This window comes from Paraburkholderia sp. MPAMCS5 (genome assembly GCF_036016995.1).
Classification (GTDB): Bacteria; Pseudomonadota; Gammaproteobacteria; order Burkholderiales; family Burkholderiaceae; genus Paraburkholderia.
The window spans coordinates 1-55,360 of record NZ_JAYXBK010000015.1 but is presented as its reverse complement, the minus strand read 5'-3'; the positions used below and the strand labels follow the sequence as shown (position 1 = coordinate 55,360).

The 55,360-nt window shown below is 63.5% G+C and carries 54 protein-coding genes and 1 tRNA gene; 20 read left to right on the top strand and 35 right to left on the bottom strand.

Annotated elements, in window-relative coordinates:
* Window positions 1-64 precede the first annotated feature (64 nt).
* From VOM14_RS25730 to VOM14_RS25715, 4 genes are all read left to right on the top strand, one after another.
* Window positions 65-676, top strand: coding sequence for a glutathione S-transferase N-terminal domain-containing protein (locus VOM14_RS25730; RefSeq protein WP_006052302.1), 612 nt, complete (start codon window positions 65-67; stop codon window positions 674-676).
* Window positions 677-752: 76 nt separating this feature from the next.
* Window positions 753-1,265: a ClpXP protease specificity-enhancing factor gene (locus VOM14_RS25725; protein ID WP_327631581.1), complete on the top strand. Its 513-nt coding sequence runs from the start codon at window positions 753-755 to the stop codon at window positions 1,263-1,265.
* Between the two features lie 19 nt (window positions 1,266-1,284).
* Window positions 1,285-1,360 (top strand) — tRNA-Thr (locus tag VOM14_RS25720).
* A 233-nt stretch (window positions 1,361-1,593) separates the two neighbouring features.
* Entirely contained in the window at window positions 1,594-2,721 is a 1,128-nt protein-coding gene (locus VOM14_RS25715; protein WP_327631580.1) for a class I SAM-dependent methyltransferase, read from the top strand.
* Window positions 2,722-2,755: 34 nt separating this feature from the next.
* Here the strand turns inward: VOM14_RS25715 and VOM14_RS25710 are convergent, their stop codons facing one another.
* A complete protein-coding gene (locus VOM14_RS25710; protein WP_327631579.1) occupies window positions 2,756-4,030 on the bottom strand; it encodes a TIGR03862 family flavoprotein in 1,275 nt (424 codons plus the stop codon).
* Window positions 4,031-4,458: 428 nt separating this feature from the next.
* Between VOM14_RS25710 and VOM14_RS25705 the strand changes: the two genes are divergently transcribed.
* A complete protein-coding gene (locus VOM14_RS25705; protein WP_327631578.1) occupies window positions 4,459-4,668 on the top strand; it encodes a DUF1059 domain-containing protein in 210 nt (69 codons plus the stop codon).
* A gap of 127 nt (window positions 4,669-4,795) precedes the next feature.
* Here the strand turns inward: VOM14_RS25705 and VOM14_RS25700 are convergent, their stop codons facing one another.
* A complete protein-coding gene (locus tag VOM14_RS25700) occupies window positions 4,796-5,116 on the bottom strand; it encodes a DNA-binding protein (protein WP_327631577.1) in 321 nt (106 codons plus the stop codon).
* A gap of 385 nt (window positions 5,117-5,501) precedes the next feature.
* On the opposite strand from VOM14_RS25700, the gene VOM14_RS25695 reads away from it, so the two are divergent.
* Window positions 5,502-6,338 (top strand): class I SAM-dependent methyltransferase, encoded by an 837-nt coding sequence (locus VOM14_RS25695; RefSeq protein ID WP_327631576.1) that lies wholly within the window; start codon window positions 5,502-5,504, stop codon window positions 6,336-6,338.
* Between the two features lie 7 nt (window positions 6,339-6,345).
* Here the strand turns inward: VOM14_RS25695 and VOM14_RS25690 are convergent, their stop codons facing one another.
* Window positions 6,346-6,900, bottom strand: coding sequence for a DUF1415 domain-containing protein (locus tag VOM14_RS25690; protein WP_327631575.1), 555 nt, complete (start codon window positions 6,898-6,900; stop codon window positions 6,346-6,348).
* A 108-nt stretch (window positions 6,901-7,008) separates the two neighbouring features.
* A complete protein-coding gene (locus VOM14_RS25685) occupies window positions 7,009-7,662 on the bottom strand; it encodes a TetR/AcrR family transcriptional regulator (RefSeq protein ID WP_327631574.1) in 654 nt (217 codons plus the stop codon).
* A 154-nt stretch (window positions 7,663-7,816) separates the two neighbouring features.
* On the opposite strand from VOM14_RS25685, the gene VOM14_RS25680 reads away from it, so the two are divergent.
* Together VOM14_RS25680 and VOM14_RS25675 are read left to right on the top strand one after the other, a co-directional pair.
* On the top strand, window positions 7,817-9,100 hold the full coding sequence (locus VOM14_RS25680) for an MFS transporter (protein ID WP_327631573.1): 1,284 nt from the start codon (window positions 7,817-7,819) through the stop codon (window positions 9,098-9,100).
* A gap of 161 nt (window positions 9,101-9,261) precedes the next feature.
* Window positions 9,262-9,855, top strand: coding sequence for a nitroreductase family protein (locus tag VOM14_RS25675; protein ID WP_327631572.1), 594 nt, complete (start codon window positions 9,262-9,264; stop codon window positions 9,853-9,855).
* A gap of 55 nt (window positions 9,856-9,910) precedes the next feature.
* Here VOM14_RS25675 and VOM14_RS25670 read toward each other — a convergent pair whose 3' ends face one another.
* Window positions 9,911-11,386, bottom strand: coding sequence for an MFS transporter (locus VOM14_RS25670; RefSeq protein ID WP_327631571.1), 1,476 nt, complete (start codon window positions 11,384-11,386; stop codon window positions 9,911-9,913).
* A 189-nt stretch (window positions 11,387-11,575) separates the two neighbouring features.
* On the opposite strand from VOM14_RS25670, the gene VOM14_RS25665 reads away from it, so the two are divergent.
* Entirely contained in the window at window positions 11,576-12,826 is a 1,251-nt protein-coding gene (locus VOM14_RS25665; RefSeq protein ID WP_327631570.1) for an Hsp70 family protein, read from the top strand.
* Window positions 12,827-12,949: 123 nt separating this feature from the next.
* On the opposite strand, the gene VOM14_RS25660 is transcribed toward VOM14_RS25665, so the two are convergent.
* Window positions 12,950-13,153, bottom strand: a complete 204-nt coding sequence (locus VOM14_RS25660) for a cold-shock protein (RefSeq protein WP_007180251.1) — start codon at window positions 13,151-13,153, stop codon at window positions 12,950-12,952.
* A 427-nt stretch (window positions 13,154-13,580) separates the two neighbouring features.
* Here VOM14_RS25660 and VOM14_RS25655 point away from each other — a divergent pair, with 427 nt between their 5' ends.
* Window positions 13,581-15,176: an APC family permease gene (locus VOM14_RS25655; RefSeq protein WP_327631569.1), complete on the top strand. Its 1,596-nt coding sequence runs from the start codon at window positions 13,581-13,583 to the stop codon at window positions 15,174-15,176.
* Between the two features lie 129 nt (window positions 15,177-15,305).
* On the opposite strand, the gene VOM14_RS25650 is transcribed toward VOM14_RS25655, so the two are convergent.
* From VOM14_RS25650 to VOM14_RS25620, 7 genes are all read right to left on the bottom strand, one after another.
* A complete protein-coding gene (locus tag VOM14_RS25650; RefSeq protein WP_327631568.1) occupies window positions 15,306-16,091 on the bottom strand; it encodes a DODA-type extradiol aromatic ring-opening family dioxygenase in 786 nt (261 codons plus the stop codon).
* A 170-nt stretch (window positions 16,092-16,261) separates the two neighbouring features.
* Window positions 16,262-16,858, bottom strand: coding sequence for a UbiX family flavin prenyltransferase (locus VOM14_RS25645; RefSeq protein ID WP_327631567.1), 597 nt, complete (start codon window positions 16,856-16,858; stop codon window positions 16,262-16,264).
* Window positions 16,859-16,897: 39 nt separating this feature from the next.
* Window positions 16,898-17,209 carry a Grx4 family monothiol glutaredoxin gene (grxD, locus tag VOM14_RS25640; RefSeq protein WP_327631566.1) on the bottom strand — a complete coding sequence of 104 codons (312 nt, stop codon included), beginning with the start codon at window positions 17,207-17,209 and terminating at the stop codon, window positions 16,898-16,900.
* Window positions 17,210-17,337: 128 nt separating this feature from the next.
* On the bottom strand, window positions 17,338-18,207 hold the full coding sequence (prmC, locus tag VOM14_RS25635; protein WP_327631565.1) for a peptide chain release factor N(5)-glutamine methyltransferase: 870 nt from the start codon (window positions 18,205-18,207) through the stop codon (window positions 17,338-17,340).
* A 5-nt stretch (window positions 18,208-18,212) separates the two neighbouring features.
* A complete protein-coding gene (gene prfA, locus VOM14_RS25630; protein ID WP_327631564.1) occupies window positions 18,213-19,295 on the bottom strand; it encodes a peptide chain release factor 1 in 1,083 nt (360 codons plus the stop codon).
* 119 nt (window positions 19,296-19,414) lie between these two features.
* Window positions 19,415-20,701 (bottom strand): glutamyl-tRNA reductase, encoded by a 1,287-nt coding sequence (gene hemA, locus VOM14_RS25625; RefSeq protein ID WP_327631563.1) that lies wholly within the window; start codon window positions 20,699-20,701, stop codon window positions 19,415-19,417.
* 64 nt (window positions 20,702-20,765) lie between these two features.
* Window positions 20,766-21,488, bottom strand: a complete 723-nt coding sequence (locus VOM14_RS25620) for a response regulator transcription factor (RefSeq protein WP_327631562.1) — start codon at window positions 21,486-21,488, stop codon at window positions 20,766-20,768.
* Window positions 21,489-21,690: 202 nt separating this feature from the next.
* Here VOM14_RS25620 and VOM14_RS25615 point away from each other — a divergent pair, with 202 nt between their 5' ends.
* From VOM14_RS25615 to VOM14_RS25605, 3 genes are read left to right on the top strand one after another with little or no spacing between them, the layout of a single operon-like run.
* Window positions 21,691-21,954, top strand: coding sequence for a hypothetical protein (locus tag VOM14_RS25615; protein ID WP_327631561.1), 264 nt, complete (start codon window positions 21,691-21,693; stop codon window positions 21,952-21,954).
* A 19-nt stretch (window positions 21,955-21,973) separates the two neighbouring features.
* Window positions 21,974-23,788, top strand: a complete 1,815-nt coding sequence (locus tag VOM14_RS25610; RefSeq protein WP_327631560.1) for an aminopeptidase P family protein — start codon at window positions 21,974-21,976, stop codon at window positions 23,786-23,788.
* A gap of 43 nt (window positions 23,789-23,831) precedes the next feature.
* A complete protein-coding gene (locus VOM14_RS25605) occupies window positions 23,832-24,455 on the top strand; it encodes an HAD family hydrolase (RefSeq protein WP_327631559.1) in 624 nt (207 codons plus the stop codon).
* 75 nt (window positions 24,456-24,530) lie between these two features.
* Here VOM14_RS25605 and VOM14_RS25600 read toward each other — a convergent pair whose 3' ends face one another.
* From VOM14_RS25600 to ychF, 8 genes are all read right to left on the bottom strand, one after another.
* A complete protein-coding gene (locus VOM14_RS25600) occupies window positions 24,531-25,655 on the bottom strand; it encodes a DUF748 domain-containing protein (protein ID WP_327631558.1) in 1,125 nt (374 codons plus the stop codon).
* Window positions 25,656-25,908: 253 nt separating this feature from the next.
* Complete coding sequence (gene ettA / locus VOM14_RS25595) at window positions 25,909-27,576, bottom strand: energy-dependent translational throttle protein EttA (protein WP_327631557.1); 1,668 nt, start codon at window positions 27,574-27,576, stop codon at window positions 25,909-25,911.
* Between the two features lie 240 nt (window positions 27,577-27,816).
* Entirely contained in the window at window positions 27,817-28,128 is a 312-nt protein-coding gene (locus tag VOM14_RS25590; RefSeq protein WP_327631556.1) for a DUF3761 domain-containing protein, read from the bottom strand.
* Window positions 28,129-28,191: 63 nt separating this feature from the next.
* Complete coding sequence (locus VOM14_RS25585; protein ID WP_327631555.1) at window positions 28,192-29,280, bottom strand: sn-glycerol-3-phosphate import ATP-binding protein UgpC; 1,089 nt, start codon at window positions 29,278-29,280, stop codon at window positions 28,192-28,194.
* Window positions 29,281-29,355: 75 nt separating this feature from the next.
* Complete coding sequence (ugpE, locus tag VOM14_RS25580; RefSeq protein ID WP_327631554.1) at window positions 29,356-30,201, bottom strand: sn-glycerol-3-phosphate ABC transporter permease UgpE; 846 nt, start codon at window positions 30,199-30,201, stop codon at window positions 29,356-29,358.
* Window positions 30,198-31,082, bottom strand: a complete 885-nt coding sequence (gene ugpA, locus VOM14_RS25575; RefSeq protein ID WP_327631553.1) for a sn-glycerol-3-phosphate ABC transporter permease UgpA — start codon at window positions 31,080-31,082, stop codon at window positions 30,198-30,200. Before ugpA ends, ugpE begins: the two co-directional genes overlap by 4 nt.
* A gap of 79 nt (window positions 31,083-31,161) precedes the next feature.
* Window positions 31,162-32,487 carry a sn-glycerol-3-phosphate ABC transporter substrate-binding protein UgpB gene (gene ugpB / locus VOM14_RS25570; RefSeq protein ID WP_327631552.1) on the bottom strand — a complete coding sequence of 442 codons (1,326 nt, stop codon included), beginning with the start codon at window positions 32,485-32,487 and terminating at the stop codon, window positions 31,162-31,164.
* Between the two features lie 241 nt (window positions 32,488-32,728).
* Window positions 32,729-33,823 (bottom strand): redox-regulated ATPase YchF, encoded by a 1,095-nt coding sequence (gene ychF, locus VOM14_RS25565; protein WP_327631551.1) that lies wholly within the window; start codon window positions 33,821-33,823, stop codon window positions 32,729-32,731.
* A gap of 259 nt (window positions 33,824-34,082) precedes the next feature.
* Here ychF and VOM14_RS25560 point away from each other — a divergent pair, with 259 nt between their 5' ends.
* The 4 genes from VOM14_RS25560 to VOM14_RS25545 all read left to right on the top strand — a co-directional run bounded on the left by VOM14_RS25560 (window position 34,083) and on the right by VOM14_RS25545 (window position 38,771).
* Entirely contained in the window at window positions 34,083-35,255 is a 1,173-nt protein-coding gene (locus tag VOM14_RS25560; RefSeq protein WP_327631550.1) for a UbiH/UbiF family hydroxylase, read from the top strand.
* A 150-nt stretch (window positions 35,256-35,405) separates the two neighbouring features.
* On the top strand, window positions 35,406-36,131 hold the full coding sequence (locus VOM14_RS25555; protein ID WP_327631549.1) for a DsbC family protein: 726 nt from the start codon (window positions 35,406-35,408) through the stop codon (window positions 36,129-36,131).
* A 98-nt stretch (window positions 36,132-36,229) separates the two neighbouring features.
* Window positions 36,230-38,020 carry a M61 family metallopeptidase gene (locus tag VOM14_RS25550; protein ID WP_327631548.1) on the top strand — a complete coding sequence of 597 codons (1,791 nt, stop codon included), beginning with the start codon at window positions 36,230-36,232 and terminating at the stop codon, window positions 38,018-38,020.
* A gap of 154 nt (window positions 38,021-38,174) precedes the next feature.
* Window positions 38,175-38,771, top strand: a complete 597-nt coding sequence (locus VOM14_RS25545) for an FMN-dependent NADH-azoreductase (RefSeq protein ID WP_327631547.1) — start codon at window positions 38,175-38,177, stop codon at window positions 38,769-38,771.
* Between the two features lie 169 nt (window positions 38,772-38,940).
* Here the strand turns inward: VOM14_RS25545 and VOM14_RS25540 are convergent, their stop codons facing one another.
* From VOM14_RS25540 to rpe, 8 genes are all read right to left on the bottom strand, one after another.
* On the bottom strand, window positions 38,941-39,774 hold the full coding sequence (locus VOM14_RS25540; RefSeq protein WP_327631546.1) for a uracil-DNA glycosylase: 834 nt from the start codon (window positions 39,772-39,774) through the stop codon (window positions 38,941-38,943).
* Window positions 39,775-39,852: 78 nt separating this feature from the next.
* Window positions 39,853-40,479, bottom strand: coding sequence for a CYTH domain-containing protein (locus VOM14_RS25535; RefSeq protein WP_327631545.1), 627 nt, complete (start codon window positions 40,477-40,479; stop codon window positions 39,853-39,855).
* A 31-nt stretch (window positions 40,480-40,510) separates the two neighbouring features.
* Window positions 40,511-41,308, bottom strand: coding sequence for an indole-3-glycerol phosphate synthase TrpC (gene trpC, locus VOM14_RS25530; protein WP_327631544.1), 798 nt, complete (start codon window positions 41,306-41,308; stop codon window positions 40,511-40,513).
* Between the two features lie 18 nt (window positions 41,309-41,326).
* Window positions 41,327-42,358, bottom strand: coding sequence for an anthranilate phosphoribosyltransferase (trpD, locus tag VOM14_RS25525; protein WP_327631543.1), 1,032 nt, complete (start codon window positions 42,356-42,358; stop codon window positions 41,327-41,329).
* 17 nt (window positions 42,359-42,375) lie between these two features.
* On the bottom strand, window positions 42,376-42,978 hold the full coding sequence (locus VOM14_RS25520) for an aminodeoxychorismate/anthranilate synthase component II (RefSeq protein WP_327631542.1): 603 nt from the start codon (window positions 42,976-42,978) through the stop codon (window positions 42,376-42,378).
* A gap of 13 nt (window positions 42,979-42,991) precedes the next feature.
* Window positions 42,992-44,485, bottom strand: coding sequence for an anthranilate synthase component I (gene trpE, locus VOM14_RS25515; RefSeq protein ID WP_327631541.1), 1,494 nt, complete (start codon window positions 44,483-44,485; stop codon window positions 42,992-42,994).
* A 367-nt stretch (window positions 44,486-44,852) separates the two neighbouring features.
* Window positions 44,853-45,569, bottom strand: coding sequence for a phosphoglycolate phosphatase (locus VOM14_RS25510; protein WP_327631540.1), 717 nt, complete (start codon window positions 45,567-45,569; stop codon window positions 44,853-44,855).
* A gap of 25 nt (window positions 45,570-45,594) precedes the next feature.
* Window positions 45,595-46,278: a ribulose-phosphate 3-epimerase gene (rpe, locus tag VOM14_RS25505; protein ID WP_327631539.1), complete on the bottom strand. Its 684-nt coding sequence runs from the start codon at window positions 46,276-46,278 to the stop codon at window positions 45,595-45,597.
* Between the two features lie 286 nt (window positions 46,279-46,564).
* Between rpe and apaG the strand changes: the two genes are divergently transcribed.
* Window positions 46,565-46,939: a Co2+/Mg2+ efflux protein ApaG gene (gene apaG, locus VOM14_RS25500; RefSeq protein ID WP_327631659.1), complete on the top strand. Its 375-nt coding sequence runs from the start codon at window positions 46,565-46,567 to the stop codon at window positions 46,937-46,939.
* A gap of 67 nt (window positions 46,940-47,006) precedes the next feature.
* On the opposite strand, the gene VOM14_RS25495 is transcribed toward apaG, so the two are convergent.
* Entirely contained in the window at window positions 47,007-47,168 is a 162-nt protein-coding gene (locus VOM14_RS25495) for a hypothetical protein (protein ID WP_327631538.1), read from the bottom strand.
* 28 nt (window positions 47,169-47,196) lie between these two features.
* Between VOM14_RS25495 and mltA the strand changes: the two genes are divergently transcribed.
* Window positions 47,197-48,318: a murein transglycosylase A gene (gene mltA / locus VOM14_RS25490; RefSeq protein WP_327631537.1), complete on the top strand. Its 1,122-nt coding sequence runs from the start codon at window positions 47,197-47,199 to the stop codon at window positions 48,316-48,318.
* A 120-nt stretch (window positions 48,319-48,438) separates the two neighbouring features.
* Here mltA and paaK read toward each other — a convergent pair whose 3' ends face one another.
* The 5 genes from paaK to paaN all read right to left on the bottom strand — a co-directional run bounded on the left by paaK (window position 48,439) and on the right by paaN (window position 54,283).
* Complete coding sequence (gene paaK, locus VOM14_RS25485) at window positions 48,439-49,743, bottom strand: phenylacetate--CoA ligase PaaK (RefSeq protein ID WP_327631536.1); 1,305 nt, start codon at window positions 49,741-49,743, stop codon at window positions 48,439-48,441.
* A 171-nt stretch (window positions 49,744-49,914) separates the two neighbouring features.
* Window positions 49,915-50,403, bottom strand: a complete 489-nt coding sequence (gene paaI, locus VOM14_RS25480; RefSeq protein ID WP_327631535.1) for a hydroxyphenylacetyl-CoA thioesterase PaaI — start codon at window positions 50,401-50,403, stop codon at window positions 49,915-49,917.
* A gap of 1 nt (window position 50,404) precedes the next feature.
* Complete coding sequence (gene paaG / locus VOM14_RS25475; protein ID WP_327631534.1) at window positions 50,405-51,196, bottom strand: 2-(1,2-epoxy-1,2-dihydrophenyl)acetyl-CoA isomerase PaaG; 792 nt, start codon at window positions 51,194-51,196, stop codon at window positions 50,405-50,407.
* Between the two features lie 57 nt (window positions 51,197-51,253).
* Window positions 51,254-52,456 carry a 3-oxoadipyl-CoA thiolase gene (pcaF, locus tag VOM14_RS25470; RefSeq protein WP_327631533.1) on the bottom strand — a complete coding sequence of 401 codons (1,203 nt, stop codon included), beginning with the start codon at window positions 52,454-52,456 and terminating at the stop codon, window positions 51,254-51,256.
* 126 nt (window positions 52,457-52,582) lie between these two features.
* Window positions 52,583-54,283: a phenylacetic acid degradation protein PaaN gene (gene paaN, locus VOM14_RS25465; protein ID WP_327631532.1), complete on the bottom strand. Its 1,701-nt coding sequence runs from the start codon at window positions 54,281-54,283 to the stop codon at window positions 52,583-52,585.
* Window positions 54,284-54,424: 141 nt separating this feature from the next.
* Between paaN and VOM14_RS25460 the strand changes: the two genes are divergently transcribed.
* Complete coding sequence (locus VOM14_RS25460; RefSeq protein WP_327631531.1) at window positions 54,425-55,201, top strand: enoyl-CoA hydratase; 777 nt, start codon at window positions 54,425-54,427, stop codon at window positions 55,199-55,201.
* The last annotated feature ends 159 nt before the right edge of the window (window positions 55,202-55,360 follow it).

Below are 55,360 nucleotides of genomic sequence, written 5' to 3'. Positions count from 1 at the left end.
AGGAAAAACCTGCTGAACGGTTTTTCCGCGCGCTGGCCCTTCAGCTTTTTGAGGAAACGTAAACATGATGGTTCTGTATTCCGGCACAACTTGCCCGTTCTCCCAGCGTTGCCGGCTGGTGTTGTTCGAAAAGGGCATGGACTTCGAGATCCGCGACGTCGACCTGTTTAACAAGCCGGAAGACATCGCCGTGATGAATCCGTATGGTCAAGTGCCGATTCTCGTGGAACGGGACCTGATTCTGTACGAATCGAACATCATTAACGAATATATCGACGAGCGCTTCCCGCATCCGCAACTGATGCCGGCCGATCCGGTTCAGCGCGCGCGCGCCCGTCTGTTCCTGCTCAATTTCGAGAAGGAACTGTTCGTCCACGTCGGCACGCTCGAGAACGAAAAGGGCAAAGCCGCCGAGAAGAACCACGAGAAGGCGCGCCTCGCGATCCGCGATCGCCTGACGCAACTCGCGCCCATCTTCCTGAAAAACAAGTACATGCTCGGCGAAGAATTCTCGATGCTCGACGTCGCGATCGCGCCGCTCCTGTGGCGCCTGGATCATTACGGCATCGAGCTGTCGAAGAACGCGGCGCCGCTCATGAAGTACGCCGAGCGCATTTTCAGCCGTCCGGCTTACATCGAGGCGCTGACCCCTTCGGAAAAGGTGATGCGTCGCTGAGTTTGGCTGAGGTTTTGGGCGTCAGGCGCCGCGCGGCTGGCTGCGCGCGGGGCCGCGCCCGGTAAGAGGACTGCTGATGCAAGAGATTTCCACCAAGCCTTACCTGCTGCGCGCGCTGTACGAATGGTGCACGGATAACGGCTATACACCGCATATCGCGGTGCGCGTCGACAACCAGACGCGCGTGCCGCGTCAGTTCGTGCGCGACAACGAGATCGTGTTGAACATCAGCTTCGAGGCCACGAGCCAGTTGCAGATGGGCAACGAGTGGGTCGAGTTCAGCGCCCGTTTTTCCGGCAAGTCGCACAAGATCGAAGTGCCGGTTGCCAATATTCTCGCGATCTATGCGCGCGAAAACGGGCAGGGCATGGCGTTTCCGGTCGAATCGACGGGCGGCGAGGCGCAGGATTCGGGCGCGGACGCCGAAGCAATCGAACCGGCCGCCGCGCCCGCCTCACCGCGCGCGGTCGAAAGCCCGTCCGCAACCGAGGCGGCTCCCGCCACGACGGACCGCGCGCCCGAGGGCGACCAACCGGACGACGACGGTTCGAAAGGCGGCGGAAGGGCTCGCCTCAAGATCGTAAAATGAAGTAGAATCACGGCCTCATGCCGGCTTAGCTCATCAGGTAGAGCGCTTGACTTGTAATCATGAGGTGGCGGGTTCGAGTCCTGCAGCCGGCACCAGTTGTACGAAACGGGGTTTCTGTTCAGTCAGGAACCCCGTTTTTTATTGGCCCGGCGGATTGAACGAGCACCGCTTCACCGGCAACGGGCGAGCCTTTGGTGAGCGATTCAAAGGCTCGAAATCGCCATATCTCTTTCACCTTGTCGATTGTGGACAAAATTGTCTACTTTAGGGCAAGCCTCACGATCGACTGCGCGCCGCGAGGCGCTGTCGCAACGCGACCCACCTCACCATGACCAGCTCTGCAAGCATCACCTGGCCCGAAGCCGACGGCCCGCGCACCGCGCGTTGGCGCTCCGAAGCGGCGGTGCCGCCGCCCAAACGGGTAGTCGTCGCCGATGACCGGACGACCGCCGACTCGGCCTACCGGCTCGCCTGCGAAGGCACCGCGCTCCTGTGGAACGGCGACTTCCAGAACGCGCGCCAACTGTTGCAGGCGGTCACGCGGCGGCTGGAGCGCAAGCCGCGCAAGCAGGGCGCAACGCCGCTCGAGGCGTTTAATCTGCATCGGCAGACTCAATCGCAGCGCGCACGCACGCTCGGCATGATCCTGATTCCGCTCGACGGCGCGTACACGATTCCGCTGCGCCGTGCTCCGGACGTGCGCGAGGCGTGCATCGAAACGTATGGGCCGCCGGCCGATGAAGCATCGGTCGTGTCGCTGCGCGAATTGCTCGGGTTGATCGGCGCGCATGAGTGGCGCAAGAAGGGCGTCGAGATTCCCGCGCTCGGCGATCGCATTCATCCGCATTACGGCGTGTTTTCGCCGGTGCGCGGTGAATATATCGATCTCGTCGCGCGCGCGGCGCTGCCTTCGTTGAATAAGGCATTCGACATCGGCACCGGTACCGGCGTGTTGTCCGCGTTGCTCGCCAAGCGCGGCGTGAAAAAAATCGTCGCCACGGACCAAGACTCGCGGGCGCTTGCCTGCGCACGCGAAAATATCGCGCGTCTCGGGTGCGAACAGCAAGTCGACGTCGTGCAGGCGGACCTCTTTCCTGAAGGACGCGCGCCGCTCGTCGTGTGCAATCCGCCGTGGCTGCCGGCGCGGCCCGCTTCGCCGATCGAATATGCGATCTACGATCCGGAAAGCCGCATGCTGCTCGGGTTCCTCAATGGCTTGGCGCAGCATCTATCGCCCGGCGGCGAAGGCTGGCTGATTCTGTCGGATTTCGCGGAGCATCTCGGGTTGCGGACGCGCGAGTGGCTGCTTGAGGCGATCGAGAAGGCCGGACTGACGGTCCTGGGACGCGAGGATATTCGGCCACGCCATCCGAAATCGACTGATGAAAGCGATCCGCTCCACGCGGCGCGGATGGCTGAAATCACGTCATTGTGGCGTCTGAAGGCGCGTGCCTGAAGCGAGCATGTGAAACGCGGCAGCGCGCCAAATTTCACCCCGCGCGTGTTTCGACAACTCCGACAAAGGCCGCCGCGCCTCGCCCCGCCACCAGACCGCTGGCAAAACAGGCGGTCAGCAAATAACCGCCCGTCGGCGCTTCCCAATCGAGCATTTCGCCCGCGCAAAACACGCCGGGCAGACGCTCGATCATCAGTTGCTGGTCCAGTGCCTCGAACGGAATACCGCCGGCGCTGCTGATCGCTTCCGCAATCGGCCGGGCGCGCGCGAGGCGCACCGGCAACGCCTTGATCGCGTGTGCGAGGCGGGCGGCATCGGCGAAGACTTCCTTCGGCAAAATTTCGTGCAGCAGTGCGAGTTTTGCGCCGCTAATTCCGATTCTTCCGTGAAGGTGACTCGACATCGACCGCGAGCCGCGCGGCCGCGTCACTTCCCCGACGACTCGCTCTAAAGTCAAGCCTGGCGCCAGATCCAGCGTGATGGTGAGTTCGCCGTCGGCCGCGATTCGATCGCGAATCGACGCGGACAACGCGTAAATCAGACTGCCTTCGAGGCCCGTTTCGGTCAGAAGTATTTCACCTTGTCGATTGTGGACTTGTTTGTCTACATCGGTCAGTGAAATGGCTACGGATTTCACCGGCTGACCCGCGAAACGCTCGCGTAGATAAGGGCTCCAGTCGGCGTCGAAGCCGCAATTCGCGGGTTGCAACTCGCGCACGGGCACGTCGCGGGAGGTGATCAGCGGAACCCAGGCGGCGTCCGAGCCCAGGCGCGGCCAGCTTGCGCCGCCGAGCGCCAATACGACGGCGGCGCACGTGACCCACTGCTCGCCCTCGGGCGTGGCGAAGCGCAGCGTCTGCGTGGTGCCGGTTTCGGCGCCCGTCTGCCAGCCGGTCCACTTGTGCCGCATGTGAAAGCGCACGCCCGCTTCCTTCAATCGATGCAGCCACGCGCGCAGCATCGGCGCGGCTTTCATGTCGGTCGGAAAAACGCGGCCGGAGCTGCCGACAAAGGTCTCGACTCCGAGCCCTCGCAACCAGGCGCGCAACGCGTCCGGGCCGAACGTGTGCAACAGCGGCGCGATCCATTCACGGCGCTTGCCGTATCGGTCGAGAAACGGCTCTGGCGCTTCCGAATGGGTGATGTTCATGCCGCCTTTGCCCGCCATCAGAAATTTGCGGCCGACGGAGGGCATCGCGTCATAGACGTCGACCTGAACGCCTTGCAGGGACAGTGCCTCGGCGGCCATCAAGCCGGCGGGGCCGCCGCCGATGACGGCGACGCGGGCGGAATCGAACGAAGATGACATGCGGATCAACAAAAGACGTGACTCGCCGCTGGAACGCACGGCGGGAAGGTGCGAAGGCGCCGACAAGGACATGAGGCGCGCCGAAGGCGCCTTTAGCCACCTTCAGGCGCCGCGAAGGGCGCTATTTTCACACCATAGACAACGTGGAGCAAACGCGCCTGCCGTCCGATGTTTGCCGCAAGCCGGATTCCCGCGCTCGCGCTGACCGCCCACGCACGCTACAGCCCACGCACGCCACCGCTTTGCTATTCAGCATCGCGAACTATACTTTTGGGACACCTTCCATTGGGCGCATTCGCGTCTTTCCCGCGTCAATTCAACCGACCCACCATTCGCCGTGCCGCATGCCGCGGCGTGACGAGTGCGCGTCGGCGTTCGCGCCTCGTGCCTGCGTGGATGTCCAAACCTGCTGGATCAAGGAGACTGCCATGACTCGCCACTACATCGACTGCCGCGAATACCCCAGCGAAATGAATTGCACCGTCGCGCTCTCGGCCGATAACGAAGACGAACTGCTCGACGCAGCCGTGCAGCATGCCGTCAGCGTGCACAAACATACTGATTCGCCGGAATTGCGCTCGCAATTGAGGACGCTCTTCCACGAGGGCACGCCGCCGGCGGAAGCGCCGCGCGCCTGAGTGGCTGCATCCCGGGGGCACAGAGCCGCGGTGCCGACTCGCGGAGGAGGCGAGCGGCGCCAAGGCCGCTCGCGCGAGTCGTCGCGCTGGTTCGAGGTTGTCTCGACGCCTCGTCCCAGCTTTCGGCTCAGCTCGGATAGGCCTCGTCCACCTTGAGGCCGGCGAGCTTGAAAATGACCCGCAGTGTTTGCGGTTTGATGTCGCGCCGCGAGGCGAGTGTCGTCATCACGAAGTCCAGCACTTTGGCGTACTTGAGCAGCGTGAGGCAAGTTTCCATGTCGACGCTGCCGTCGCGCATCAGCTCCGCGAGACGGAGCATTTCGGTGGAGATGTCGCGGGCCATCTCCAGTTCCAGTTGCTGCTTTTCGGACCAGGCGGGCATCGCGGTCAGCTTTGCCATCATTTCCTGGAATTTCTGTTCGACGTTTCCGTTGGGTACCGTATCCATTGCTGCCTCTTCTATTAGCCGAGCGCGCGTTCAGTCGAGAATCGCGGCGCGCCGCGGTTAGGTAACGTTCGGCACCGTGTTACCGGGCCGCCCTCCCCACATACATCCGGTCCGGTTCGTCGCCACGACCGACAGTTCTATTGTTATGGGCACCACGGCATACGTACTTGGGACTGCGGCGGCGCGCGGCGGTTCTGCGCCGCACAAAAACGGTCCCACGCCGTGCCGTCAAGAGCACGAAGCGTTCCCGAAATGGGCCGCTTCCAGGCTCCTTCGCGCCGCTCTTCGGTGAGAGGCCCGTGGTTTGGGTAAACTGGCAGCAACTTTTCCCTTTTTCCGTCATCTGTCGCACGTTCGCGTTGCAATTGCCGACGGTTTCCCCACGATGTCCAGCAAAACCCACGAAATCCGCCCAAACCAGTCCGTCGAATTGCTGAAGGAGCTTCACATCCTCACGCGCGACGGCAAGATGAATCAGGACAGCCGTCGCAAGCTGAAACAGGTGTACCACCTGTTTCAGTTCATCGAGCCGCTGCTCAAAGACCTGCGCGATCAGCAGGGCGCGCTGACGCTCGTCGATCACGGCGCGGGCAAGTCATATCTAGGTTTTATCCTGTATGACCTGTTCTTCAAGGAATTTCAGGACGCCGGGGGTGGGGCGTCGCACATTTACGGCATTGAAACGCGCGAGGAACTCGTCACGCGGTCGGAAGAGTTGGCCGCGCGGCTGGGTTTTACGGGGATGTCGTTTTTGAATCTGTCGGTGGCCGAGTCAATCACGTCGGAGCGCCTGCCGGCGCAGATCGACATCGTCACCGCATTGCATGCCTGCAATACCGCAACCGACGACGCCATCCGCTTCGCGCTCGAAAAGAAAGCGAAGTACATCGTGGTCGTGCCGTGCTGTCAGGCCGAAGTGGCAGGGGTTTTGCGCCAGAACAAGAGCAAATCGCTCGGCAACGCGTTGACGGAAATCTGGCGGCATCCGCTGCATACGCGCGAATTTGGCAGCCAGATCACGAACGTGCTGCGCTGCTTACAGCTGGAAGCGCACGGTTATCAGGTCAGCGTGACCGAACTCGTGGGATGGGAGCATTCCATGAAAAACGAGCTGATCATCGCGCAGTTCAAGGATCTGCCGAGGCGGCGGCCCGCCGACCGGCTCAACGAGGTGATGCAGACGCTCGGCATCGAAGAACTGAAAGAGCGGTTCTTCGTTTGAGCCCGAATCAGCGTTTCATCAGCGTGTTCCAGCCGGCGAGCCCGATTCGCCGGAGTGTTTCCCGATTCCGCTCGTAAATGTCTTCGGCGTCGGGAAACGCCTGAACCGCGCGCTCGATGCTGTCTTCTCTCAGCAGATGCAGGATCGGGTAGGGCGCGCGATTCGTGTAGTTCTCGATGTCGTCGGCTTCGGTGCCTTCGAACTGATATGCCGGATGGAAGCTCGCAATCTGCAGAATGCCTTCGAGGCGCAACTGCTTCAGCATTCGGTCGGCGAAGAAAAGCGCGTCGTTGTATTCGAGAAAGTCGCCTAACGCCTCGGGCAGGATCAGCAGCGTGGTGTCCAGCGTGGCCGGATCGGCGGCGACGAGCGCGTTGAGTTCGATTTCGAGATCGGCCAGCACGCCTTCGAGGTCCGTCGCCTCGCTGACGGCGTAGCGGATTTGCCCCTTGACGTGCACGGCTTTCGCAAACGGACACAGATTGAGTCCGATCACGGCTTCGGTCAGCCAGTGGCGGGTGGCGGCAACGACAGCGTCGTGCGATTCAGCGGACAGCGGCATGGCAAGCGGAAAAGGAAAAACGAAAGGGAAGGCGCCATTTTAACGGCGCATGGGGGCGTCGGCTAAGCCAGGCCAAGACTGCCCATCAATCGCCGATCAACCCGCCGATCAACCCGCCGACTGCGCCCCGCACGCCGCCGCAATCAGCAACGCAGCGGCTTTCGGCGCGGCGAGAACCGGCCCGGAACCCGCGCGGTAAGTCTGGCTCGCTGCGTACACGCCTTCGATCAGCAAAGCCAGCGCGTTGGCGAGCGTCTCGGGATCGCCCGCGCCGGCGGCGGTCGCCAGTTCCGTCAGGCGCGCGAGCAGGCGTTCCTTGTTGCGGAACACGAACTGCCGCGCGGCATGCGCGGTATCCGAAAATTCGACCGCGACATTCACGAAAGGGCAGCCGCGATAGCCTTCGAGCGACGCCCGCGCCGCGAGGTCGTCAAAATATTGCTGAAGCTGCCGGGCCGGTTCGCCCGGATGTTTCGCAAAACTCTTCTCGACATAGCCGAAGAACTGCGCGTCCTTGCGCTCCAGATAAGCCATGACCAACTCGTCCTTCGACGAAAACTGGCGGTACAGGCTCATCTTGTTGACGCCGGCTCGCTCCACAACCGCATCCACGCCGACCGCGCGCACGCCTTCACGGTAGAACAGCTCGTCGGCGGCGCGCAGCAAATGCTGCTGCGCTTGCGGCCCCGTCGTCTGAGCACCGCGCGCGCGCCGCGAGGCGGAGCGGGAAGCCGCGGGTTTGGATGTTTCGCTTTCAGACATGACGTTGCCCCTGAATTCAATTGACGCCTTGACATGTTACCGATCAGTAACTAACATCGCAACACCATTGTGACTGATCTGTCACAAGCCCTTTACCGAAGCCGTAATAATATGAGCGGCGCGCCGGGCCGACCCCGCGCCGATAGGAGAGCCGATGAACTGGGCAACAAGACTGATAGGCGGGCGTTTTCACTACGGCTGGCTGACCGTCGCCGTGGTGTTTCTCGTCTTGCTGGCGGCGGCCGGCACGCGCGCCACGCCGAGCGTGATGATGGTGCCGCTGGAACACCAGTTCGGCTGGAGCCGCGCGACCATCTCGCTGGCTATTTCGGTGAACATTGCGCTGTACGGGCTGATGGGCCCGTTCGCGGCGGCGGCCATGCAGCGGTTCGGCGTGCGTCCCACGCTGCTGATCGCGCTCGGCACCATGGCCGCGGGCGTGGCCCTCTCTTCGTTGATGACACAGCCTTGGCAAATGGTCCTCGTTTGGGGCGTGATGGTGGGCGGCGCGACAGGCGTCGCGGCGCTATCGCTGTCGGCGACCGTCGTGACGCGCTGGTTCACCACGCATCGCGGGCTCGTCATGGGTATTCTCACGGCCAGTTCCGCGACCGGCCAACTCGTGTTCCTGCCGATGCTGGCGGCCATCGCCGAGCATTACGGCTGGCGTCAGGTCGTGTGGGTCGTCGCAGCGGCCGCGGCGATCGTGTTGCCGCTGGTCGCGTTCCTGTTGCCGGAGCGTCCGTCCGACGTCGAGCAGCGTCCGTATGGCGAAGCGCACGACGCGCCCGTCACGGCCTCGGCGACCAGACAGAATCCGCTCGCAATCGCATTCGGCACGCTCGCCATGGCGAGCAGGACACGCGACTTCTGGCTGCTGTTCTTCAGCTTCTTTATTTGCGGCGCGAGCACGAACGGCTATGTCGGCACGCACCTGATCGCGATGTGCGGCGACTACGGCATGTCGGAAGTGCAGGGCGCGTCGCTGCTCGCCGCGATGGGCATTTTCGACCTGTTCGGCACGACGTTGTCGGGCTGGCTGTCGGACCGCTTCAATAGCCGCGTGCTGCTGTTCTGGTATTACGGGCTGCGCGGCCTGTCGCTGATGTATCTGCCGCACGCTTTCGGCATCGACTTCTTCGGCTTGCCGCTTTTCGCCGTGTTTTACGGGCTCGATTGGATTGCCACGGTGCCGCCGACGGTGCGGCTCGCGACGGACGTCTACGGCAAGGAATCCGCGCCCGTCGTGTTCGGCTGGGTGGTGGCCGGCCATCAGCTCGGCGCGGCGTTCGCGGCGCTCGGCGCGGGCATGTTGCGCGCGAGCCTGGGCACTTACACGGTGGCGTCGATGATTTCGGGCGGGCTGTGCCTCGTGGCCGCGATGATCGTTCTGCGAATCAACCGGCCGGCCAAGGCGCCGCAACCGCAGGCCATCTAGCGCGCGGGCCGGGCGCGAACCGTTGCACTGCCGCCCTCGCGCCTTTCCACGTCGGCGGAAAAGCAATCGCGCGCTTCCCGGAGCGCTCGCTCCCAACCCCGGTTATGCTATGTGGCCCCGGGCAACCGCCCGCGATCATGAATTTCTACCGAGAGAAGCGCATGACCCACAAACCCGCCCCAACTCAAGTTGCCATTCACGAGCTGATCGCCGGCCGCTGGAGCCCGCGCGCGTATTCGAGCGAGCCGGTGAGCCGCGAGAACCTGCACGCTTTGCTCGAAGCGGCACGCTGGGCGCCTTCGTCGTATAACGCACAGCCGTGGCGTTTCCTGGTGTTCGACCGCAGCGTCGATGAAGTCGCGTTCAAGCGGGCGTTCGCGACCCTCGTGCCGTTCAATCAGGGCTGGAATGCACCGGCGCCGGTGCTGATCGCCGTGACCGCGCACACGCGCACCAGCAAGGGTGAAGTGAATCGCTGCGCGCAATACGACGCCGGCGCGGCCGCCATGGCGCTCGTGCTGCAGGCGCATGCGCTCGGTCTCGCCGCGCATCAGATGAGCGGCTTCGATCCGAACGCGTTCCGTACGGCATTTGATTTGCCGAACGATGTCGAACCGATCGCGATCATTTCGGTCGGCCATTACGGCGACGTCGACAAGCTCGATCCGGTTCTGCGCGAACGCGAGAAGTCGGTGCGCCAGCGCTTGCCGGTGGCGGAAATTGCGTTCGGCGGCGGCTGGAAGAAGCCATTCTGAGCCGCTTGCGGCGCCCGGCTTCAAGGACAACGCGCGACGCTGGCCGCGCGTTTTTTTATGGCGCTTCGTCCGTCACGCTCGAAAGCGGCGTCGCGACGTGTTCCAGCGACTTGCGCTCCGCATCCACGCCCCAGATCGCCGCGACGACGGCGGCCGCGAGCATCAGCGCGGAACCCACCAGATAGCCCGAAAACACTTCGCTGCGCTGATGCGTGTCGATCAGCCGTCCGAAGAAGGCGGGGCCGACGATTCCGCCGAGCGCCGTGCCGAACGCGTAGAACACCGCAATCGCGAGCGCGCGGATCTCCAACGGAAACGATTCGCTGACCGTCAGATATGCCGAACTTGCCGCCGCGGACGCGAAGAAGAAAATCACCATCCACGCGACCGTTTGCGTGACGACCGTCAGCATATGCTGCTCGAACAGGTAGCCGCTCAGCGTCAGCAGGATCGCGGACAGACCGTATGTCGAGGCGATCATCTTGCGCCGCCCGATCACGTCGAAAAGCCGGCCGAGTATCAGCGGCCCGAGAAAATTGCCGAGCGCGAAAGGCAGCAGATACCAGCCGATATGGTCGCCGGGCACGCCGTAGAAGTCCGTCAGCACCAGCGCGTAGGTAAAAAAGATCGCGTTGTAGAAGAACGCTTGCGCGGTCATCAGCGACAGGCCGACCAGCGCGCGCCGTCGATGCACATTGAAAAGCGTGTGGAACACTTCGCCGAGCGGCGTATGGCCGCGCGCGCGCAGGCGCAGCCGCGCGAAGCTGTCGGTGGAAAGCGTGTGGCCTTCGTCGCGAAAACGCGTTTCGATTCTTTCGACGATCGCCCGCGCGTCGCGCTCGTCGCCGTGCGTGAGCAGCCAGCGCGGGCTTTCGGGCACCCAGATGCGCATCGGGAGAACGGTCAGCGCGAGCACCGCGCCGATGAAAAAACACGCGCGCCAGCCCCAGTCGCCCGGTAGCAGATGCGGATCGAGCAAAATCAGCGAACCGGCCGCGCCCAGTCCCGCGCCGATCCAGAATGTGCCGTTGATCGCCAGATCGATCCAGCCGCGCAGGCGAGGCGGGGTGAATTCCTGAATCGTCGAATTAATCGCGGTGTATTCGCCGCCGATACCCGCGCCCGTCAGAAAACGGAACAGAAGGAAGCTGGCCAGATTCCACGACGCGGCCGTCGCGGCGGTGGCGGCCAGATAGAGCGCGAGCGTGATGAAAAAGAGCTTGCGGCGGCCCAGCCGGTCGGTCAGCCAGCCAAAGCCGAGCGCGCCGAGCACGGCGCCGGCGATGTAAGCACTGCCGGCAAGACCCACCTCCGCGTTCGTGAATTGCAACGACGGGCTCGATTTCAGCGCGCTCGCCACCGCGCCCGCGAGTGTCACTTCGAGGCCGTCGAGCAGCCACGTCACGCCGAGCGCCACGACGATCAGCGTGTGAAAGCGCCCCCACGGCAGGCGGTCGAGCCGCGACGGCAGATCCGTTTCGATGATGTCGGCGGCTTTTCGCTCGACAGCGGCGGCAGGCGGCGCGCTCATTGCTTCCGGTCTCCTTATTTGTGGAAATTGGCGGCGTAAGCAGCCGGAGTCAGCAATTTTTGTTCCGTTGGCGCGAGGTCGCGGTTTGGCCGTGGCCGCTGTATTGGCAAGTTGATGCTAATCGGGCTTTCGTGATACAAAGCCGCTCCCCCTTCCTGTCCGCGCCAGCCGTGAGCGGCGATTCCTGCCATGAACTATTGCGCGATTGACTTCGGTACTTCCAATTCGGCCGTTGCCGTTCCCGACGGCGCCGCGCTGAAGCTCGCGCCCGTCGAAGGCGCCTACACAACGCTGCCCACCTCGGTTTTCTTCAATACCGACGAAAACACGCGTGAATTCGGGCGCGCGGCGCTCGCGGCGTACATCGACGGTTTCGACGGCCGGCTGATGCGCTCCATGAAAAGCATTCTCGGCTCGCCGCTTGCCGAGAATTCCACCGATCTCGGCGACGGCTCCGCGATCAAGTACACGGACGTGATCGCGATTTTCCTCGACCATCTGAAGCGCTCGGCGGAGAAAAGCGCGGGTGGGCCGATCGCGCGCGCGGTGCTGGGCCGCCCGGTATTTTTCGTCGACGACGACCCGCGCGCCGATCAGATGGCGCAGACGCAGCTCGAAACGGCCGCGCGCGCTGTCGGTTTGCGGGAGATTCACTTTCAGTATGAGCCGATCGCGGCGGCATTCGACTACGAATCGCGCCTGACGAAAGAAGGGCTCGTGCTGGTGGCGGACATCGGCGGCGGTACGTCGGACTTTTCGCTGGTGCGTGTCGGACCGGAGCGCATGCAGCGCGTGGAGCGTAAGGACGATGTGCTCGCGCATCACGGCGTGCACGTTGCGGGCACGGACTTCGACCGTCGCGTGGAACTCGCGACGATTCTGCGCCAGCTCGGCTATCAGACGCTCGATCCGGAGGGCCGCGAGATTCCGAACCGCGTCTATTTCGACCTTGCGACGTGGCACCTGATCAATACCGTCTATGCCCCCAAGCGGGCGAGCGAACTCGGTCTGATGCGGCATCTGTTCACCGACGTCAGGCATCACGACCGTCTGATGCGCGTGGTGGAGCAGCGCTTTGGCCACGCGCTGGCGGCGCACGCCGAAGAGGCGAAGATCGGCGTCGCGGCGGGCGGCGAGACGTTGATCGATCTCGATGAAGTGGAAGGCGACCTGCGCCTCGCATTCGACGAAGCCCAACTGATCGAGGCGGGACAGGAAGAGACGCGGCGCATCGTAGAGGCGGCGCGCGACACGGTGCAGACCGCCGGCGTTGCGTGGCGGGACGTGAGCGCGGTTTACTTCACGGGCGGCTCGACGGGTCTGGCGTTCTTGTCCGGCGCCTTGGCGGCTGCATTTCCGGATGCCGAAGCGGTATTCGGCGACCGGCTCGCCAGCGTGGCGACGGGGCTCGGCATTCACGCGCGGCGCGTGTTCGCATAACCGGGCGCATAAGCGAATCACGTCTCGCATACTGCGAAGATAATCGCCGCGATCAATTTCGATGGATATAAAAAAACCCCGCCTTGGCGGGGTTTTTTCGCATCCAGAAGGAAGCTGTAGCGCTTACACCGGCTTGATGTTAGCAGCTTGCTTGCCCTTCGGGCCCGTCTTGACTTCAAACGTGACCTTTTGGTTTTCTTGCAGCGTCTTGAAGCCTTCCGTGCGGATTTCCGAGAAATGCGCGAACAGATCTTCGCCGCCGCCGTCCGGCGTGATGAAGCCAAAGCCCTTTGCGTCATTGAACCACTTGACGGTACCGGTTTCCATATTACTTGTTCCTAAAGATGGTAAATAAGGCCGAAGCCCAGAGGGTGCATGAAAATCAAGGAAGGGGTAATGGGACCAACCGGAGTACCGTTGATGGGCGAACTACGAAAGACCAATTCACTCGCCGCTTGAAATCCTGCCCGAACGTTATACGGCGATTTCGAGAGAAGGTCAACAGAGACCCCAGGAACTTTACAAATATTCGCGGTGATGTCGAAAAAAGTTGCTTACAAACCTTGCTGACCCTTTGAACTTTTTGCTAGGGAGAACCCTTAGTTTAGCTACAGGCGACGGGTGCAACCGTTAAACTACGCGCCCGCGTCGGTTGCACCCATTGGAACCGCCGCGCATGCATGCGCGTCATCCCGTTTCAGCGCCACGAGCGCGGGTCACGGGATGTCGACATGGTTCTGAAACAGGAGAAGACGTGAAAAGTTCTATTCAACGGAACATTGGGCCGTTCGCACTTATGCTGACGGGGCTAGGTTCCATCATCGGTTCCGGGTGGCTGTTCGGCGCCTGGAAGGCCGCGAAGATCGCCGGTCCGGCCGCGATCTGCGCGTGGATTATCGGCGCTGTCGTGATTCTGGCGATTGCGCTCACCTACGCCGAACTCGGCGCGATGTTCCCGGAGTCCGGCGGCATGGTGCGTTACGCGCGCTATTCGCACGGCGCACTGGTCGGGTTCATCAGCGCGTGGGCCAACTGGATCGCCATCGTTTCGGTGATTCCGATCGAGGCCGAAGCATCCATTCAATATATGAGCACGTGGCCGTATCCGTGGGCGCACGCGCTATTCGTCAATGGATCGCTCACATCGAACGGGCTGCTGCTGTCAGCGGCCCTTGTGATCATCTACTTCCTGCTGAATTACTGGGGCGTGAAGCTGTTCGCGCGCGCCAATACGGCCATCACGATTTTCAAGTTCCTGATTCCGGGCGCGACGATCTTCGGTTTGATGCTGACCGGTTTTCACAAGGAAAACTTCGGCGAGGCGAGCACGTTTGCGCCGTACGGCTGGTCGTCGGTATTCACGGCGGTCGCGACCAGCGGCATCGTGTTTGCGTTCAACGGTTTCCAGAGCCCGATCAACCTCGCGGGTGAAGCGCGCAATCCGGCGAAGAGCGTGCCGTTCGCGGTGATCGGCTCGATCCTGCTCGCGCTTGTGATTTACGTGCTGTTGCAGGTCGCGTACATCGGCGCGGTGAACCCGAGCGACGTGATGAAGGGCTGGAGTCACTTCAACTTCGCTTCGCCGTTCGCGGAACTGGCGATCGCGCTGAACCTGAACTGGCTGGCCATTCTGCTGTATGTGGACGCGTTCGTGAGCCCGAGCGGCACCGGCACGACCTACATGGCGACCACTACGCGCATGATTTACGCGATGGAGCGCAACAACACCATGCCGAAGATGTTCGGCAACGTGCACCCGTTCTACGGCGTGCCGCGTCAGGCGATGTGGTTCAACCTGCTGGTGTCGTTCATCTTCCTGTTCTTCTTCCGCGGCTGGAGTTCGCTCGCGGCGGTGATTTCGGTTGCGACCGTGATTTCGTACCTGACGGGTCCGATCAGCCTGATGGCGCTGCGCCGCGCGGCGACGGACCTCGAGCGCCCGCTGCGCATTCCGGGCATGCGGATCATCGCGCCGTTCGCGTTCGTGTGCGCGTCGCTGATCCTGTACTGGGCCAAGTGGCCGCTGACGGGCGAAATCATTCTGTTGATGGTCGTCGCGCTGCCGGTCTACTTCTACTTCCAGGCGAAGTCGGGCTTCGGCGGCTGGGGCCGCGACCTGAAGGCGGCATGGTGGCTCGTCGCCTACCTTCCGATCATGGCGGTTCTGTCGCTGATCGGCAGCAAGGAATTCGGCGGTCACAATATCCTGCCGTACGGCTGGGACATGCTGACGGTGATCGTGTTCTCGCTCTGCTTCTATTATTGGGGCGTGAATAGCGGCTACCGTTCGGAGTATCTCGACGAACGTGAAATGCACGACGAAGTTCTCGAAGGCATGGGCGCGCATTAACGCGCTCTGCTGAAGTCTGTCGGCCGGATTAAGGTGCGGTTCCGGCGCGATTTGATGTGAGGTAAAAAAGCCCGTCTGAGTTTTGCTCAGACGGGCTTTTTGTTGGGCGGCGCGTCGGTGCCCGGAAGCTCAGGCGGTTCCGAAGACGTAGTTCGTCATCGCGAGCGAGCGCTGATACGTGCCGAGCGATTGAATGGCCAGCGAATAGTCGTCGTCGGCGGCGCCGAGCGCTGCAAATACCGGCAACAGATGCTCGTCGGTCGGATGCATCAGCACGGCGTGCGGCGCCTGGCGGCGATAGTCGAGCAACGCGTCGATGTCATGCGCGGCGAGCTTCGCCTCGAACCAGTCGGTGAACTCGGCGACGCGCGGGTCCGCATCCTCGGGACGCGCGGAAAAATCGGCGGCGCGCAGATTGTGCGTGATCTGGCCGGAACCGATCACCATCACGCCTTGGTCCCTCAGCGCGCGCAGCGCCCGGCCGACGCGAAAGTGATGCTGCGCGTCCATGTGCGGCTGGATCGACAACTGCGCGACGGGCACGTCGGCGTCGGGAAACATCAGCAGCATCGGCACCCACGCGCCGTGATCGAGCCCGTGCGGCTGCGCGTCGGCGTGAATGCCGCTTTCGCCGAGCAGGACGGCGGCGCGTCGCGCAATCTCGGGCGCGCCCGGCGCCGGGTACTGAATCTCATACAGTTGACGCGGAAATCCGTAGAAGTCGTGGATGGTTTCCGGCTCCGTCGACGTGCTCGCGACCGGCTGCGCAGTGCCCCAATGGGCGGACAGCATCAATACCGCCTCGGGCCGCGGCAATTGCTCACCGAGCACGCCGAATTCCGCGGAAGGCAGCGAAGGGTCGATCGGCAGCGTCGGCGCGCCGTGAGAAAGGAAGAGCGAAGGTAAGCGGTTCATGGCAGCGACGCGGCCGCGAGGCGCGGTCAAAAGTTCGGTTACTGCCAATATAGAGCCGCACCGTTGTTTGATAAACGGGCGAAAGCGGAATTGATTGTGTTGCGGCTGTTGGTAATCGACGGAAGGTGTTGCCGGCAACCCAGCAATGCGACGAGGCTCTCGGGCGAAACCTACTCGCCGCCGCGCAAACCCGTCCACGCCGGCGACAGCGGCGGTCCGAGCGCGAACAGATCGAGCACGCGGGCAACCGTGTGATCGACCATGTCGTCGATCGTGGCGGGCTGGTTGTAGAAGGCGGGCAAGGGCGGGAAAATCACGCCGCCCATTTCGGTGACGGCCGTCATATTGCGCAAATGCGCAAGGTTGAGCGGCGTTTCGCGCACCAGCAGCACGAGCCGGCGGCGCTCCTTGAGCGTGACATCGGCGGCGCGGGTGATGAGGTTGTCCGAAAGACCATGCGCGACACTCGCCAGCGTTTTCATCGAGCAAGGTGCGACGATCATGCCGTCTGTCGAAAACGAGCCGGAGGCAACGCTCGCGCCCACGTCGCGCACCGAGTGGACGACATCCGCGAGCGGATGCACGTCTTCTTTGCCGAGCTTGAGTTCGTGCTGGATATTGAGCCAGCCCGCGCCGGAAATCAGCAGATGGCTTTCCACGCCGCCGAGCTTGCGCAGCGTTTCGAGCAAGCGGATGCCGTAAATCGCGCCGCTCGCGCCAGTTATCGCGACGACCAGGCGGCGCGGCGCCGCAGCGCGTGTTTCCATGGCTCGCGGCGCCTTCTCAGAAGAACTTGAAGCGAACGTTCAGGCTGCGGCAAACAGTTGCTGCAATTCGCCCGACTCGTACATTTCCATCATGATGTCCGAGCCGCCGACGAATTCGCCCTTCACGTAAAGCTGCGGAATGGTCGGCCAGTTCGAGAACTGCTTGATGCCCTGGCGGACTTCGTCGTCTTCGAGCACGTTGACCGTCTTGAACTCGGTCACGTTGCATGCCTTCAGGATCTGGACGGCGCGGCCGGAGAAGCCGCACATTGGGAACTGGGCGCTGCCCTTCATGAAGAGCACGACGTTGTTTTCGTCGACGATTTGCTTGATGCGTTGTTGCGTATCCATGACTGACCTTGCGGTTCCGGTATGTGTAGGGAATAGGCTGAAATGATAGCGGATTTCGGTAAGACCGGCCCGCGCTCGCCAGGCAATTCGTTCACGGCGGCGATGGCGGCGTCTCGCGCCTGGCGCATTCAGCCGGCGAGCCGCCCGCCGCTGATCCGTTCGATGCCCGCCAGATCGCGCGCCGATTCCACTTCGACGAAACCTTGCGCGGCGAGCAGTTCGCGCACGGCTTCTGCCTGGTCGTAGCCATGCTCCATCCACAGAACGCCGTGGGCCGCGAGCCGTGCGGGTGCGCCCGCGACGATCGCGCGGATCGCGCTGAGGCCGTCGGCTTCGTCGGTGAGCGCACCGCGTGGCTCGTAGCGCAGATCGCCTTGCGACAGATGCGGGTCGCCGCTCGCGATATACGGCGGATTGCTGACAATCACGTCGAAGCCCAGCGTGGCCCCGAGCGAGCCGTACCAGTCGCTTTGAGTGAAGGTCACGGCACCGCCTGGGCGCCGGGCATCCAGCAGGCGCGCGGCATTGCGGGCGGCGACCGCGAGCGCTTCGGCCGAGCGGTCGAGCGCATGGACGTGTGCATCGGGCCGCATCGACGCGATCGCCACCGCGATTGCGCCCGTGCCGGTGCCGAGGTCCAGCACGCGCGGGCGCGTGAGATTTTCGATCGCCGTGAGCGCCGTTTCGACCAGCAATTCGGTTTCGGGCCGGGGAATCAGCACATGTGGCGTGACTTCGAATTCGAGCCCGAAGAATTCGCGGGCGCCGACCAGTTGCGCCACCGGCTCACCCGCGACGCGCCGCGCCTGCAACGCCAGAAAGCGCTCGACGTCGGCGCTGCCGAGCGTTTCGTCGGCCCGCGTGATCAGTTGCGTTTGCCGCCAGCCGAGCACGTGCGTGAGCAGAATCCGCGCTTCGAGCGGTGGCAGCGGCGTGGCGCGCAACAAGGCGGCGGGCGTGGCGGCGTTGCCGGCGTTGTCCGGCCCAGTGGACGTCACGGCGCTTAATCCGCGTCGCCAAGCGAAGCGAGCAGCTCGGCCTGATGTTCGCTGACGAGTGCGCCGATCAGTTCCTCCAGATCGCCGTCCATGATCGCGTCGAGGCGATAGAGCGTCAGATTGATCCGATGATCTGTCAGACGCCCTTGCGGGAAGTTGTAGGTGCGAATCCGCTCCGAGCGGTCGCCCGAACCGATGAGGTTCTTACGCGTCGCGGCTTCCTTCGCCTGCTGTTCGTGCGCCTGCTTGTCCTTGATGCGCGCGGCCAGCACTTTGAGCGCGCGGTCCTTGTTCTTGTGCTGCGACCGGTCGTCCTGACATTCGACGACGATGCCCGTCGGCAAGTGCGTGACCCGCACGGCCGAATCGGTCTTGTTGATGTGCTGCCCACCCGCGCCGGACGCGCGGAACGTGTCGATCCGCAAGTCGGCCGGATTGATTTCGACCTCGCCGATTTCGTCGGCTTCCGGCATGACCGCCACCGTGCACGCGGACGTGTGAATGCGGCCCTGCGTTTCGGTGGCGGGCACGCGCTGCACGCGATGGCCGCCGGATTCGAACTTCAGCTTGGAATACGCGGCGTCGCCCGCGATCCGTACGATCACTTCCTTATAGCCGCCCAGATCGGATTCGCTGGCGGACATCATCTCGACTTGCCAGCGGCTGCGCTCGGCAAAGCGCAAATACATGCGCAACAGGTCGCCCGCAAACAGCGCGGACTCGTCGCCGCCCGTCCCCGCGCGGATTTCGAGGAAGATGTTGCGGTCGTCGTTCGGGTCTTTCGGCAGCAGCATTTTCTGCAGTTCACCGCCGAGTTGCTCCATCCGCTCGCGCGCCGCGCGCATTTCCTCTTCCGCGAACTCGCGCATGGAGGCGTCGGTCAGCAGTTCTTGGGCGGTGGCGGCGTCGTGCATGGCCTGGCGCCATAGCGCGTAATGCTCGACCACTGGCCCAAGCTCGGCGTGTTCGCGGGTGAGCTTGCGGTATTGATCGAGGTTCGAGGTGATGTCCTCGCGGCTCAACAGGTCGTTCAGTTCGGCCAGCCGGGTAGTCAGCTGGTCGAGCTTGCGTTGCATGCTCGTTTTCATCGGGCGGGTATCGGAGCGGGCTCCGGCAGGGACGGCAACCAGGAAATGGGCGAATGCCCGGACGGAAGCACGTCGCGGGCCACTGGCAGGCGGCGCGGACGGCGGCGGCGTGTGCGCCGCTAACGCTCGGTGGAACCCGAGTGTTTGTAGAAGCCGCTCATCAGTTCGATGAGCGTGTCGCGGTTTTCGCCGCTCGCGCGGTTCAGCGCGTGCGTGGGACCGTGGATCAGCTTGTTGGTGAGCGCTTGCGACAGCGCCTCGAGGACGGCAGCCGGATCGTCGCCGCGCGCGAGCATTTTCTGCGCGCGTTCGACTTCGGCGCGACGCAGCACGTCGGCTTGCGTATGCATGTGACGGATCACCGGCACGATGCTGCGCGCTTCGAGCCACTGCATGAAATTCTGGACACGGGTTTCGATGATCGATTCGGCTTGCGCCACCGCGGCCTGCCGCGACGCATTGCCTGCGCGCACGATCGCGCCGAGGTCGTCGACGGTATAGAGAAACACGTCTTCGAGCTTGCCGACTTCCGGTTCGATGTCGCGCGGAACGGCCAGATCGACCATGAAAATGGGCCGGTGGCGACGCGCTTTCACGGCGCGCTCGACTGCGCCGAGCCCGATGATAGGCAGCGTGGACGCCGTGCACGACACGATGATGTCGAACTCGTGCATGCGCGCCGGCAGCTCCGACAGCGGAATGGCGCGACCGTTGAAGCGCTCGGCGAGCCGCGTGCCGCGCTCGGCAGTGCGGTTGGCGACCACCAGCTCGCGCGGCTGCTGCGCGGCGAAGTGCGTCGCGCACAGCTCGATCATTTCGCCCGCGCCGATAAACAGCACGCGCTGGTTCGACAACTTGTCGAAGATGCGCTGCGCGAGCCGCACTGCGGCGGCGGCCATGGAAACAGACTGCGCGCCGATTTCAGTCGTGCTGCGCACTTCCTTCGCGACGGCAAAGGTGCGCTGGAACAACTGGTTCAGATACGTGCCGAGTGCGCCGGCTTCGGACGCGGTGCGCACCGCATCTTTCATTTGTCCGACGATTTGCGTTTCGCCCAGCACCATGGAGTCGAGCCCCGACGCGACGCGAAACGCGTGGCGCACGGCTTCTGACTGCGGCAGCGCGTAGACGTGCGGCGCGAGTTCCTCGATGGGCAGGTTGTGATAGCGGGACAGCCAGTGGATCGCGGCTTCGCGCGCGGCCTGGTCGTCGGTCGCGCAGTAGAGCTCGGTGCGATTGCAGGTGGAGAGAATCGCCGCTTCGGGCGCCGTGCGGGACGTGGTGCCGAGCCACACGCTCTTGAAGGTGTCCAGCGCCGGCTTGATTTGTTCGAGCGGAAACGCCACGCGTTCGCGCAAGGCGACAGGCGCAGTGTGGTGGTTGATTCCGATCGTTAGGAGCTGCATGCTGGGGAACTATGGTTTAGCCAAATATTATAGCGTTTCCACAATTCCTTCATTGTGCCGCGCGTCAGCCTGAAGCAGCAACGGCTTCGACGGCGGCGTCGGCCGGGAAAGCGTCCAGTTGATAGCCGAAGCCGTACAGCGGCGTCAGGGAATAGCCCCGTTCGGGGCGCAGCTGCAATTTGCTGCGCACCCGCGACGCATGCGTGTCGACGGTGCGCGACTTTACGTCGCGGCGTCGCGCCCACACGGTTTCGAGAATGTGCGCGCGCGAGACCGGCCGCGACAGATTGCTGAACAGCAGAAGCGCGAAACGGAATTCCTTGGGCGTGAGCGTGACCGTGTGGCTGCCGAAGGTGACGGCGAGGTTGCCCGCGTCGAACGCATAGCCGCGGATCACATCGCGCCGGCGGTTCTGCGGCCGCCGCAGACCGGCTCGCCGCAGCAACGCGTCGACACGCGCGAGCATCTCGGGACCGCGAACCGGTTTGATGAGGCAGTCGTCGGCGCCCGCATGCAACGCGGCGACAATCTGGCTTTCGCGCGGCTCCGACATCAGCACGATCACCGGCAGGCTCGGCAGGATGGAGCGGGCGTGGGCGATCACGTCTTCGGCGGAATGGTCGCCGGCCCAGCTTTCGGTGATGAGCAGATCGAAGAATTGGTCCGCGGCCTGGTTGAAGAACGGCGCGCTGGCGGTGAAATGCTGGCAAACGTGGCCGCCGGCGAAAATCAGCCGTGTGACCAGTTTGGCGTGTCTCGTGTCCGGCTCGATAAGGGCGATTCGCATGGGGCGCGTTCAGCTCGACGACGACCGGGAACGAGGCTTTTCCGTAAGGCCTGCAGCTTGCCTAACATCACCCCGGCCCCTAAACTCAACCGCTGTGCGGAAAGCGCCGCGCTGAATTTTTTGAGAAAGAGACGAAAATGCTAGCTGTCGCCGCGCCGCGCGCCTATGAGATAAATCCGAAACTGCGCGAAGTCCGTCGCTAATGGGCTGGCCCGGAATCATCGTGTTGGGAGCGGCAATCGGCTTCGCGGGGTGGTGGTTGCATCCGTTGCGCCGCTTGAACAATTCCGGCCGCGCCCGCGTGTGGGTGGCGGTGCTGGCGGGCGTGGCGAGCGCGAGCGTCGCACGCATGGCCGGCAATGTAATGGGTCTTTTCCACGACGGTGATACGCTCGAATGGCCGCTATGCACGGCCGCCGCGATGATCGCCGTCGCCGTGACGGTCGGCTTGCTGTCCCGTCGATGAATATTTGCAGGTGACTCCGATGAATGCCAGACTTCCCGAAACCTCCTCCATCCCCGAACGGCTTGCCTCCTTGCGTGGCGCCATGGCGCGCGAAGGTGTCGCCGCTTACCTCGTGCCGTCGGCTGATCCGCATCTATCCGAATATTTGCCGGGGCGCTGGCAGGGGCGCGAATGGCTCTCCGGCTTCACGGGCTCGGCGGGCACGCTTGTCGTCACCGCGGATTTCGCGGGCGTCTGGACCGACAGCCGCTACTGGGAACAGGCCAACGCGCAACTCGCCGGCACCGGCGTTCAACTCATGAAAATGACGGGCGGTCAGCTGACCACGCCGCATTTCGAGTGGCTCGCGCAGAACGTCGCGGCGGGCGGCACGGTCGGCGTGGACGGCGCGGTGCTCGGCGTGGCGGCGGCGCGGGCTCTCGCGCAGGCGCTCACGTCGCGCGGCGTGAAGCTGCGCACTGACGTCGATCTGTTCGACGCGATCTGGCCGCAGCGTCCGTCGCTGCCGGCGGCCGCGGTGTTCGAGCACGCGGCGCCGCATGCGAGCGTCGCGCGCGCCGACAAGCTCGCGCAAATTCGCCGCGCGATGGCGGAAAAGGGCGCGCAGTGGCACTTCGTATCCACGCTCGACGACCTCGCGTGGCTGCTGAATCTGCGCGGCGCCGACGTCAGCTATAACCCGGTGTTCGTGGCGCATGCGCTGATCGGCGAAAACAGCGCGTCGCTCTTCATTGCGGACGGCAAGGTGCCGCAAGCGCTCGCCGAGGCGCTGGCGCGCGACGGCGTCAGTGTCGAGCCGTATGCGAAAACGGCGGACGCGCTCGCCGCGCTGCCCGCCGGCAGCACGCTGCTGATCGACCCGCGCCGCATTACGTACGGCTCGCTGCAATCGGTTCCGTCTTCGGTGCAGGTGATCGAGGCAGTCAATCCGTCCACGTTCTTCAAGTCGCGCAAGACCGAGGCCGAAGCGAAGCACGTGCGCGAGACGATGGAGCAGGACGGCGCGGCGCTCGCGGAATTCTTCGCGTGGTTCGAAAGCGCGCTCGGCCGCGAGACGATTACCGAACTGACTATCGACGAACGTCTGACAGCGGCGCGCGCGCGTCGTCCGGGGTTTGTGTCGCTAAGCTTTGCGACCATCGCCGGTTTCAACGCAAACGGCGCGATGCCGCACTATCGCGCCACCCGCGAATCGCATTCCGTGATCGAGGGCAACGGCCTGCTGCTGATCGACTCCGGCGCGCAATATCTGAGCGGCACGACTGACATCACGCGCGTCGTGCCGATCGGCACCGTCAGCGACGAACAGCGGCGCGATTTCACGATCGTGCTGAAAGGCACCATGGCCTTGTCGCGCGCCAGGTTTCCGCGCGGCATCCGTTCGCCGATGCTCGACGCAATCGCCCGCGCGCCGATCTGGGAAGCGGGCGGCGATTACGGTCACGGCACGGGTCACGGAGTCGGCTATTTCCTGAACGTGCACGAAGGCCCGCAGGTGATTTCGCACTACGCGCCGGCCGAGCCGTGGACCGCCATGGAAGAAGGCATGATCACGTCGGTCGAGCCGGGCATTTACCGGCCGGGCAAGTGGGGCGTGCGAATCGAGAACCTGGTGCTGAACGTGTCCGCCGGCCAGACGGAATTCGGCGACTTCCTCAAGTTCGAGACGCTCACGCTTTGCCCGATCGACACGCGTTGTCTCGACCTGTCGCTGCTGCGCGACGACGAACGCGCGTGGCTGAACGACTATCACCAGACGGTGCGCGCGCGTCTGTCGCCGCATGTTTCCGGCGAGGCGCAAGCGTGGCTGGAACTGCGCACGCAGCCTGTCTGAACTCACGCAATGAGCGCCGCAACCGCATAGCTACGGAGAGCGCATGGCCATCAAGGCAGTCGTGTTCGATTTCGGCGGCGTGCTGATCGACTGGAGTCCGGAATATCTGTATCGGCAACTGATTCCGGACAAAGCCGAGCGCCGCTGGTTTCTGACCCACGTCTGCTCGATGGAGTGGGTTGTTCGTCAGGACGGCGGCCAGCCGATCGTCGAGGCGACGCGGGAACTCGTCGCGCAGTTTCCCGATCACGAGGCGCTGATCCGCGCGTTCTACGAGCGTTGGCACGAGATGGTGGCCGGCGTGCTCGAAGAAGGCGTGGCGATCATGGAAAAGCTGGAAGACGCCGGCGTGCCGCTCTTCGGACTGACGAACTGGTCGGCGGAGACCTTTCCTTATGCGTGGGAGCACTATCCGGTGCTGCGGCGCTTTCGCGATATCGTGGTGTCGGGCCGCGTGGGTCTGGTGAAACCCGATCCGGCGATTTTCGCGGCCATGCGCGAGCGGATCGAGGCGCAAATGCCGGGCGTCGAACCCGCCGAACTCGTCTTTATCGACGACAACCCGAAGAATGCCGCTGCCGCCACGGCACTCGGCTGGCATGGCGTGCATCACACGGGTGCCGCGCAAACCGAAGCGACGCTGCGCGAACTGGGCTTGCCGGTTTGACGGGCAGGGCGCGGCTCACGTTGCATTGATAGACGTGTCACGCGCGCGGCGGCCTCGCTTGCCGCGCGACGACCGCTACTGCCCGAGAAAATTCTTCAAGGCATTCCCCAAGCCCTTGACGGTTTCTCCGGCGCCTTTCGCCACGCCTTCGACACTCACGCCCAAAGCATTCGCAAACCCCGCCGTGATCCGCGTCATCAGGCTTTCCTGCACCGAAAAATGCGGATCGCGCAAATTGCCGTCGAGCACGAAATGCAGCGTGATGTCGCCGTTGTGCGTCTTGAGCGCGGCCACGGCGGCTTTCGTCGGAATGGACATGAAGGTGTCGAGCGGGTTGCCGCTGTCGGCGAGCTGCAACCGGTGAACCGTGATCGTGCCGGGCGCGTGCAACTGATAGTTGCGCACCGACGACTCGATGCTCATGTCCACCGTGCCGCCCGTCACTTGCGCCTTCGCGCCGGCCTTCTTCACGAGATACGGATCGAGCATCACCACGTCGACGCCGCGCAGCGTGCATGTCGTCTGCGAATCCTTGCTGGCGATCTTGATCCAGCCGCGAAATGTCACCGTGCCGGTATGCGACGGGCCTTTGATCGAGCCGGTGACATCGACATCGGTCGGCTCCGTGAGCGCGGGCAGACGAATATGGTCGACGCTCGCACTGGCGTTGCTCACCGTCACCTTGTAGGCGGGCGGCCCGACCGTCATGTCGTAGAAATGGAACCGGCCCTGCTCGAAGCGAATGTGATCGACCTGCTTTTCGCGTGACGCGGAGTTGGCTGGCGCGCCGCTCGCGCCGTCGTTGGCCCGGCTTACGGATTGACGCAGATTCGGCAGCAGACGAATCGTGCCGTTTTGGGTCCGCAACACCGCCAGGTCGAAACCACGCACCACGACGTTACGGACGTGCATGTGCCGCGCGAGCATGTCGCGGATGTCCGGCGTGAGGATGATTTCGTCGGCTCTCAAGGGATCGCCGGCCGGCCAGCCGGGCGGCGCCTTCAGGCGAACATTGGTGAGATGGACAGAGGTGAGCCCGACGTCGATGCTCTGCGCGCTGCCCAATGGGCCGAGCGCCGCGACCACGCGCTCTTTCACTTCGCGTTGCGCGTACTGCAGCGCGCCGAACACAATGACGACGAGCACGATCACCCCGCTGCCCACGGCAACGATCCAGCGTTGGCCCTTCGACATTGCCATGCTTTGCCTCCTTGTCACCGCGCCGTGCGCGGGATGACTGTTCGGCGCGCACGACATATAGCACGGCCGGATGAGCAATGCGTGTGCCCTGTCGGCATGCTGCCGACATCTGGCGTAGGTGAATGCGATGGCGTGGCGGGAGCCGACTCTGGTGGCCGCCGCTCCCGCTCTATCGCGTGCCTGATTGCACGAGCTGGCGCCAGAGCAGGCGCCTGACTTAGCGCCTGACTTAGCGCCCGACTTAGCGCCCGACTTAGCGCGTGATCGGCTTGTAACGCAGGCGCTTCGGACGCGCCGCTTCTTCGCCGAGACGCGCGCGCTTGTCCGCTTCGTATTCCTGGTAATTGCCGTCGAAGAACGTGATTTGCGAATCGCCTTCGAACGCGAGAATGTGGGTCGCGATCCGGTCGAGGAACCAGCGGTCGTGCGAGATCACCATGACCGAGCCGGCGAATTCGAGCAAGGCGTCTTCGAGCGCGCGCAGCGTTTCGACGTCGAGGTCGTTCGACGGTTCGTCGAGCAGCAGCACATTGCCGCCCGCGATCAGCGTCTTCGCGAGATGCAAGCGGCCGCGCTCGCCGCCCGACAGATTGCCGACAACCTTCTGCTGGTCGCCGCCCTTGAAGTTGAAACGGCCGATGTACGCGCGCGACGGCGTCTCGTACTTGCCGACCGTCAGCACGTCCGCACCGCCGGAGATTTCCTCGAACACGCTCTTCGAGGCGTCCAGCGCGTCGCGGCTCTGATCGACGTAAGCGAGCTTCACGGTCGGGCCCTGCACGATCTCGCCGGAGTCCGGCTGTTCGCGGCCGGTCAGCATGCGGAACAGCGTGGACTTACCCGCGCCGTTCGGACCGATGATGCCGACAATCGCGCCCGCCGGCACCTTGAAGCTGACGTTGTCGAGCAGCAGCCGGTCGCCGTACGACTTGCTGACATTCTTGAACTCGATCACTTCATTGCCGAGGCGGTCGCCGACCGGAATGAAGATTTCCTGCGTTTCGTTGCGCTTCTGGTAGTCCTGGCTGTTCAGTTCCTCGAAGCGCGCGATACGCGCCTTCGATTTCGCCTGACGGCCCTTCGGATTCTGGCGCACCCACTCCAGTTCCTTCTTGATCGCCTTCTGACGGGCCGATTCCGACGACTCTTCCTGCTTCAGACGCTCTTCTTTCTGATCGAGCCAGCTGCTGTAGTTGCCCTTCCACGGAATGCCGTGGCCGCGGTCGAGTTCGAGAATCCACTCGGCGGCGTTGTCGAGGAAGTAGCGATCGTGCGTCACGGCGACCACGGTGCCCGGGAAGCGCGTGAGGAACTGTTCGAGCCAGTCGACCGATTCGGCGTCGAGGTGGTTGGTCGGCTCGTCGAGCAGCAGCATGTCGGGCTTTTCGAGCAGCAGCTTGCACAGCGCGACGCGGCGCTTTTCGCCGCCCGACAGATGTTCGATCTTCGCGTCCCACGCGGGCAGGCGCAGCGCGTCGGCGGCGATTTCGATCTGCTGCTCGGCGCTGCCGCCGTCGGACGTCGCGAGAATCGCTTCGTATTTCGCCTGCTCGGCGGCGAGCGCGTCGAAGTCCGCGTCCGGTTCGGCGTAGGCCGCGTAGATTTCGTCGAGTTTCTTTTGTGCATTGAACACGTCGCCGAGACCTTCTTCGACGGTTTCGCGCACCGTCTTGCTCGGGTCGAGTTGCGGTTCCTGCGGCAGATAGCCGATGTTCAGGTTCGGCATCGGCGTGGCTTCGCCTTCGATGTCCTTGTCCACACCGGCCATGATGCGGATCAGCGTCGACTTGCCCGAGCCGTTCAGGCCGAGCAGGCCGATCTTCGCGCCAGGGAAAAACGACAGCGAGATGTCTTTCAGGATTTGACGCTTGGGCGGCACGATCTTGCCGACCCGGTTCATGGTGAAGACGTATTGGGCCATTTGTTTGGTAGACGTTGACGACGCCGGCCGCGTTGGGGCGGGCAGTCGTGGGTGGATGGATAACCGGTGTCATGGCCGGGCGGAGCGCCCGGCGCCGGCCGGCGCGACGTCCGGTTCAAGGACGGGCGCGGGCGGGTTGCGCAGATGGCATTGTACTTCGGCGCGCGGGCGCGGCGGCGGGGGAGGCGGGGGAGGCGGGGGAGGCGGGCGCGCGTCAGCCGCGCCGCGATGCCGCGCGGTTCACAGCCAGTCGGCGACGCCGCCGTGGCGCGAGCACGTGCCGCTGTGATGGCGGCTGAAACTGTAGGTGCCGTCGCGGCAGCGCGCCGTGGCGCCTTCGGGCGCCTTGCCCGACAGCGAGCGGGCCGGCGCGTGCACGGTATTGCCGTCGCGGTTCCGGTAGGTGTTGTGATTGCTGAGGTCGGCTTCGTTGGGCGTCGCGCCCGGCGCCACGTACGCGAAGGCCGGCGAGATAGTCGAAGCCAGCGTGACAAGCAACGCTGCGGCGGCGAACATGCCAAACCGAGCGGTTTTCAAGCTCATGCTATTCATGGTTTTTCTAATGTTTGTTAGCTTCTTTACTCACTCACCGCGCGCGGGCTCCCGATGCGCGGCTCAGTTCACTCGCCGTCCGCTCACCGGATCGAAGAAATGCAGATGCCGCGCGGGCAGCGCGACTTCCAGCGCTTCACCGGCCGTGGGACGATGCGCGTGCGGCAAGCGCACTGTCACGTCGTGCGCGCCCCAGCGTCCGTGCGCGAGATTGTCCGCGCCGAGCAGCTCGCACGAATCGACGGTGAGAATGGCATGCGGCGCATGCGCGTGCCCCGGACTCATGTGCTCCGGACGAATGCCGAGCGTCCATTCGCGTCCCGCGGCGACTTCGCCGCCAATCGCGGCCACGCCCGTGAGCGGCAGTTGCGGACCATTGCCGGCGACATCGAACGTGGAACCGTCGTGGGACACGCGGCCTTGCATCAGATTCATGCCCGGCGAGCCGATGAAACTGGCGACGAACACCGTCGCTGGCCGCTCGTAGACTTCGGTCGGCGCGCCGATCTGCTCGGCGTGTCCTTTGTTCATGACGATCACGCGCTGCGCGAGCGTCATGGCTTCGATCTGATCGTGCGTGACGTACAGGCTCGTGGTCGCGAGCCGCGCATGCAGACGCTGGATTTCGAGCCGCATCTGCACGCGCAGACGCGCGTCGAGGTTCGACAGCGGTTCGTCGAAGAGAAACACGGCGGGTTCGCGCACGATCGCGCGGCCCATCGCGACACGTTGACGTTGTCCGCCCGAGAGTTCGCGCGGCTTGCGCTGCAACAGCGCTTCCAGTTCGAGAATCTGCGCGGCGGCCTTCACGCGCGCGGCGATTTGTGCGCGATCCACATTGGCGATCTTCAGCGCGTAGCCCATGTTCTCGGCCACGCTCATGTGCGGATAGAGCGCGTAGTTCTGAAACACCATCGCGATGTTGCGATCTTTCGGCTCCAGTCGATTGACCACTTTGCCATCAATCGAAATGCTGCCTTCGGAAATGCTCTCGAGTCCCGCGACCATGCGCAGCAACGTGGATTTGCCGCAACCCGACGGGCCCACCATGACGACGAATTCGCCGTCGCTCACGTCCACGTCGATGCCGTGCAACACGAACTGTTTGCCGTCGTAGGTTTTTTTAACGCCTTGCAGTGTCAGTGCGGCCATGCGTTTTTTGCCCTTCTTTTGCGTGTGAGGTGTGTGCCGGATAGGCGTGAGCGGATGTGATCCGGGCGGCGCGGATCACTTTTCCGCATCCACGAGTCCGCGCACGAACCAGCGTTGCATGGTCAGCACGACGACGAGCGGCGGCAGCATCGCGAGCAGCGTCGCGGTCATGACGAGGTGCCATTCCGTTGCCGTGTCGCCCGAGGCGATCATGCTTTTGATGCCGACCACGGCGGTTGTCAGCGACTGCTGGCTCGTAATCAGAATCGGCCACAAATACTGGTTCCAGCCGTAAATGAACGTGATGACGAAGAGCGCCGCCATGTTGGTCTTCGACAGCGGCAGCACGACGTCCCAGAAGAAACGCATGGCACCCGCGCCGTCGATGCGCGCGGCCTCCATCAACTCGTCCGGCAGCGTCATGAAGAACTGGCGGAACAGAAACGTCGCGGTGGCCGACGCGATCAGCGGCAGCGTCAAACCGCTATACGTATTGCTCAAATGCATCGACGAGACGACTTGCACGGTCGGAAAGATACGCACTTCCACCGGCAGCATCAGCGTGATGAAGATCAGCCAGAACGACAGATTGCGAAACGGAAAGCGGAAAAATACGATCGCGTAGGCGGAGATCATCGAGACGGCGATCTTGCCGATGGCAATCGCGAGCGCCATCACGAGACTGTTGAACAGCATGCGGCCGAACGGCGCCGCCGCGTTGCCGCTGCCGTGAGCCCAGACGGTCGAGATGTTCTCGAAGAGATGCGTGCTCGGCACGAGCGAGAGCGGCACGGAGAATACTTCGTGCTCGCTCATGGTCGCCGCGCAAAACGCGACGTACACCGGAAAAATCACCAACGCGACGCCGGCAATCAGCACCGCGTGGCAGAAGAGGTCGAAACCGCGCCGGTTCTCGATCATGAGTATTGAACCTTGCGTTCGATGAAGCGGAATTGCACGACCGTCAACGCGACGACGATCACCATCAGCACCACCGACTGCGCGCCCGAACTGCCGATGTCGAGCCCCTGGAAACCTTCGGCGAAAATCTTGTAGATCAAGGTGCGGGTCGATTGCGCGGGGCCGCCGGCCGTCGCGGCGTCGATCACAGGGAACGTGTCGAAGAACGCGTACGTGATGTTGATCACGAGCAGAAAGAAACTGGTCGGCGACAGCAGCGGCAGCGCGATGCCGAAGAAGCGTCGGACCGGACCCGCGCCGTCGATGGCCGCGGCTTCGATCAGCGAGCGCGGAATCGCCTGCAAGCCCGCATAGAAGAACAGAAAGTTATAGCTGACCTGCTTCCAGACCGAGGCGAGCACCACGAGAAACATGGCTTGTCCCGCATTCAGCGCGTGATTCCAGGCGATGCCGTATTTCGCGAGCGCATAGGTCACGAGGCCGATGCTCGGGTTGAACAGAAACGACCACAGCACGGCGGCGATGGCGGGCGCGACGGCGTACGGCCAGATCAACAGCGTCTGATAAGCCTTCGCGCCGCGCGTCACGCGGTCCGCGCAGACGGCCAGCAGCAGCGAGATCACAAGGCCCGACACGGTGACGAGCACGCAGAAAATCAGCGTCGTGTTGAACGACGACAGGTAAAGCGGATCGGCAAAAAGCTGCTTGAAGTTGGCGAGCCCGACGAATTCGCTCGACGTGCCGAATGCGTCCTGAGTTTGCGTGGATTGCCACAGCGCTTCGCCGGCGGGCCACAGGAAGAAGAGCGCCGTGATCGCCAGTTGCGGCGCGACGAGCAGATAGGGCAGCAGGCTGGTGCCGAAGCGGGAGCGCTTTTCCATCGACGGATTCCAAGGTTTTTTTCGGCAAGCGGGTTTCGGCGCGAGCGCGCCGAAACCCTGCCGGCCTGGCGCTGCTTGTTTAGCTGCCGGCTTTCTCAAAGCGTCGCAGCAACTCGTCGCCGCGCGACACGGCCGAGTCGAGCGCCTGTTGCGGCGTCTTCTTTTCAGCCCAGACCTGTTCGAGTTCTTCGTCGATGATCGTGCGGATTTGCGGCATGTTGCCCAGACGCAAGCCCTTCGTGTACGGCAGCGGCGGCTTGTTGAGCATCTGTTTGATGGCGGTTTCGCTGCCGGGGTTTTTCCCGTAGAAGCCTTGTTGCTGCGTCAACTGATATGCGGCTGTCGTGACCGGCAGATAGCCCGTGTCCTGATGCCATTTCGCGGCGACTTCGGGCGAGGTCAGATAGGCCAGAAACTTCGCGACGCCCTTGTAGACAGCCGGGTCCTTGCCCGACAACACCCACAGGCTCGCCCCGCCGATAATCGCGTTCTGCGGCGCGCCCTTCACGTTGGCGTCGTACGGCATCATGCCGGTGCCGAAGTTGAACTTCGCGAACTTCTTGATGGTGGCCAGCGAACCCGACGAATTCGTCATGATGCCGCAGTCGCCGCTATAGAACTTCGAAATCGGTTCGTCCTTGCGGCCGACATAGGTGAACGTGCCGTCTTTCTGCATGTTCTGCAGGAACTGGATATGCGCGACCTGCAGCGGCTTGTTGAATTCGAGTTGCGCGTCGGCGCCGTCGAAACCATTGTTCTTCGACGCAAACGGCGCGCCGTGCCACGCGCTGTAGTTCTCCAGCTGAATCCAGCTTTGCCAGCCGGTCGTGAAGCCGCACGCCATGCCCGACGCTTTCAGCTTCTGCGCGTCGGCCTGGACTTCGGCCCACGTTTTCGGCGGCTGGTTCGGATCGAGGCCGGCTTTCTTGAACGCGTCCTTGTTGTAGTAGAGCACTGGCGTCGAGCTGTTGAACGGCATCGAAATCAGGTGGCCGGTTTTCGCGTCGCTGTAATAGCTCGCGATGGTCGGCACGAACGCTTTTTCGTCGAGCGGCACGCCGGCTTGCTTGAACACATCGGATACCGGAACGATGGCCTTTTTCGCCTGCATCATCGTCGCGGTGCCGACTTCATAGACCTGCAGGATGGCCGGCGCGTTGCCGCTGCGATAAGCGGCGATGCCGGCGGCCAGCGTCTGGTCGTAGGAGCCCTTGAAGACCGGCACGATCTTGTAGTCGCTTTGAGACTTGTTGAAGTCGTTCGCGATGTCGTTCAGGCGTTCGCCCAACGCGGCTTCCATGGCGTGCCAGAACTGGATTTCAGTGGCGGCCTGCGCGGTCTGGGCAATGCCGATGCTCAGGACGGCGGCGACGGAAAGCGAACGGAACAACGGTTTCAAACTCATCGATATGTCTCCTGACGGAAGGTGCGCGAACGCGAATCGCGGGATTCTATTTATGTTCGATGACAGTTCGACGTCGGCCGATTTTTCGCGTGCCACGCGTTGACGGGCGCCGGAGCCTGCAATTTAACACCGCGTGTCATGGAACTGAAATACCTGGATGCATGAAAGCAAAAAGCCCGCATAAAGCGGGCTTTGGAAACTGCAGGCAGGACAGGAGCCGGAGGCGCCGGCGCGCCTTACGTCACACGTTGAACAGGAAGTTCATCACGTCGCCGTCGTGCACGATGTATTCCTTGCCTTCCGCGCGCATCTTGCCCGCTTCCTTCGCGCCTTGCTCGCCCTTGTAGGTGATGTAGTCGCCGAAGGAAATGGTCTGCGCGCGAATGAAGCCGCGCTCGAAGTCGGTGTGGATCGCGCCCGCGGCTTGCGGCGCGGTGTCGCCGATATGAATGGTCCACGCGCGCACTTCCTTCACGCCGGCCGTGAAGTAGGTTTGCAGGCCCAGCAGCTTGAAGCCCGCGCGGATCACGCGGTTCAGGCCCGGCTCTTCCATGCCCATGTCGGCCAGGAACACTTCCATGTCCGCTTCGTCGAGGTCGGCAATTTCCGCTTCGATTGCCGCACATACCGCGACCACCGGCGCATTTTCCGACGCCGCGAACTTCGTGACCGCATCCAGATGCGGATTATTCTCGAAGCCGTCTTCCTTCACATTGGCCACGTACATGGTCGGTTTCGCCGTAATCAGGCAGAACGGCTTGAGCGTTGCCTTTTCTTCGTCCGACAGATCCAGTGCGCGGACCGGCTTCGCCTGATCCAGTTGCGCACGCACCTTTTCGAGCACGGCGGCGTTCTTGACGGCTTCCTTGTCGTTGCCCGACTTGGCGGCCTTCGAATAACGCGAGAGTGCTTTTTCGACGGTGGCGAGGTCAGCCAGCGCCAGTTCGGTGTTGATGACCTCGATGTCCGACAGCGGATCGATCTTGTTGGCGACGTGAATCACGTTTTCGTCTTCGAAACAGCGCACTACGTGCGTGATCGCGTCCGTTTCGCGGATGTTCGCGAGGAACTGGTTGCCGAGGCCTTCGCCCTTGCTCGCGCCCGCCACCAGACCGGCGATGTCGACGAATTCCACGACTGCCGGCAGGATGCGCTCGGGCTTGACGATTTCAGCGAGCGCCTTCAGGCGCGCGTCCGGCACTTCGACAATGCCGACGTTCGGCTCGATCGTGCAGAACGGATAATTTTCGGCGGCGATGCCGGCCTTGGTCAGCGCATTGAACAGGGTGGACTTGCCGACGTTAGGCAAGCCGACGATGCCGCATTTGAGGCTCATGGAAATCCTTCAGTGATTCAATAGGTTGCGTGATGCGCTCGACGTTGCGTGCAGGATTCGGAAAGCCTTCGCGTTGGATGGAGCAAAGGAAACGCAGCGGAGCGGGACAAGACACCAGAGCGGGCGTTGCCACGCGGTTCTGGGCGAGTTTTGTCACGGAAAGCGCAATTGTAACCCGTTCCAATCGCCTCCTTGACGTGCCTTCAGAAAGCGGCGCGCGCCATCCGTCCCCGGCAACCCCCGCGGCTATAATGCGCGGATGAACGCACACCATCAGACCTTCGATGCCGCCGTGATCGGCGGCGGGCTCGTCGGCAAGACCGCGGCGCTCGCGCTGACACAAGGCGGACTGCGCGTCGCGCTGCTCGCGCAGGCTTCTGCGCCGCTTCCCGCGGGCGCTTCGTTCGACTCGCGGGTGTATGCGTTGTCGTCGAGTTCGCAGGCTTTGCTCGAACGCTTGCGCGTCTGGCAGGCGCTCGATCTGTCGCGGCTCGGGCCGGTGTACGACATGCGCGTCTACGGCGACGCCCACGCCGAGCTGCATTTCTCGGCGTTTCAGGCTTCGGTGCCGCAACTGGCGTGGATCGTGGAATCGTCGTTGATCGAGCGCGCGCTGGATGCCGCGCTGCGCTTTCAGCCGAATCTCACGTGGATCGACAGCCGCGCGCAGGCGCTGGATTTCACCGCCGACAGCGCCAGCGTCGGCCTCGCCAACGGCAACGTGCTCGCGGCCGATCTCGTGGTCGGAGCGGATGGCGCGCACTCCTGGGTCCGCGCGCAGATCGGCTCGAAAATGAACCGGCGCGACTACCGGCAGACGGGCGTGGTCGCGAACTTCAAGGCGGAAAAACCGCACGGCGAGACCGCGTATCAATGGTTCAAGGACGGCGAAATCATCGCACTGCTGCCCATGCCCGACGGCCACGTGTCGCTCGTCTGGTCGGCGCGCACGGAGCACGCGGAGCAACTCGTCGCGCTCGATCCGGCGCAGCTTGGCGCTGAAGCGGAGCGCGTCACGGGCGGCCAGCTCGGCGGCCTCGACTGCGTGACGCCCGCGCAAGGTTTCCCGCTCGCGCTGCAAACCGTCGACCGGCTGGTGGCGCCGCGCGTCGCGCTGGTCGGCGACGCCGCGCATCTGATTCATCCGCTCGCGGGGCAGGGCATGAACCTCGGTCTGCGCGACGTCGCCGCGCTCGCCGATACCGTCGCCGGCAAGGAATCGTTCCGCGATCTCGGCGACATGGTGCTGCTGCGGCGCTACGAACGCGCGCGCCGCGAAGACATCCGCGCCTTGATGATCGCCACCGACGGCCTGCAAAAGCTGTTCTCCGTGCCCGGCCCGCTGGCCAAGGCCGTGCGCAATACGGGCATGGCTTTCGTCGGCGCGCAGCCGTTCATCAAGCGCTGGCTCGTGTCGGCCGCGCTTGGTTGAAAGACTCGCCGACGAAACGCGGCGCGCCATGCCGTGCCTGTGAGGCAGGTATCATGAACGCACCCATGCCGCTGATTTCGAACCGGAAACATCGCAAAACGCCAACGCTCGCGCAGTGCGCGCGATTGAACGATTGAACAGGAACCCAGCATGAAAAAAACCTTCCGCCTGGCGGCCGCCGTGCTCGCGATCGCTGCCGTCACCATCGGCTGCTCCGCGAAGGCGGACCAGGCCACCGACAAGCTCAAGGCCACGCTGCAAACGCGTCTCGCCGATGTGACGATCAAGAGCGTGACGAAGTCGCCGATTGCCGGCCTGTACGAGGTGAACCTCGGCAGCCAGATCGTTTATAGCGACGCGAACGGCGACTATCTTCTGCTCGGCGACATGGTCGACGCGAAGACCCGCAAGAATCTGACGGAAGCGCGTCTGTCCGAGACCAACCGCATCGATTTCGCGAACCTGCCGTTTGCGAACGCGGTGAAGGTCGTGAAGGGCAACGGCGCGCGCAAGATCGCCGTGTTCTCCGATCCCAACTGCCCGTACTGCAAGCAGCTCGAAACCACGCTGAAGTCGATCGACAACGTGACGGTCTACACCTTCCTGTACCCGGTTCTGTCGCCGGATTCGACGGCCAAGTCGAAGTCGATCTGGTGCTCCACCGATCGCGCAAAGGCGTGGGAATCGTGGATGCAGGACCATCAGGCGCCGACCGCCGCCGGCACCTGCGACACCGCCGCGATCGACAAGAACCTCGCGCTCGGGCACGCGATGAATGTGGAAGGCACGCCGACCGTGTTCCTCGCCGACGGCCGCCGCCTGCCGGGCGCCGTGCCGGCGGACCGTCTCGATAAGGAAATGTCGGCGGTGCACTGAGCACACGCGGCCGGTTCCTAGAAACATCAAGGAGGCGCGACAGGCGTTTCCTTTCGCATCAAGCCTTCAACTTCCGCCAGACAAACCAATCGCCGCCGATGAAGCCGATCCGCTACACCATCGTTCCGAAGCAACCCGCCGCCCATCTGTTCGAAGTGACCGTGACCGTCGCCGATCCCGATCCGGCCGGCCAGCGTTTCATGCTGCCGGTGTGGATTCCGGGCAGCTACATGGTGCGCGAGTTCGCGCGCAACATCGTCACGCTGCGTGCGTTCAACGACGCGGGCCGCAAGGTGCGTGTCGAGAAAACCGACAAGCACACGTGGCAGGCCGCGCCGGTGAAAGGCGCGCTGACGCTGCGCTACGAAGTCTATGCGTGGGATTTGTCCGTGCGCGCCGCGCATCTCGACGACACCACGGGCTTTTTCAACGGCACGAGCGTGTTTTTGTCGCCGCTCGGTCACGAGGAGGCGCCATGCGTGGTCGATATCCAGAAGCCGGAAGGCGCGGCGCACCGCAACTGGCGCGTCGCGACCGCGCTGCCGGAGGCGCGCGGCACGAAGCGCTACGGCTTCGGCGAATATCGCGCGCAGAACTATGACGAGCTGATCGATCATCCGGTGACGCTCGGCGAATTCGAACTGGCGACGTTCAAGGCGCACGGCGTGCCGCACGATGTGGTGATCGCGGGCCGCGTGATCGGGCTCGACATGGCGCGGCTCTGCGCCGACCTGAAGCGCATTTGCGAAGCGCAGATCGCGCTTTTCGAGCCGAAGTCGAAAAAAGCGCCCATTGATCGCTATGTGTTCATGACGCAAGCCGTCACCGACGGTTACGGGGGCCTGGAGCATCGCGCTTCGACGGCGCTCATCTGCAATCGCGCGGATTTGCCGGTGCAGGGCCGCGAAGCGCTCACGGAAGGCTACCGGACCTACCTCGGCTTGTGCAGCCACGAATACTTCCACACCTGGAACGTGAAGCGCATCAAGCCGGCGGGTTTCGCGCCGTATAACCTGAGCGTCGAAACCTACACGTCGCTGCTGTGGCTGTTCGAAGGCTTCACGTCTTATTACGACGACCTGATTCTCGTGCGCAGCGGCCTGATTTCCCACGACGACTATTTCGGCCTGCTCGGCAAGGTGGTCGGCGGCGTGCAGCGCGGCAGCGGCCGGCTCAAACAGACCGTCGCGGAAAGTTCGTTCGACGCGTGGGTCAAATACTATCGGCAGGACGAGAACGCGCCGAACGCGATCGTCAGCTATTACACCAAGGGCTCGCTCGTCGCGCTCGCGTTCGATCTCGCGATTCGCGCGCAAAGCGGCAACCGCAAATCGCTCGACGACGTGATGCGTCTTCTGTGGCAGCGTTTTGGCCGCGACTTCTACCGCGGCAAGCCGGTCGGCGTGGACGAGAGTGGAATCGAGGCGCTGTTCACGGAGGCGACCGGCGTGCAACTGGGCGAGCTGTTCGCGCAAGCCGTGCACGGCACGCGCGATCTGCCGCTCGACGCGCTGCTCGAACCGTTTGGCGTCGCCATCGCGCCGGAGGCCGACAAGAACGGCAAGCCGTCGCTCGGCGCGCGCGTGCGCGGCGGCGCGGATTGCACGCTGGCAGCGGTTCATGAGGGGAGCGCCGCGCAGAAAGCGGGCCTCTCGGCCGGCGACGTGGTGATCGCGCTCGACGGCCTGCGCGTGACGGGCTCGAATCTCGACGCGCTGCTCGCGCGCTACCAGCCGGGCGCGAAGGTGGAAGTCCACGCGTTCCGCCGCGACGAGTTGCGCATCGCGCAACTCAAGCTGGACGGGCCCGAGGTGTCGCGCTACAAGCTCTCCGTCAGCGACAAGCGAGTCACCGCCCGGAAGGCGCGCGAACACTGGCTCGCAAGCTGATCGTAATACTCGGTGACGTCAATCGACGTCGCCAGACGGCGGATTGTTCTACCACTGCAACAATCCGTCGCCGTCGGATGGCTTTTTCCGCGATCGATAAAACAACACAATGACTTCACTCGCGCAAAACTGCGCGCCCCTACTGGAGTCAACCATGACCACGATCCTGCAAATCAACTCGGCAGCCCGCTCGCAAGGCGCGAACTCGACGCTGCTCGTCAACGAGCTGACCGAAAAACTGCAACAGTCGAATCCGGGCGCGCAAGTCGTCGTCCGTAATCTGCAAGCCGAACCGCTGCCGCACCTGGACGACGCCGTCCTCGGCGCATTCTTCACGCCGGCTGATCAGCGCACCGCCGAGCAAGCCGCGATTGCCGCGCGCAGCGAAGCGCTGATCGCCGAGTTGCAAGCCGCCGACATCGTTGTGATCGGCGCGCCGATGTACAACTTCGGCATCTCGTCGCAACTGAAGACGTATTTCGACTTCATCGCGCGCGCCGGCATCACGTTCAGCTACACCGCGAACGGTCCGCAAGGTCACGTGACGGGCAAGAAGGTGTACGTCGTGTCGGCCCGTGGCGGCAAGTATCTTGGCACGCCGAACGACAGCCAGACGCCGTATCTGAAGAGCTTCCTGGGCTTCCTCGGCATGACCGACGTGAGCTTCATCTACGCGGAAGGCCTGAACATGGGCCCGGATGCCGCGAACGCCGCGCTGGCTTCCGCACGCGAAGCGATCGCCGCTGCCTGATTCGGTGCTGCGTCAGTGCCTGAATTGACCGCTTAGTCGATCGCGCCGCTTCACGGCGGCGCATCGCTCTCGCGGTGCGATGAAAAACGCCACGGGCCTTGGGCCGCGTGGCGTTTTTTGTTTTGCGCGGGTTTGCGCTGCTTTGCTCTGTCTCGCGCGTCCTGCCTGGCTACGCCAGCATTTGCGCTTCGTCGGGCAGACGCCAGTCGATCGGTTCGCGGCCCTGCTTGACGAGATACTCGTTCGCCTTCGCGAAATGCCCGCAGCCGAGAAAGCCGCGATGCGCCGATAACGGCGACGGATGCGGCGCCTCCAGCACGTAATGCGATTTGCCGCCGAGCAGCGCGCGCTTCGCCTGCGCATGCGCGCCCCACAGCATGAACACGAGGCCGTCGTGACGCATCGCCAGTTCGTGAATCAGCGTGTCCGTGCATTTTTCCCAGCCGCGTTTCGCGTGGCTCGCGGCCGAATCGCGCTCGACGGTCAGCACCGTGTTCAGCAGCAGCACACCTTGCTTCGCCCACGTGTCAAGACAGCCGTGACGCGGCGGTTCGTGGCCGAGACTCGCTGCGATTTCCTTGAAGATGTTGCGTAGCGAAGGCGGCGTCCGCACATTCGGCGCGACGGAAAACGCGAGTCCGTGAGCTTGCGGCGTGCCGCGATCTTCGCCGTGATAGGGGTCTTGACCGAGGATCACGACTTTCACCTCGTCGGGGCTCGTGAGCCGCAGCGCGCGGAATACGTCGGCGGGATAAACGGTTTTGCCGGCCGCGCGTTCACCGTCGACGAAACGGCAGAGCGGCGCGTACGCGTCGCTGTCAATAAACGGCTTCAGATGCGCGCGCCATGCCGCGGGCAGAGCGGCAAACTGTGCTTCGAGCGTGGAAGGTGTGACAGCGGCCTGTGGATGCGGCGCGGCGGACATGGCGCTGGCGGGCGCGGCGGCGTCGCCGAAAAGCGATGCCTGCGACGGCGCGGAACGAGTTCGGGATGCGGAAGTCATGGCGCAGAAGTGTCGCAGCAAACGCGGTGTTACTCAAGCTGGCGCGGCGCGCGAGGTGGCGTATTCGTCGCCGCCGAATCAGCCCGCCCGCAACTGATACCCACGCTGCGCTTTGCTCACGTTTTCCGGCGCGAGACCGGCGATCTGCTTGCGAAGTTCAGCCGAGAGCGCGTGCAGCGCGGCTTCCTCGCCGGATTTCAGTTCGAGTTCGATCTCCGAGATCGGCGCGCGGCGCAATTCGCTGTTCACTTCGGCGAGCACATCGCCCTGATCGATCGCGGCTTCGACTTCTGCAGCATCAACCACAACCTGCCACAGCGTGCGCGTGAAATCGGTGCGAAAGAGTGCGATCAGTTGCGGCGCCGCTTCCCGCAGCGCTTGCGCGGCGTGAGGCTCGTCGCATTCGCGCAGCAAGGCGTCGATTTCGAGCGCCTCGCCGGCAACCGGCATTTCCCACTCGTGCCGGTTATGCAAACCCTCGGTCGCGTTGCCGACGGTCTTGAAGGTTTGCAGCCAGCCGTCCGGCGTATGCCGCAAGCGCAGCGCGCTTTTCGACGCGGCCAGCGTCAATTGCGGCGTGTCGAAATAAATGTTCGACAGCCTGATCGCGCGGCCCGCGTGGCCGGCGCGCGCGACGAACCACTGCGCCGCCGCTTCGGCCTGCGCGGGCGGCAGCAGCAACTTGATCTCGCGCTCCATGCCCATGTCGTGCTCCGCTAATGGCTGCGCCGCGCCTTCACGCCGCGCCGGGAAAGAACATGCGCGCAAGTTCCAATCCCGGCTCTTGCGCGCGCATGAACGCCTCGCCGACGAGGAACGTATGCACGTCCATCGCGCGCAGCCGTTCGACATCGACGCGGGACAGAATGCCCGATTCCGTCACGACGATGCGGTCGTCCGGGATCGATTCGAGCATGCCGATCGTCGTTTCGATCGACGTCTCGAACGTGCGCAAATTGCGGTTGTTAATGCCGATGAGCGGCGTGTTCAGCTTCAGCGCCTCGTTCAGCTCGTTGCTGTCGTGCACTTCGACCAGCACCGCGAGGCCGAGCGAATGGGCGAGCGCTTCGAGGTCTTGCATCTCCGAGGTGTCGAGCGCGGCGGCGATCAGCAGGATCGCGTCGGCGCCCATCGCGCGTGCTTCGACAATCTGATACGGATCGACGATGAAGTCCTTGCGCAGTACCGGCAGCTTGCACGCGGCGCGCGCCTGTTCGAGGTACGCAACGCCGCCCTGGAAGAACTGCACGTCCGTCAGCACGGACAGGCAGGCGGCGCCGTACTTTTCATACGAACGCGCGATGTCGGCCGGGTCGAAGTTTTCGCGCAGCACGCCTTTCGACGGGCTCGCTTTCTTCACTTCGGAGATCACCGCGGCGAGACCCGCCGCATGCTTCGCGCGCAACGCGCCGACGAAATCGCGAAGGTCGCGCGAGGACGCCTCGAGGCGCAACTCTTCGAGCGGCGCGCTTTGCTCGGCGGCGCGGACTTCTTCGCGTTTGACCGCGATGATGCGGTCGAGAATGTCGCTCATAACTGTCTCGCTACGTGATTAGTGCTTGAATTGCTGGGTGAAGCGCACGAGTTCGTCCACCTTCGCGCGCGCCTGGCCGCTGGCGATGGCTTCGCGCGCAAGCTGAATGCCGTCCGCAATCGACGACGCGACGTTCGCCGAATACAACGCGGTGCCCGCATTCAGCGTGACGATTTCGCGCGCGACGCCTGGTTTGTTGTCGAGCGCTTCGAGCAACAGCGCTTTCGACTCGCCGGCGTCCGCCACTTTCAGCGTGCGGTTCGACACCATCTGCATGCCGAAGTCTTCCGGATGAATCTCGTACTCGTGCACTTCGCCGTCGCGCAGTTCGCCCACTTGCGTGGCCGCGCCGAGCGACACTTCGTCCATGCCGTCCATGCCGTACACCACCAGCACGTGCTTCGCGCCGAGACGCTGCATCACGCGAACCTGAATGCCGACCAGATCTGCATGAAATACGCCCATTAGCTGATTGGGCGCGCCGGCCGGGTTCGTCAACGGTCCGAGAATGTTGAAGATGGTCCGCACGCCGAGTTCGCGGCGCACCGGCGCGATGTTCTTCATGGCCGGATGGTGGTTCGGCGCGAACATGAAACCCATGCCGGTTTCGGCGATCGACGCGGCCACCTGTTCCGGCTGCAGGTCGATGTTGACGCCGAGCGCTTCGAGCACGTCCGCGCTGCCCGACTTGCTCGACACGCCGCGGTTGCCGTGCTTCGCGACTTTCGCGCCGGCCGCGGCCGAGACGAACATGGTCGCCGTGGAAATGTTGAAGGTGTGCGATCCGTCGCCGCCAGTACCGACGATATCGACGAAGTTCGAGTTGTCCTGCACCTCGACGTGCCGGGCAAATTCACGCATCACCGTGGCGGCGGCGGTGATTTCGCCGATGGTCTCTTTTTTGACGCGCAAGCCGGTGATGATCGCGGCGGCCATAACGGGCGAGAGTTCGCCGCGCATGATGAGCCGCATTAGATGCAGCATTTCGTCGTGGAAAATTTCGCGGTGCTCGATGGTCCGTTGCAGCGCTTCCTGGGGCGTGATCGACATGATTCCGGCTCTCTTTATCAGGCGTTGCGTTGGGGCGTCGTGGCCTTGGCGGCCCTGGACTGCTTCACGAAGTTTTCGAGCAGCGCGTGGCCGTGTTCGGACAGGATCGATTCCGGGTGGAATTGCACGCCTTCAACCGCCAGTTCCTTGTGACGCACGCCCATGATTTCACCGTCTTCGGTCCACGCCGACACTTCCAGGCAGTCCGGCAGCGATTCGCGCTCGATGGCGAGCGAGTGGTAGCGCGTCACCACGAAGTGCTTCGGCAAGTCCGCGAACACGCCTTTGCAATCGGTTTCGATCGTGCTTACCTTGCCGTGCATGATGGTTTGCGCGCGCACCACGCGCCCGCCAAATGCTTCGCCGATCGCCTGATGGCCGAGGCACACGCCGAGAATCGGCGTCTTGCCGGAAAACTCGCGCAGTACATCTAGCGTGATGCCGGCGTGTTGCGGATTGCTCGGGCCGGGCGACAGGCAGATGCGCTCCGGGTTGAGCTTCGCGATGTCGTCGAGTGTGATTTCGTCGTTCCGGTAGGTGCGCACGTCTTCGCCGAGTTCGCCGAAGTACTGCACCAGGTTGTAAGTGAACGAGTCGTAGTTGTCGATCATGAGCAGCATGGTGTGTCTCCGGTCAGAAGTCGCTATCGAGGCCGTCTTGAACCTGTTCGGCCGCGCGCAATACGGCGCGCGCCTTGTTCTCGGTCTCTTGCCATTCGGATTCCGGCACCGAATCCGCGACGACGCCCGCTGCCGCCTGTACATACAGATTGCCGTTCGCGATCACGCCGGTGCGGATCGTGATAGCCAGATCCATTTCGCCGGTGAACGACAGGTAACCGACCGCTCCGCCATAGAGGCCGCGCTTCACGGGTTCCAGTTCGTCGATCAGTTCCATGGCGCGGACTTTCGGCGCGCCCGACAGCGTGCCGGCCGGAAACGTGGCGCGCAGCACGTCGAAATTGGTCGTGCCGGGTTTCAGCTTGCCTTCCACCGAACTCACGATGTGCTGCACGTGCGAATACTTTTCGATCACCATTTTGTCGGTCACGACCACCGAGCCGATTTGCGCGATGCGGCCCACGTCGTTGCGCGCGAGGTCGATCAGCATCACGTGTTCGGCGATTTCCTTGGGATCGTTCAGCAGTTCGGTCGCGAGTTCGGCGTCGCGCTCCGGCGTGTTGCCGCGCGGACGCGTGCCGGCGAGCGGCCGGATCGTGACGATGCGATCTTCGCCGCGCTTTTCCTGGCGCACCAGAATTTCCGGCGACGCACCGACCACGTGGAATTCGCCGAAGTTGTAGTAATACATATACGGCGACGGATTCAGCGAGCGCAGCGCGCGATACAGCGACAGCGGATTGTCGCGGTACGGCTTTGTCAGACGCTGACCGACCTGCACCTGCATCAACTCGCCGGCGGCGATGTATTCCTTCGCCTTGCGCACGGCGGCCAGGTAGTCGTCTTTGGCGAATTCGCGGTAGGTCTCGGTGCGCACGCTCGCGGACGTCACCGGCGGCTCGACGGTCGCGCGCAACCGCTGACGCAATTCGCGCAGACGCTGCTTCGCTTTCGTGTACGCCTCGGGCTGCGTCGGGTCGGCGTAGATCACGAGATACAGCTTGCCCGCGAGGTTGTCGATCACCGCGACTTCTTCCGTCAGCAGCAACTGGATGTCAGGCAGGTTCAGATCGTCTTTCGGTGCCGTGTGCGCGAGCTTTTTCTCGATGTAACGCACCGCGTCGTAACCGAAATAACCGGCGAGGCCGCCCGCGAAACGCGGCAAACCGGGCCGTTGCGCGACCTTGAAGCGGCCCTGAAATTGCTGGATGAATTCGAGCGGATCGCCTTCGTGCGTCTCGACGACCTTGCCGTCGCGCACCACTTCCGACACGCCGTTGCGGGTGCGCAGCAGCGTGCGCGCCGGCAGTCCGATGAACGAATAGCGGCCAAAACGCTCGCCGCCCACCACCGATTCCAGCAGAAACGAGTTCGCGCCGTTGCGCTCGGGTTGCGCCAGCTTCAGGTACAGCGAGAGCGGCGTTTCGAGGTCGGCGAGCGCTTCGGCGATCAGCGGAATGCGGTTGAAACCCTCGTTGGCGAGGGACTGGAATTCGAGTTCGGTCATGTTCCGATCCTGTTCGTAGGTCCGGCGGCAGCGTGCGTCGGACAAAGCGGGGCATTGCGCAGCCGGTCAGGCGTTCGTTCGACTCTTGCGATGATGAACCGACCGGCGCGATTTTCCCATCGACGCAAGCACGGACTTTCAGCGCACACGGGTACTTTGCGGGTACACGCAGGCCGAATCAACCGATGCAGCGAAACAGAACGATGGAAAAACGCGTGAGCGCAGCGAAGTAAAAAACGGTTGCCGAAGACGAGCTTCAGCGTACCTCAGGCGAGGTTAGCGCGACCAGCGACGCCAGGGCCAGGCTCCCCGGTCGATGCTAATCAGACTCCGTTTTTTATTCAGAAACATGAGGATGAAGGACTTTTCAAGTCGTGGATTGGTGCGCTGCGATCGCCTTGGCGGCGTCGAGCAGCGAGGCAACTATACCATCGGATTTTATTGTTTGTATAGCTTGGCCATGGTTGTAGCCGTACGGCACGGTAAGCGTCGCCATGCCCGCCGCGCGGCCCGCCAGCGCATCGTTTTCCGAATCGCCGATGGCCACCGTGACGCGCGGCTCGACACCCAGTTGCGCCGCGGCCGTGAGCATGGGCAGCGGGTCGGGCTTCTTTTTCGGCAGGCTGTCGCCGCCGAGCACGACGCTGAAATACTGCGCAAGCCCGTATTGCTGCAGCAGTTCGACCGCGAAACGGTGCGGCTTGTTGGTCACGCACGCGAGCTTCAGCCCGGCGTCGCGCATGGCGGCGAGGCCGGCTTCCACGTCTGGATAAAGGCGCGTGTGCAGGCCGTTGATCTTCGCGTATTCGGCCTGATAGATGGCGAGCGCTTCGTCGAAACGATCTTGCGCGTGGTCCGCTTCGAAGCGCGGCGCCAGCACGCTGCGAATCAGATGCTCCGAGCCTTTGCCGACATAGCCGACCACTTCTTCGCGCGAGGTTTCCATGGCGTCGAGTTGCGCGAGCATGCCGTTCAGGCCGGCCGTGAAATCGTCGACGGTATCGATCATCGTGCCGTCGAGGTCGATGATCGCGGCTTGCAGGCGCGGGCCAGTGAGAGTCGGGGCAGGGAACGGAGCGGTCATGTGCGCGTGAGCCTGGGGTTGAACTTTAGTGACGAATGTTGGCGAGCGCGGCGCGCATCTTGTCGATCACGACCTTGTGATCCGGCTGGCCGAAGATCGCCGAACCGGCCACGAAGGTGTCCGCGCCGGCCGCCGCGATTTCCGCGATATTGTCGACTTTCACGCCGCCGTCCACTTCGAGATGAATCTCGCGGCCGGTGCGCTCCTTGTACGCGTCGATCCGCTTGCGCGCTTCACGCAGTTTGTTGAGCGCTTCGGGAATGAACGACTGGCCGCCGAAACCGGGATTCACCGACATGATCAGCACGAGATCGAGCTTGTCCATGACATGGTCGAGGTAATTCAGCGAAGTGGCCGGGTTGAACACGAGTCCGGCCTTGCAGCCATGATCGCGAATCAGCGAAAGCGTGCGGTCGATGTGGTCCGAGCCTTCCGGGTGAAAGCTGATCAGATTGGCGCCGGCTTTCGCGAAGTCCGGCACGATGCGGTCGACGGGGCGCACCATCAGATGCACGTCGATGGGCACGTCCACGTGCGGCCGGATGGCTTCGCACACGAGCGGACCGATGGTGAGGTTCGGCACGTAGTGGTTGTCCATCACGTCGAAATGAATCCAGTCGGCGCCGGCGGCGACGACATTGCGGACTTCTTCGCCGAGGCGGGCGAAGTCGGCGGAAAGAATGCTGGGAGCGATGCGGAATTGCGTCATGGCGGCGGACGGATGCAAGCGGGAAAGCGCCATTTTACCGTTTTGCGCGCGGGCGAAGCGGCTCGTCGGCGGCAAAATGGATGCGCACTGCGCGCGCCGAACTCCGCCCGCGAAGCTGACAAAACGCCTGATGCGCGCCAGGCCGAAGCTTATGTCCGGTTGCGGGCGCCTCGCGCATGACGCAGAATGCCAAACCAAGGCGCTGCGTCGCCAGTCGGCCCGCAAGCCATTGGCGCTCGGGCTTTCCAGCGATGTGTCCCTCCCGTATCACCAGATTGGAATCAGAATGAGCCAGTACGAATTCAGCGTGTCGGCGCGGGTGCAATTTCTGCCCGATGAGTCGGACCCGGAACGTCGCCAATACGCGTTCGCCTATACGCTGACCATTCGCAACACCGGTCAGGTGCCGGCGCAATTGATCGCGCGGCACTGGGTGATCACCGATAGCGACAATACCGTGCAGGAAGTGAAAGGCTTAGGCGTGGTGGGGCACCAGCCGCTCCTCAAAGCCGGCGAGCAGTTCGAATATACGAGTTGGGCGGTGATTGCCACACCGGTCGGCACCATGCGCGGAGAGTATTTTTGCGTGGCCGAGGACGGCGAGCGTTTCGAAGCGCCAGTGCCGGAGTTCATATTGCGCATGCCGCGTACGTTGCATTAAACCGGGAGCGCGCAGCGCGGTCTTTAAGCGTTCAGCGCCGCGGTGAAAAGTGCAAACGGGCGCGGCCTCAAAGCGGCTTTTGTGGCTTCTGGGTTTTTGCACCATCGGCGCGCGCCGCTTTCCTTTTACCGGACGACGTCCACACGACCATGAAGACGAGCAGGAACAGCGCTAGAAGCGATTCCAGCGCGAAGACGAGCATTGGGTATTCGTCGAACAGATCAGACATGGCGGTTTCCATCAAGAACGAACATTGTATGCGTTTTGTCCGCGCGACCGGAGCCTGGCTCGGCGCGCTTTCGGTTGCGGTGATGCTGGCGTCCTGCGGCGGCGGCGGCGTGGTTCGGCCGGTGTCGCCGCCCACGGGCGCTGCGATCATACCTGGCCAGATTGCCGCGACCCGGCTCACGCCGGTCGCGTGGCGGCAGGTGCCCGGCTGGCAGGACGACTCGCTGATCGGCGCGGCCGCCGCCTTGCGGCAAAACTGCGTGAGGCTCGCGCGTCAGCCGAACTGGGCGCGCGCATGCGCGGCCGCCGCGCAACTCGACGATCTAGACGTCACGAGCGCGCGAGCCTTCTTTGAAGCGTATTTCACGCCTTTCCAGTTTGCGAACAACGACGGCACGCTCGACGGTCTCGTCACCGGTTACTACGAACCTCTGCTGCGCGGTTCGCGCACGCGGCACGGCGTGTATCAAACCGCGCTGTATCGCTGGCCGTCCAGTTACCGCCCGGGCGCGGCGCTGCCGCCGCGAGCGCAACTGGAGCGCATGGGGGTGCTCAACGGCAACGAACTGGTCTGGGTCGACGATCCTATCGAAGCCTTCTTCCTGCAAGTGCAAGGTTCAGGCCGAATCGTCATGGAAGACGGCAGCGTGATGCGTCTCGGCTTTGGCGGCACGAACAATCAGCCGTACAAGTCCATTGGAAGGTGGCTGCTGGACCGCGGCGAACTCACGCCCGCGCAGGCGACCATGCAAGGCATCAAGGCCTGGGCGCGCGCGAACCCCGGCCGCGTGGATGCGCTGCTCGATACAAATCCGCGCTTTGTGTTTTTCCGCGAGATGCCGTCTACTGAAAGTGCGCCCGGTGGCGGCGCGGACGGTCCGATCGGCGCGTTGGGCGTGCCGTTGACGCCGGAGCGCTCGATCGCCGTCGATCCGACTTCCATTCCGCTCGGCACGCCGGTGTTCTTGCAGACCACGCGTCCGCTGACGAACTCGCCGATGAACCGTCTCGTGTTCGCGCAGGACACCGGCTCGGCGATCAAGGGCGGCGTGCGCGCGGACTACTTCTGGGGTCTTGGCGACGACGCCGGCGATCTTGCCGGCAAAATGAAGCAGGGCGGCCGGATGTGGTTGTTGCTGCCGAATTCCTGACGCTGGCCAAGGGCTGAAAGCAAGCGCCCTAAGCGCCCTAAGCGCGCACGCGACGACAGCGGTGTTCCGGGTTGGAACGCCGCTGTCGCTTTTATCGCTTCAGCAATCGCGAGACACGACTCACTGTCCCGACCTGCGCTTGTCGACGACGCGCCGCGCCTTGCCCACCGAACGTTCGATCCCATTCACCGCCAGCACATTCACGATTGCGCTCACGCCGATCAGCGCCTTGATGTCATAGGCCAGCGCCTGTTTCGCCGTGTTCAGCGCGGCCGTGTCCGGCGCGGCTTCCGGACACGGCTCGACGTTCAGCGTCAAGACGTCGAGCGGGCCTTCCTTGGTCAGCACGATCTGATAGTGAGGCGCGAGCGCGCGCTGTTTCAGCAGCAGTTCCTCGATTTGGGTGGGGAACACGTTGACGCCCCGCACGATCATCATGTCGTCCGAGCGGCCGGTGATTTTCTCCATGCGACGCATGGTGCGGGCGGTGCCCGGCAGCAGACGCGTGAGGTCGCGAGTCCGGTAGCGAACAATCGGCAGCGCCTCTTTGGTCAGCGATGTAAACACCAGCTCGCCCAGTTCGCCGTCCGGAAGGACCTCGCCGGTGTCCGGATCGATGATCTCGGGATAGAAATGATCTTCCCAGATGGTCGGGCCGTCTTTCGTCTCAACGCATTCCGACGCCACACCGGGGCCCATTACTTCGGACAGACCGTAGATGTCCACCGCGTCGATGCCCATGCGCTTTTCGATCGCCAGGCGCATGTCGTTGGTCCACGGCTCCGCGCCGAAGATGCCGAGGCGCAGCGAGCAGGTCGCCGGATCGATGCCCTGCCGCTCGAACTCGTCGGCAATCGAAAGCATGTAGCTAGGCGTCACCATGATGATGTCCGGCCGGAAATCCTGAATCAGTTGCACCTGCTTTTCAGTCTGGCCGCCGCCGAACGGAATGACGGTGAGCCCCGCGCGTTCCGCGCCGTAGTGGGCGCCGAGGCCGCCGGTAAAGAGGCCGTAGCCATAGCTCACATGAACTTTGTCGCCGCGCTTCGCACCGGCCGCGCGGACCGAACGCGCGACGAGATTCGCCCACGTGTCGATATCGCGAGCGGTGTAGCCGACCACGGTCGGCTTGCCCGTTGTCCCCGACGAGGCGTGAATGCGCGAGATCTGATCCTGCGGCACGGCGAACATTCCGAACGGATAGCTGTCGCGCAGATCCTTCTTGGTCGTGAACGGGAAGCGCGCGAGGTCGGCCAGCGTGTTCAGTTCACTCGGATGAATGCCGGCCTCGTCGAATTTCCGCCGATACACCGGCGAATTTTCATACGCATGGTTCAGCGACCATTTGAGGCGTTCAAGCTGGAGCGCGGCAAGTTCGTCGCGGCTGGCGGTCTCGATCGGGTCGAGCGGAAGGGCGGTAGTCATCGAATGTCTCCTTGCTGCCTCAATGTCTGGATCTAGTGTGCTTTGCGCTGGCGCGATATTCCGGACGGCGGCGCCCGGACAGGTACGGGCTGCCGCTGCGCGGTGAACCGCTTGCCCTGGCTGACCGCTTGTCAGATTCGCGACTCTCTCGTGGAGTGCTCGTTGCGCGGCCTACTCCGGTCTCGTGTGAGACGGGTAAGACGGATGTTCCGGGATCACGTGGCCCCTGATCTGAGTGGATTTGCCGCGAAACATCGCGACGGTTTCGCCGGCGCGATTGACGACCCGAATATCGTAAATTCCCGTGCGGCCGTTCAACGTCTGCTCGACCGCCTCCGCGGTGAGCACGTCGCCGCGATGCACCGGGCGCAGGAATTCAATCGAGCAGCCGGACGCGACGGTGTTCACGTTGTACGTGTTGCACGCAAACGCAAACGTGGAATCGGCGAGCGTGAAAATCAGACCGCCATGGCAAATCTGGTGGCCGTTCAGGAAGTCGTCGCGCACGGCCATGCGTAGACGCGCATAGCCGGCGCGCACTTCGAGAATCTCGAGGCCGAGCGCGCGGCTGCACGCGTCGTTCTCATACATGGCGGCGGCGGTCGCGCGGGCGAGTTCGTCGGGCGTCATCTGGTCGGAATGGGTCGCTGGCGTCGTCATATCAGCGGCCCTCGAAGCGCGGCGCGCGCTTTTCCACGAAGGCTTGCACACCTTCGGCATAGTCGTGCGACGCGCCCAGCGCTCGTTGCAGATCGCGTTCGAGATCGAGTTGCTGATCCAGCGTTTGCGTCGCGCCGGCGCGCATCGACTGCTTGATAGCGGCGAGGGCGCGCGTTGGCTGCTGCGCGAGTTGTGCGGCGAGTCGGGCCGCGGATGTTGCGAGTTCGGCATCGTCGACGGCTTGCCAGATGAGGCCCCAGCTTTCGGCTTTTTCGGCGCTGAGTTTGTCGCCTGTCATGGCAAGTCCCATCGCGCGCGCCATGCCGACGCGCTGCGGCAGGAACCATGTGCCGCCCGAATCCGGCACGAGCCCGATCTTCACGAAAGCCTGGATGAAGCTGGCCGAGCGAGCCGCAAGCACGATGTCGCAGGCGAGCGCGAGATTGGCGCCGGCACCTGCAGCCGTGCCGTTGACCGCGGCTATCACCGGCAACGGCAGCGCTTGCAAGCGGCGGATCAGCGGATTGAAATGCGTGTCGATCAGATCGCCCAGATCGGTCATTGCACCGGGCGTGAAGTCGAGGTCGGCGAGATCCTGTCCCGCGCAGAATCCACGGCCCGCGCCGGTCAGAACCAGCGCGCGCGCGCCGGCGTTTTCCACTTCGCCGAGCGCTGCCGCCAACTCCTGATGCATGGCGCGCGTGAAGCTGTTCAGTTTGTCCGGGCGGTTCAGCGTGATGGTTGCCACGCGGCTCGACGCGTCGATGTCGAGACGAATCGCTTCATATGACATTGGGTGTCTCCTCAAAGTCTCTTTCGCGGGACTGCAGTGCTTCTGTCAGAGCCGCGCTTATAGCCGCTCGATGACGAGCGCAATGCCCTGACCCACGCCGATGCACATCGTGCAAAGCGCGAACCGGCCGTTACTGCGCTCCAGTTGATACAGCGCGGTCGTGACAAGGCGGGCACCGGATGCACCGAGTGGATGGCCGAGCGCGATTGCTCCGCCGTTCGGATTGACACGCGGGTCGTCGTCGCGCAGACCCAGCGTGCGCAAAACGGCGAGCCCTTGCGACGCAAACGCCTCATTCAACTCGATGACGTCGAATTGTTCGAGCGTCATACCAAGCTGCTTCAACAGTTTTTGCGTGGCCGGTGCCGGGCCGATGCCCATGATGCGCGGCTCGACGCCCGCCGTCGCCATGCCCACCACGCGAGCGCGGCGTCGCAAGCCGTATTGATCCGCCGCTTCCTGATTCGCGAGCAGGAGCGCGCAAGCGCCGTCGTTCACGCCCGACGCATTGCCGGCGGTCACGCTGCCGTCCGCGCGAACCACGCCCTTCAGCCTGGCGAGGCTTTCGAGAGAGGTTTCGCGCGGATGCTCGTCGAGCGTCACGCGAATCGGATCGCCCTTTTTTTGCGCCACTTCCACGCCGACGATTTCCTGCGCCAGCGTGCCGTCACGTTGCGCGCGGGCCGCCTTTTGCTGACTGGCCAACGCGAACGCGTCCTGATCGGCGCGGCTGATTCCAAATTCGACGGCGACGTTTTCCGCCGTTTCCGGCATTGAATCGACACCGTGGGCGCGCTTCATGAGCGGATTGACGAAGCGCCAGCCAATTGTCGTGTCATAAATGTCGGCTTGACGCGCGAATGCGCTCGCTGCCTTGCCCATGACAAACGGCGCGCGCGTCATGCTTTCGACGCCGCCCGCGATCATCAGTCGCGCTTCGCCCGCCTTGATGGCGCGAGCGGCCGTGCCGACGGCGTCCATGCCCGAGCCGCACAGACGGTTGATGGTCGCGCCGGGCGCGTCGGTAGACAATCCTGCGAGCAGTGCGGACATGCGGGCCACGTTGCGATTGTCCTCACCTGCCTGATTCGCGCATCCGTAGATCACGTCATCGACGGCGCGCCAGTCCACACCGGGATTGCGCTCCATCAAGGCTTTGATGGGAACGGCGCCGAGATCGTCGGCGCGGATGTCTTTGAGGGCGCCGCCGTAGCGGCCAATGGGAGTGCGGATCGCGTCGCAAATAAAGGCGTCGTTCATATCGGTTCCTGCTCGGGAGGACCGGCGCGCAATGCCGATCCGATGTCTCATGTTAGTTGGAGCACACAGCGGGGTCCATTCGGCCAAACGGCATAGGACGAAACGCTGCGCTCTGTCTTATGACTTTCAGCCGGCTACCGCCGGCGCCGCTTCCGGTTCAACATGAACGCGGCTTTGAACCACGCGGAAGCGATTCGCGACGAAGGCTGCATCGGCGAGCGCGGCGTTGGCTGCGGGATTCGCGCCGGTGCCATGAAAATCCGAGAAGGCTGCCGACTGGTTGACGAATACTCCGCCCGTCAGGTTGATCGACAGCGCGACGCCGCCGCGGATCGATGCCTCGTGCGCCTGTTCGAGCACGGCTTCGTCCGTGCTGTATACGGCGAGCGTGAGCGCGCCGTGCTCGGCTGCGATTGCGCCGGCCAGGTCGAGCGACTGTTCGGTCGAGTCCGTTGCGATCACGAAGGAGATCGGGCCGAACCATTCTTTGGTGAATTCGGCGCGGTCGGTCGTGGCGTCGAGCTGGAGTACGAGTGGAGTGCGCACGCGGGCGTCCGCAAAAGCCGGATGCGCGAGCGCCTGGCTCTCCGCGAGAACGCGGCCCAGTTTTCTGGCTTCGTCGATGCGTTGGATGACGCCTTCATTCTGAATGGCGCCCAGCAGTTCGACAGCGCGGGCCGGGTCGGCGACGAGTTTCTGCACGGCGCCGGCAATGGCCTGAGCGACTTCGTCGAACGCGAGGGTGCCGTCAGCGGTACGAATGCCGCCGCGCGGCACATAAATGTTTTGCGGCGCGGTGCACATCTGGCCGGAATACAGCGCGAGCGAGAAGGCGATGTTGCGAGCGGCGGCTTTGATATCGTCAACGGAATCGATCACGATCTGATTCACGCCGGCTTTCTCGGTGTAGACCTGCGCCTGGTGTGCGTTGCGTTCGAGCCAGGTGCCGTTTTGCGTGCTGCCCGTAAAGTCGATCAGTTTGATCTCCGGCCGCACGGCGAGGCTCTGGACGGCCGCGCCATCGTTCGGTGCGGTGGCCAGCAGCGTGATCACGTTCGGGTCGAAACCGGCTTCGCGCAAAACGTCGCGTGCGATCCGCACGGTGATCGCCAGCGGCAGGATCGCGCCCGGGTGCGGCTTGACGATGACGGCGTTGCCTGTCGCGAGGTCTGCGAAAAGTCCCGGATAGCCGTTCCACGTTGGGAACGTGCAGCAGCCGAGCACGAGACCCGTGCCGCGCGGCACGATGGTGTAACTTTTGTGCATGGCGAGCGGCGGATTCTTGCCTTGCGGCTTTTCCCAGTGGGCGTCGGCGGGAATGCGGCGCAACTGGTCCCACGCGTACACCACGGCTTCGAGCGCGCGATCTTGCGCGTGTGGACCGCCTGCCTGAAAAGCCATCATGAAGGCCTGGCCGGTCGTGTGCATCACGCTATAGCCGATTTCGAAGCTGGCGCGATTCAGCCGCGCGAGGATTTCGAGCGATACGCCGATCCAGGCTTGCGGGCCTGCGGCGCGCCATGTGCGTTGCGCGGTGGCGGCCGCGGCAATCAGCGCGTCCGGATCTGCTTTCGGGTAACGGATGCCGAGTGGAAGTCCGAACGGCGACACTTCGGCTCCAACGGTTTCTCCCGTAGACGGTTGATCCAGTTCGAAGATGGCGTTCAGGTGCGCCTTGAAGGCGGCTTCGCCGTCCGCGTTGGCTGTTTCCCCGTACACTTTCGGACTGGGCATCTCGACGAATGGGCTCCAGTAGCCGCGCGTCTCGATCGCGGCAAGGGCCTTTTGCAACGTGTCTTCGTGCTTCGTGAATAACGGATGTGTCATGGCGGAGGGCTTGGCTGTACGTTGGGGAAAAGCCTGTCGAATAATTGACCGACCGACCGGTTGGTTGGTGAATGTTAGCATTATTAAGATGGCCGCGCGAAGCGTTTTTCTCGCGCGATTAATCATGAGAAAGGAGGTGGCATGGCTTACGAGAACATTCTGGTTGAGACGCGGGGACGGGTCGGCTTGGTCACGTTGAATCGTCCGAAGGCGTTGAACGCTTTGAACGATGCCTTGATGGACGAACTCGGCGTGGCGCTGCGCGTGTTCGATGCCGACGACGCCATCGGTGCAATCGTGGTGACGGGCAGCGAAAAGGCGTTCGCCGCCGGCGCCGACATCGGCATGATGTCGACGTACACCTATATGGACGTCTATAAGGGCGACTACATCACGCGCAATTGGGAGACGGTGCGCTCCATTCGCAAGCCGATCATTGCGGCGGTGGCGGGATTCGCGCTTGGTGGAGGCTGCGAGTTGGCGATGATGTGCGACATGATCTTCGCCGCCGACACCGCAAAGTTCGGTCAACCGGAAATCAAACTCGGCATCATGCCGGGCGCCGGCGGAACGCAACGCCTGCCGCGCGCGGTGTCGAAGGCCAAGGCAATGGACCTTTGTCTGACGGCGCGTTTCATGGACGCCGCCGAAGCGGAGCGCGCCGGCCTCGTGTCACGTGTTATTTCCGCTGCCTCTCTAATAGAGGAGTCGATCGCCGCAGCCGCGACTATCGCAGAGTTTCCGTTGCCGGCAATCATGATGGTCAAGGAGTCGGTCAACCGGGCATACGAAACGACGCTGGCGGAGGGCGTGCATTTCGAGCGACGTCTGTTCCATTCGCTCTTCGCTACCGAGGACCAGAAAGAGGGGATGGCGGCGTTCGTGGAGAAGCGCAAACCGGTTTTCAAACACCGTTAATACGCTTGTCAAAATAACGCTTGCAAGGCGCGGATCGGCTCGCTAGAATCTCGCTCTTTCGTGCTCCGGACGCCGGGGCACGGGAAGCGGGAGAGCCAGCAGTGGCAAGGCTTCCAGCGGTGGTGACGGGTTCAGTCAGTAACAAAAACCTGTTGACGC

What these genes read in the sequence shown, in the direction of transcription:
- VOM14_RS25730 (WP_006052302.1), top strand. Translation starts at nt 65, where the DNA reads ATGATGGTTCTGTATTCCGGCACAACTTGCCCGTTCTCCCAGCGTTGC.
- VOM14_RS25725 (WP_327631581.1), top strand. Translation starts at nt 753, where the DNA reads ATGCAAGAGATTTCCACCAAGCCTTACCTGCTGCGCGCGCTGTACGAA.
- VOM14_RS25715 (WP_327631580.1), top strand. Translation starts at nt 1,594, where the DNA reads ATGACCAGCTCTGCAAGCATCACCTGGCCCGAAGCCGACGGCCCGCGC.
- VOM14_RS25710 (WP_327631579.1), bottom strand. Translation starts at nt 4,030, where the DNA reads ATGTCATCTTCGTTCGATTCCGCCCGCGTCGCCGTCATCGGCGGCGGC.
- VOM14_RS25705 (WP_327631578.1), top strand. Translation starts at nt 4,459, where the DNA reads ATGACTCGCCACTACATCGACTGCCGCGAATACCCCAGCGAAATGAAT.
- VOM14_RS25700 (WP_327631577.1), bottom strand. Translation starts at nt 5,116, where the DNA reads ATGGATACGGTACCCAACGGAAACGTCGAACAGAAATTCCAGGAAATG.
- VOM14_RS25695 (WP_327631576.1), top strand. Translation starts at nt 5,502, where the DNA reads ATGTCCAGCAAAACCCACGAAATCCGCCCAAACCAGTCCGTCGAATTG.
- VOM14_RS25690 (WP_327631575.1), bottom strand. Translation starts at nt 6,900, where the DNA reads ATGCCGCTGTCCGCTGAATCGCACGACGCTGTCGTTGCCGCCACCCGC.
- VOM14_RS25685 (WP_327631574.1), bottom strand. Translation starts at nt 7,662, where the DNA reads ATGTCTGAAAGCGAAACATCCAAACCCGCGGCTTCCCGCTCCGCCTCG.
- VOM14_RS25680 (WP_327631573.1), top strand. Translation starts at nt 7,817, where the DNA reads ATGAACTGGGCAACAAGACTGATAGGCGGGCGTTTTCACTACGGCTGG.
- VOM14_RS25675 (WP_327631572.1), top strand. Translation starts at nt 9,262, where the DNA reads ATGACCCACAAACCCGCCCCAACTCAAGTTGCCATTCACGAGCTGATC.
- VOM14_RS25670 (WP_327631571.1), bottom strand. Translation starts at nt 11,386, where the DNA reads ATGAGCGCGCCGCCTGCCGCCGCTGTCGAGCGAAAAGCCGCCGACATC.
- VOM14_RS25665 (WP_327631570.1), top strand. Translation starts at nt 11,576, where the DNA reads ATGAACTATTGCGCGATTGACTTCGGTACTTCCAATTCGGCCGTTGCC.
- VOM14_RS25660 (WP_007180251.1), bottom strand. Translation starts at nt 13,153, where the DNA reads ATGGAAACCGGTACCGTCAAGTGGTTCAATGACGCAAAGGGCTTTGGC.
- VOM14_RS25650 (WP_327631568.1), bottom strand. Translation starts at nt 16,091, where the DNA reads ATGAACCGCTTACCTTCGCTCTTCCTTTCTCACGGCGCGCCGACGCTG.
- VOM14_RS25645 (WP_327631567.1), bottom strand. Translation starts at nt 16,858, where the DNA reads ATGGAAACACGCGCTGCGGCGCCGCGCCGCCTGGTCGTCGCGATAACT.
- grxD (WP_327631566.1), bottom strand. Translation starts at nt 17,209, where the DNA reads ATGGATACGCAACAACGCATCAAGCAAATCGTCGACGAAAACAACGTC.
- prfA (WP_327631564.1), bottom strand. Translation starts at nt 19,295, where the DNA reads ATGAAAACGAGCATGCAACGCAAGCTCGACCAGCTGACTACCCGGCTG.
- hemA (WP_327631563.1), bottom strand. Translation starts at nt 20,701, where the DNA reads ATGCAGCTCCTAACGATCGGAATCAACCACCACACTGCGCCTGTCGCC.
- VOM14_RS25620 (WP_327631562.1), bottom strand. Translation starts at nt 21,488, where the DNA reads ATGCGAATCGCCCTTATCGAGCCGGACACGAGACACGCCAAACTGGTC.
- VOM14_RS25615 (WP_327631561.1), top strand. Translation starts at nt 21,691, where the DNA reads ATGGGCTGGCCCGGAATCATCGTGTTGGGAGCGGCAATCGGCTTCGCG.
- VOM14_RS25610 (WP_327631560.1), top strand. Translation starts at nt 21,974, where the DNA reads ATGAATGCCAGACTTCCCGAAACCTCCTCCATCCCCGAACGGCTTGCC.
- VOM14_RS25605 (WP_327631559.1), top strand. Translation starts at nt 23,832, where the DNA reads ATGGCCATCAAGGCAGTCGTGTTCGATTTCGGCGGCGTGCTGATCGAC.
- VOM14_RS25600 (WP_327631558.1), bottom strand. Translation starts at nt 25,655, where the DNA reads ATGGCAATGTCGAAGGGCCAACGCTGGATCGTTGCCGTGGGCAGCGGG.
- ettA (WP_327631557.1), bottom strand. Translation starts at nt 27,576, where the DNA reads ATGGCCCAATACGTCTTCACCATGAACCGGGTCGGCAAGATCGTGCCG.
- VOM14_RS25590 (WP_327631556.1), bottom strand. Translation starts at nt 28,128, where the DNA reads ATGAATAGCATGAGCTTGAAAACCGCTCGGTTTGGCATGTTCGCCGCC.
- VOM14_RS25585 (WP_327631555.1), bottom strand. Translation starts at nt 29,280, where the DNA reads ATGGCCGCACTGACACTGCAAGGCGTTAAAAAAACCTACGACGGCAAA.
- ugpE (WP_327631554.1), bottom strand. Translation starts at nt 30,201, where the DNA reads ATGATCGAGAACCGGCGCGGTTTCGACCTCTTCTGCCACGCGGTGCTG.
- ugpA (WP_327631553.1), bottom strand. Translation starts at nt 31,082, where the DNA reads ATGGAAAAGCGCTCCCGCTTCGGCACCAGCCTGCTGCCCTATCTGCTC.
- ugpB (WP_327631552.1), bottom strand. Translation starts at nt 32,487, where the DNA reads ATGAGTTTGAAACCGTTGTTCCGTTCGCTTTCCGTCGCCGCCGTCCTG.
- ychF (WP_327631551.1), bottom strand. Translation starts at nt 33,823, where the DNA reads ATGAGCCTCAAATGCGGCATCGTCGGCTTGCCTAACGTCGGCAAGTCC.
- VOM14_RS25560 (WP_327631550.1), top strand. Translation starts at nt 34,083, where the DNA reads ATGAACGCACACCATCAGACCTTCGATGCCGCCGTGATCGGCGGCGGG.
- VOM14_RS25555 (WP_327631549.1), top strand. Translation starts at nt 35,406, where the DNA reads ATGAAAAAAACCTTCCGCCTGGCGGCCGCCGTGCTCGCGATCGCTGCC.
- VOM14_RS25550 (WP_327631548.1), top strand. Translation starts at nt 36,230, where the DNA reads ATGAAGCCGATCCGCTACACCATCGTTCCGAAGCAACCCGCCGCCCAT.
- VOM14_RS25545 (WP_327631547.1), top strand. Translation starts at nt 38,175, where the DNA reads ATGACCACGATCCTGCAAATCAACTCGGCAGCCCGCTCGCAAGGCGCG.
- VOM14_RS25540 (WP_327631546.1), bottom strand. Translation starts at nt 39,774, where the DNA reads ATGACTTCCGCATCCCGAACTCGTTCCGCGCCGTCGCAGGCATCGCTT.
- VOM14_RS25535 (WP_327631545.1), bottom strand. Translation starts at nt 40,479, where the DNA reads ATGGGCATGGAGCGCGAGATCAAGTTGCTGCTGCCGCCCGCGCAGGCC.
- trpC (WP_327631544.1), bottom strand. Translation starts at nt 41,308, where the DNA reads ATGAGCGACATTCTCGACCGCATCATCGCGGTCAAACGCGAAGAAGTC.
- trpD (WP_327631543.1), bottom strand. Translation starts at nt 42,358, where the DNA reads ATGTCGATCACGCCCCAGGAAGCGCTGCAACGGACCATCGAGCACCGC.
- VOM14_RS25520 (WP_327631542.1), bottom strand. Translation starts at nt 42,978, where the DNA reads ATGCTGCTCATGATCGACAACTACGACTCGTTCACTTACAACCTGGTG.
- trpE (WP_327631541.1), bottom strand. Translation starts at nt 44,485, where the DNA reads ATGACCGAACTCGAATTCCAGTCCCTCGCCAACGAGGGTTTCAACCGC.
- VOM14_RS25510 (WP_327631540.1), bottom strand. Translation starts at nt 45,569, where the DNA reads ATGACCGCTCCGTTCCCTGCCCCGACTCTCACTGGCCCGCGCCTGCAA.
- rpe (WP_327631539.1), bottom strand. Translation starts at nt 46,278, where the DNA reads ATGACGCAATTCCGCATCGCTCCCAGCATTCTTTCCGCCGACTTCGCC.
- apaG (WP_327631659.1), top strand. Translation starts at nt 46,565, where the DNA reads ATGAGCCAGTACGAATTCAGCGTGTCGGCGCGGGTGCAATTTCTGCCC.
- VOM14_RS25495 (WP_327631538.1), bottom strand. Translation starts at nt 47,168, where the DNA reads ATGTCTGATCTGTTCGACGAATACCCAATGCTCGTCTTCGCGCTGGAA.
- mltA (WP_327631537.1), top strand. Translation starts at nt 47,197, where the DNA reads ATGCGTTTTGTCCGCGCGACCGGAGCCTGGCTCGGCGCGCTTTCGGTT.
- paaK (WP_327631536.1), bottom strand. Translation starts at nt 49,743, where the DNA reads ATGACTACCGCCCTTCCGCTCGACCCGATCGAGACCGCCAGCCGCGAC.
- paaI (WP_327631535.1), bottom strand. Translation starts at nt 50,403, where the DNA reads ATGACGACGCCAGCGACCCATTCCGACCAGATGACGCCCGACGAACTC.
- paaG (WP_327631534.1), bottom strand. Translation starts at nt 51,196, where the DNA reads ATGTCATATGAAGCGATTCGTCTCGACATCGACGCGTCGAGCCGCGTG.
- pcaF (WP_327631533.1), bottom strand. Translation starts at nt 52,456, where the DNA reads ATGAACGACGCCTTTATTTGCGACGCGATCCGCACTCCCATTGGCCGC.
- paaN (WP_327631532.1), bottom strand. Translation starts at nt 54,283, where the DNA reads ATGACACATCCGTTATTCACGAAGCACGAAGACACGTTGCAAAAGGCC.
- VOM14_RS25460 (WP_327631531.1), top strand. Translation starts at nt 54,425, where the DNA reads ATGGCTTACGAGAACATTCTGGTTGAGACGCGGGGACGGGTCGGCTTG.